We start from the raw sequence: 57,421 nt of genomic DNA on the forward strand, positions 1-57,421 counted from the left end.
GAGCACTGTGGCCGGCCACAGCCGTGCCGGCAACACTTGCAAGATGGCCGCCGGGCCATGTCGACCCCACAGTTCCAGCGCCGTCCACATTGCTTCGGAGCGCCAAATGCCATTGACACAATCGCTGAATACCAGGACCAGGGTTGACGCGGATACATCAGCAAGATGGGTGGGTCGGTATCGATTCCCTGTGCGATCGATCAGTGCGACTTCGTCGTGATGCATTTGTATCTGCCAGCGGCTGATGCGTTCGAAGGCTCCTTCCTTGCCTAGTATCCGGGCAAACGCCTCGACTGCTTCATGCCACACCTTCATGGTCGGGCTGGAATCGACCACAATTGCCACATCCCGAAACCACCGATCACTGCCGGGCGCGAGGATCGGTATTAGAACACCGGCGCCACAGTAATGCTCGATGGTGGCCTCGACGTCTACTACCTGCCGATGGTGGGCACGACGGCGGTCCTTGAGTGGACGCAGTGCCCGCGCTATTGCCAGCTGGCCGGGCAACACATCATATGCATCGGTGCGAAGTACGAGCGAAGTCTCGTCTGAGTGCCTTGTGCCGGGACGGAACGCGTCTGCTCGATCAAGAGCCGCGTGCCGCGAAGCGTCTGAGGCAAAGTCGTCGGCGGGCCCATCGGCCACTTGTCGTGTGGACGGCTTCTGTCCTGGCGGGCGTTCAATCGATGAACCGCTTGCCGATTCCTCGACACGCTGTGAGTCAGTCTCTGCTGGGGCTTCAGTATCGTCCGCTAAATCCCGGGCGCGAGGCGCATGGGTATGGGTATGGGTGGCGAGCCATAGCGCGTCCGCGATGTCACGCCAATCCGCAGGAATCGGCTGATCTCCAAGGGATTCCGCGCGGAGTGCTGCCACCAGCGCTTCGATCATGGCTCGTCCGATACCAACTGCTTGAGGATCAGTTCCACCACGTTGGCCCGCTCGGCGCCGGTCGGTGGCAGATTGCGTGTCACCACGTAAATTGCGTTCATGAGTTGATCGGTTGCCAGCGCCCTTGTTTCGCGGGAGTCCGCAGCGAATTTTCGGATGAGATCCCCGGCCTGTGCTGCGGCTTCGCTCCCCAGGTGGGCGGTAACTATCTTGGTAAGCAGCGTGTCATCAGGATCGGGCATCGGTATTCGGATGCAGCGGCGCAGAAAGGCCGGGGGAAACTCCCGTTCGCCATTGCTAGTAAGTACTACGAAGGGGAACTGCTCGCATCTGATCCTGCCCTCAGAGATGAACGCTGGTGACCCTTGCGCGTCACCGACCTTCAGGGGTTTGCTGGTCTTCATCCGGGCAAGCTCAGGGATCTCGAATTCGCCACGTTCGAACACCGTGAGTAGATCATTCGGCAGGTCGATATCGCTCTTGTCGATCTCGTCGATCAGCAGAGCGCGTGGCCATCGCGCCGGCAGCATCGCTGTTCCCAGTGGTCCCAGACGGAGATAGTCGCCGATCGAGGTGATGGCTTGTCGACGGGGATTCTCGTACTCAGTATCGTTCTGCCCCAGCCGCTCTGCGTGCAGACGACCAATCGCGTCATAACGGTACAGCGCGTCCTGCACAGTTGAACGCGAGGTGATATTCCAACGTAACACCGGCCCCATCCGCAGCTCGGCAGCCACGGACTCGATCAACGTAGACTTGCCCGAGCCGGGGCGACCGGTCACCAGCAGCGGTCGACGAAGGATGAGAGCGGCATTGACGGCCTCGATCACGGGGTCGGTTGTCTGAAACGTAGGCTTGGCCACGATCATCGAACCACGAAAGTCGTCGGACCGCGGCATCTCGATGGGGCTATCTGTACCAGCACCGAACCGCCTCCACGGAGGCGGGGGAGGAAGGTTAATCGGCGCGCCGGTCGGGCGGCCGTGGCCGTTGTACAGACGCCATTCGCTCATTTCGCAACCTCTCATGGCATACCCCGCAACATCGGGGCAGGGGGGAGCATCGAGGGATCGTCCCAAAGCAGTCGTACTCGGTTGAGTGCTGTGCGACTTCCGCTTTCACGCCAGTGGTGTACGCGCTCGGGTACTTCGTGGAACGGGCCCTGTTCCACTAGGCGCTGCAACTTGAGCTTGGTCTCGGACCAGTCCTCATCGTGTGGACTGGCCCACACAATGAATGGTGCGCCTGCGTTGATGGCGGCCATCAGCAGATCATGCTTGAGCTTGCCACCGAGCTTGTCCGACACCAACTCCATTCCGAAACAGGCGGAGTGCGAATCGCGCACCCACGTGCGTACGTCTCTCGACGTCGAGCTAGGGACCCAGGACAGGTCTGCCCGATAATGCTCGAGCCGAGCCAGGATCGTTCTCGTCTTCTGCTGCCAGTTCACATTGACGCTGGGGAGGATCCTGCGCTCCGCGCAGTGCAGGACGGTAGGCCGGTAGACCCAATGCGGTGTCGCCTCGTCGACGATCGTTTCGAAGTCCCAGGCTTCAGGCATCTCATCGAATGCTGCGCGCGGCATGATGAAGCCAAGTGCGCAATGCTGTTCGGTGTCAGCGACCAGTTCGTTGACCACTGCCCGCACCCCGGCTGGACTGGGATCGCACTCGTGCCATTCGATCGGGCGCCATGGAGAGGGTAGACCGGGCACATAGCGATGACACCCTACTGATGAGGGCCACGCGAATCGTTCGAGATTGTTAATGCCGTTGGGTATCTCGATGACGATGCGGGGACGGCGGTAATCGAAGTTTGCAGCCTCGTCTCGCAATGCCCGTAACTGATTGTCAGGTAGTTCGAACCAGTCGTCGTCTACACTGGCGCCTGTGGCGTACTCTAATGCCGCCACAAAGCGATTCAATATCTTGCAGTCGACGAAGTCCGCGACCCGGTCGAGAGCCACTCCCAGTTCAGTCGGTGCGTCATCAGTCGCGGACTCGGCGCCCGATCGCCAGAACGCTTCGACGATCTGACGGGTGCTCACTATATCGAAGAAACCTTCAACCTCGGCAATCTTCCGTTGCCGCTGCCACGAGCTCCTGATCTCGAGCAACGCGAGCCACTCGAGATCGTTGGCGACACGGGGCTCCAGCACTGAAAATAGCTGCGCTACACGATCATGTACCATCACCTTGGCCACCAAGGCGTGTAATTCAAGTTCGTCGCTCGAAGGAATGTCGCTCAATACCGACAGCAGTGCACCTCGAATATCGAGGTTCGATGTCAGCGCGTCAAGCTTGGTCACCGCAGCCGCCGCGCGTCGTGTGTGCGCCAGAGAAAGCGCGGTTCCATCGACATCGCAAAACACGCTGCCCGGTACAGGTATACCTCCGCGGTACTCCCAATTCTCGTCCTCGTCGTGCAAGCAGGTAATGACACACGTGGACGGCCGTTGTCGGAATCGACGTTCGGTTCGCAACTCGGCAAACCTGCGCTTCACCTTCCCGGTCAAGGACTTGGGGTCCATGGGGAAGCGAACCTGCTCTTCGAGCCAGCCGAGCACCGTGTCGGAAAACTCCGTACTTCGCGCAACCTGGTCGAACCGAGCGATCTGTCCCTGTCCCGCGGAGTACAGGGTGAATTGGTTGACCGCGCGGTCGCGGCCGATATCGAGCGAATCCGAACTGATCAGTCGGTCAGACACCTTCACACTGTCATAGAAGTTGGCGCACGCGTCGATCACCAGCAGTTGATCCTTGAGATGAGACACGGTGTCGGACGCCAAATACCGCTGCATACTGTCGATGTTGTGTATCCGCATGACACCGTCGCGGACGTCGCTGGTGAACACCGCTCGTCGGCGTTCATGGAGCACTCCATGGCCGCACCAGTAGAACAGCAGAAAATCTGCATCGAACTTCGCGGCGTCAACCAATGCGTCCTCGATCCCGGCACGAGTGGGCTCGATAAAGCGCACGGCTCTGCCATCCGGCACATCGGTCGAAGGTCGTGAACTCCCGAGCCAGACGTTCGTACCGGGCACCCCACATCTCAACGCCCAGTCGACGATTCGCTCGGCGTAGGCGGCCGCGCCCGACAAGCTCATACTCGGAAGCTGATAGTCGTCGATACCGACTGCTATCACCAGCACACGGGCCGGATCCACTGCCTAACCTAACTGCTAGCCGAGAACGGATTCGATCGCTGTCCACACCTCAGAGTTGTTCCAATACGCGCTGTGTGACGTCGGAAAGGGCTCTGCGTTGTTGACCGGAACATCGGTCACGCGACTACCAAAGATGCCTGAGGCAACGTACGCTAGTGCATCCCGTCGGTCATAGATGTTGAGCCACCGTGGAAAGTGATCTGGCAGGGAAGCCGGCGGCTCTAAACTCGGTAGCGCTCCGATCTCATAGAGGAAGGGTGCCTGTGATCCGACCGTCACTAAGGAGCGGATCTGCGGAATATTTTTGCGTACAAGCAGATCTACGCTCATTATGCCCCCGAGTGAATGTCCGAGCAGCACGATGGGCCCGGTACCTGCATCATCGATCGTGCGTCGTAGGTAGTCGCTGACCCTGGTACCGCGTACCAGGTACAGCAGTACGTCACCGGCGAGCGGTGCCGCAGAATCGGTGAGTTTCCCTCTCTGACCCGTGAACCAGTGTGTGAAACCATGAAACATGACCGCATTGCGCTTGTGCTTCAAGTACTCGCCAACGGTCAGCCCATACCCATCCAACTCGTTCGTGAGCGTTTCCACGATCTGGTCACGGATCTCACCGCCGAGAGCGAGCTCGTCCAGGTTGGTTCCGATGGTATGTGCAATCAAGGCGCGTGCGATCGCACCGCGATGCTCTAGCGGGTCAGCGGGCGCTGTAGCGGCGGCCTGGCGTAATTCAGGGAGACGCCGCAACGCCTCAAGTGCTGACTCGAACTGCTGTGTCAGACCATGCTCGCGAAGTAGTTGCGCGAGAGCGGGGGAGGGCTCGAACTCATCGATGCTGTCCAATAGCTCCGTTGAAGGAGATTCTTGACCGAAACCCCCACCTGTACTCGGCATCTCACGTAAGAGCCGAATCTCATACCACGGATCGGTGTAGAGAACTGCCCATAGATCCAGCCAATCCTGAGCGGAGCTGTCCGGGTCGCCATCGCTCTGCAAGTAGGTAGGAATCGACCTCCCCTTGCATGCCAAGCGCGCCCCGTGCTCACCGCCCCAGTAGCAGCCGGAAACGTTCAAGTCCCAGTTCCGTTTCGCCACTTGCTTCTTGATCGAATTCAGGGTCGCCGAGTAGCGCTGACCGCGCACTCCGGTGCCATGTACGAACAGCAGAGTTGGTCGCGAGGTCATAGTCACCACCCGATCGCAGCGACAACGTCGACACGGGCACAGTTGCTCATGGCGGACAGGACCCCCTGAAGTCGGTGTAGCCGGACGCAGTCGTTGTTCCCGGCGTACTCGATGAATCTACTGGAACGACAGATCCGTTACCACAGCAATCCGGCTGGCAACCGACAGCGCTTGTCGCTGTAATCGGTTACCTGGCAGTACTTTACATTTGATACGGTGCTTCGAGGGTGGGGTAGCAAACTGGACGGGATTGTCGAGACCGGCCAAGTGGCGGAGGGACTTCCTTCCCGGATGAACTGCATATCAACGAGTTTCGATCTACTGGGTACGGCGTCAACGCTAGGGCGGACAGGTGCGGCCGGATACCGGTCCGGACCCGACTATCCGCCCCTGTTGCTATCACAGCCAAGCGGCTTGCCACGAACCCAGCCGAGGAGATTGATCTGCCGTCCATGGAGGCAGTGGAGCGGCGATATCTCACCCATCTCGAAGTGGTGCGCCTGGCGATGGCCTCCGGACGCTTCCGCTCGCTAGTGCTGACGCTGGCCTATACCGGGATCCGTTTCGGCGAAGCCATTGCCCGGCGAGCCTGGGCAGTCGACCCTGACACCCAGCGCATCACCATTGCCCGTTCAGCGACCCCGGTCACCGGCAAGGGGTACGTGGAAACAGACACCAAGAACCACACGACTCGGGCAGTGCCCATTCCCGCCAGCCTGGCGAAGGAACTGCGAGCGCTGATCAAGGATTGCGACGCCAACGAACTGGTCTTTCCGAGCCGCAGGGGTGGCTATCTGACCTCCACCGAATTCTGCTGGGTGTTCGACCCGGCTGCGACGGGGGCCGGTCTGAATGGGGTTGTGCCGCATGGCCTTCGGCATACCGCGGCATCGCTGGCGATCAGCGGGGGAGCGAATATCAAAGTCGTGCAAAAGATGTTGGGCCACAAGACAGCCATGCTCACCCTGGACCTGTACGGGCACCTGTTCCCGGACGATCTGGATGCCGTGGCCGAGGCGATGGAGGCCGGCGCGCAGGCTGCTGCGTACGAGCTGCGTACGGCATAAGAGAAGGGCCATTCCGGTGATCACCGAAACAGCCCTCTACCTTGGTGCCGAGTGTGGGACTCGAACCCACACGTCCTTCCGGACAACGGTTTTTGAGACCGTCGCGTCTGCCAGTTCCGCCAACCCGGCGCACCGGGAGGAAATGATAGCCGGTGGGTGGGGGAACGTACTAATCGAGGGGGTGGGGGAGTGACATCGTTGTGATACTGGTCGGTTTGCGCTGGGTACGTGGGTTGTGGGGGCGGGGCGACGGTACTCTTTGGGGTACTCGGTGCGTGCCGGCCCGCGAAGGGTGGCGCGAGCGAGGTGGCATCGGGTAATCGGTATTCGGAAGCGACAGGGGTTCATCTATGGGAACGACAGCAGGGGGCGGTTCGAAGAAGGATGCCGCGGCGTCCGCCCCCAAGCGGGTGGTGGTTGCCGAGGACGAGGCGCTCATCCGGATGGACCTGGTGGAGATGCTCTCGGAAGAGGGTTATCAGGTGGTGGGTGAGGCGGGTGACGGCCAGCAGGCCGTGGATCTCGCCGAGGAGATGCGGCCGGATCTGGTGATCATGGACGTGAAGATGCCGCGCCGGGACGGGATCGACGCCGCGGCCGAGATCGCCTCGAAACGTCTTGCGCCGGTGGTCATTCTGACGGCCTTCAGCCAGCGCGATCTGGTGGAGCGGGCACGCGACGCGGGGGCGATGGCGTACCTGGTGAAGCCGTTCACGAAGTCGGACCTGGTGCCGGCCATCGAGTTGGCCGCATCGCGCTTCCATGAGATCGCGGCGCTCGAGAGCGAGGTCGCGAACCTGACCGACCGGCTCGAGACCCGCAAGCTGGTGGAGCGCGCCAAGGGTGTGCTCATGCAGACCCAGGGTCTATCGGAGCCGCAGGCGTTCAAGTGGATTCAGCGCACGGCCATGGACCGTCGCACTACGATGAAGGCCGTCGCCGAAGTGGTGCTGGAGAACCTGGCGCCGAAGTAAGGCGCATTTGCTAGGTCATAGCCCCGTTGTTGCCGAAAATCAACTGTAAAAATTTACAGTGCGGTAACAACGGGGCATTTTTTCCTGTTGCGATGTCACATAGATGATTCGAATGTGATGCGGAGCTAACGTGGCAGGGCTATGTTCTGGTCGGGCCGATCGATGGGGCGGCCCTCCCCGGTGACCCCGGGGAGCACAGAACATGAGGTGAATCGTGCTTGGTTCAATGACGCGCACGTCTTCGCTGCGGCGTAGTCGCACAGCGCGAGCGGTGGTCATCGGCGCGGCTGCCGTGCTCGCGCTGGCGTCGGCGGGTTGCAGCAGCAAATCGACGGACAATTCCGGTGGGGGCGGCGGGTCGAACCTGACCATTCAGCCCCTGGTGCAGGTGGACTCGCAGGGCAAGGAAGTCCCGGCCAAGGACACCAGCGCGGCCGCCGACCCCGCGGGTGACGGCAAGGGCAAGTGCGCGCCCACGACCATCGCGATGGCGGGCCCGCTGACCGGCGACAACGCCAACCTCGGCCTGAACATCATCCGCGGTGTGAAGCTGGCGCTGGACCAGCACAACAAGGCCAACGCGGGCTGCCAGGTCACGGTCAAGGAATTCGACACCGAGGGCGACCCGCAGAAGGCCACCCAGGTCATCCCGACCATCGTCAGCGATCCGTCGATCGTGGCGCTGATCGGCCCGACCTTCTCCGGTGAGACCAAGGCGACCGGCGCCATCCTGAACCAGGCGAACCTGCTGTCGCTGACCCCGTCCGCCACCAACGTCACCCTGACGACCAATGGCTGGGGCAACTTCTTCCGCGGTCTGGGCAACGACGGCATCCAGGGTCCGGCCGTGGCCGGCTACCTCAAGGGCACCGGCAAGTTCAAGAAGATCTGCGTGATCCAGGACGACTCGGATTACGGCACCGGCCTGGCCAAGACGGTCACCGAGGGCCTCGGCTCGATCGCCGACCCGAGCTGCGCGGCCAGCGTGAAGGCCAAGCAGAAGGACTTCTCCGCCACGGTCTCCAAGATGGCGTCGGCCAAGCCGGACGGCATCTTCTACGCCGGCTACTACGCCGAGGCCGCCCCGCTGGCCAGCCAGCTGCGCGACGGCGGCGTGACCGCCACCTTCATCTCCGATGACGGCACCAAGGACGTCGAGTTCACCAAGCAGGCCGGCAGCAAGTCCAAGGACGCCCTGCTCTCCTGCCCGTGTGGTCCGGCCGGTGACAAGTTCACCGCCGCCTACAAGGCGTTCAACAACTACGAGCCGGGCACCTACTCGACCGAGGGCTACGACCTCACCACGATCGTGCTCAAGGGCATCGAGGCCGGGAAGACCACCCGCCCCGATCTGGTCGACTTCGTGAAGAACTACGACGGTCAGGGTCTGGCCCGCGAGTACAAGTGGGGTCCGACCGGTGAATTGGCGAACGCCCTGATCTGGATGTACCAGGTCAAGTAAGCGCTCCCCCTTTTCATTCGGAACAGCGTGTGCCGAATTCGATTTCGGCACACGCTGTTTTCCACGGACGGCGAAAGTAACGAATGTCTGCACCCGCTCTGGCTGATGTGACTCTCCTGGCGAGCTCGTCCATCAAATTCGACCTCTCCGGGGTCGCCGATCAATTCTGGCGGCTCACCGTCGAGGGACTCACCTACGGCTCGATCTACGCACTGGTCGCGGTCGGCTACACGCTGGTCTACGGCGTGCTGCGCCTGATCAATTTCGCCCACTCGGAAGTATTCATGCTGGGCACCTTCGGCCAGCTGGTCGGCCTCATGGTCTTCGGATTCGCGGCCAGCGGCGACACCTACTCCCAGGGTGTCGGGCCGACCATCATCTATCTGGTCGCGGCCATGATCTTCGGCATGCTCGTGTCCGGCGCGGCCGCCGTGGCACTCGAGCGAGTCGCGTACCGGCCGCTGCGCAAACGCGGCGCCAAACCCCTGATCTTCCTGATCACCGCGATCGGAATGTCGTTCGTGCTGCAGGAATTCGTGCACTACATCCTGCCCAAGCTGACCGGCAACAAGCTCGGCGGCACCAACGCCCAGCAACCGATCCAGCTGGTGACGCCCACCGAGCAGTTCAGCTTCTTCGGCGCGTCGGTCACCAATATCGCGCTGGTCATCATCGGCGCGGCGATCGCGCTGGCGCTCACCACCGAATTGCTCATCAACAACACGAAATTCGGCCGCAGCATCCGCGCCGTGGCCCAGGACCCCGACACCGCCACGCTGATGGGTGTGTCCCGGGAACGGGTCATCATGCTGACCTTCCTGATCGGCGGCGTGCTGGCCGGTGCGGCCGCGCTGCTGTACACGTTGAAGATCCCCAACGGCATCATCTACAACGGCGGATTCATCCTGGGCATCAAGGCCTTCAGCGCCGCGGTGCTGGGCGGTATCGGCAACCTGCGCGGCGCGTTGCTGGGCGGATTGCTGCTGGGTCTGGCCGAGGATTACGGCCAGGTGCTCTTCGGTGACCAGTGGCGTGACGTGGTCGCGTTCGTGGTGCTGGTGGCGGTGCTCATGGTCCGGCCCACCGGCATCCTCGGTGAGAGCCTGGGGAGGGCGCGCGCATGACCCACGCGAAAGCGGCTCCCGCGCCGCAGAATTCACCCGCCGGACGCGGTGACGCACCCGCCGGACGCGGTGTCGGCGACGCCATCCGCAACTGGTGGGGCGGGCTGACCCGGCCGGGGCAGTGGGCCGTCGGCATTCCGATCGTCCTGGTGCTGGCGGTGCTGCCGCTGTTCAAGGTGCCGGTGCTGGACACCCCCGGCACCAGTTTCGGCGGCGTGATGGCGCAGTTCGCCATGTACGCGCTGATCGCCATCGGCCTGAATGTCGTTGTCGGACAGGCGGGTCTGCTCGATCTGGGGTACGTCGGCTTCTATGCGGTCGGCGCGTACTCGGTCGGCCTGCTGACCAGTCCGAACAGCCCGTGGAATCAGACCAACGGCGGCTGGCTCGATCCCAAGTGGGCGTGGCTGGCCTGCGTGCCGATCGCGATCCTGGCGACGGCCATCTCCGGCCTCATCCTGGGCACCCCGACGCTGCGGCTGCGCGGCGACTACCTCGCCATCGTGACCCTCGGTTTCGGTGAGATCGTGCGCCTGCTGGCCGACAACCTGCCCGAGATCACCAACGGCAGCCTCGGCCTGTCGCGGATCCAGTATCCGCACCTCGGCGAGTCCGACACCCACCCCGGCGGGTTCTTCTCCTCCGGCAACCTCGGCGACGTGCACTCCTGGAATCCCTTGGATCGGGCCAACTCCGGCACCTGGTGGTACTGGCTGGGCATCGTGCTGGTGGTCATCGTGCTCATGTTCGTCGGCAACCTCGAGCGCAGCCGGGTCGGCCGCGCCTGGGTCGCCATCCGCGAGGACGAGGACGCCGCCGAGATCATGGGCGTGCCGACCTTCAAGTTCAAGCTGTGGGCGTTCATGATCGGCGCGGCCATCGGCGGCCTGTCGGGCGCGCTGTACGCCGGTCAGGTGCAGTACGTGAATCCGCAGGGCTTCAACGTCATCAACTCGATGCTGTTCCTGTGCGCGGTGGTGCTGGGCGGTCAGGGCAACAAGCTCGGCGTGATCGTCGGCGCGTTCCTGATCGTGTACCTGCCCAACCGGTTCATGGGCGTCAATGTCGGCGGGCAGTCGCTCGGCGACTACAAGTACTTGTTCTTCGGACTCACCCTGGTGGTGGTGATGATCTTCCGTCCGCAGGGCCTGTTCCCGGCGCGGCAGAAGCTGCTCGCCTACGGGCGGCAGGTGTATCGGGCGGTGCGCAAGCCGGTGGCGGCGCAGGCGACGGGAGCTGGACAGTGACGGGGCCGGGCGACGCGCTCTTCGACAACGAGGACATGGCGGCCGGATTCGTCGCGCCTCCCGAGGCCGAACCGAGCCCGGGCATGCTCGACGTGACCGAAGTCCTTCCGGTGCTGTCGGATTCGGATATGGTCGCGGAAATCGCCGCGCCGCACCGCGAGATCGAGGTTCCGGTCGGCGCGCCGCTGCTGCGCACCGACGGGCTGACGGTGAAGTTCGGCGGCCTCACCGCGCTGGACAATGTCAGCTTCGAGATCCGCCGCGGCGAGATCCTCGGGCTGATCGGGCCCAATGGCGCGGGTAAGACCACCTGCTTCAACGCCATCTCCGGCGTGTACCGGCCCTCGGGCGGGACGGTGTACTTCGACGGCAAGCCGCTGACGAAGACCAAGCGCAACGAGATCACCCGCCTCGGTATCGCCCGCACGTTCCAGAACATCCGGCTCTTCAGCGAGATGACGGCGCTCGAGAACGTGGTCGTCGGCGCGGACGCCCGGCACAAGACCTCGGTCCCGGGCGCGGTGTTCCGCACTCCCCGGCACCGCGCCGAGGAGCACGAATCGCTCGAAAGGGCCATGGCCCTACTGGAATTCGTGGGCATCGCACCGCACGCGGTCGAGAAGGCGCGCAACCTCTCCTACGGTGACCAGCGTCGCCTGGAGATCGCGCGCGCGTTGGCGACCGAGCCGAAACTGCTGTGCCTCGACGAGCCGGCCGCCGGCTTCAACCCGAGCGAGAAGTCCGCGCTCATGGATCTCATCCGCAAGATCCGCGACGACGGCTACACGGTGCTGCTCATCGAGCACGACATGCGCCTGGTCATGGGCGTGACCGACCGCATCGTGGTGCTCGAATTCGGCCGCAAGATCGCCGACGGGCTGCCCGAACAGATCCGCCAGGATCCCGCGGTGATCAACGCCTACCTGGGTGTGCCCGACGAAGGCGACGCCGAGACCGCCAAGGAAGCGGCCGAGGCGAAAAGCATTGCCGCCGAGCCGGTCCCGGATCTCGCCAAGCAGTTCCCCGGCAGCGAGGCGCCCGCCGCCCCGGCCGACGACGCGCTGCTGTCGGTCGAGGACATGGTGGTCAACTACGGCAGAATCCAAGCCCTGCACGGCATCTCGCTGAAGGTCGGTGAGGGCGAGCTGGTGACCCTGCTGGGCGCCAACGGTGCGGGCAAGACCACCACCATGCGCGCGCTGTCCGGCCTGCTCCCGCTGACCGGCGGCCGCATCATGTTCCAGGGTCGCGACATCACCCGCATGAAGGCCCACGAACGCGTCGTGGCGGGCCTGATCCAGGCGCCCGAGGGTCGCGGTGTCTTCCCCGGTATGACGGTCCAGGAAAACCTCGACATGGGTTGCCACGCAAGGCCGTTCAAGGTGAAGTCGGAGTACGCCAAAACCCTGGACTGGGTCTACGAACTGTTCCCCCGCCTCCTGGAGCGGCGTCGTCAGGTCGGCGGCACCCTCTCCGGCGGCGAACAGCAGATGCTCGCCATCGGCCGCGCATTGATGGCCCGCCCGCAGCTCCTCCTCCTGGACGAGCCGTCGATGGGCCTGGCCCCCATGGTGATTCAACAGATCTTCCGAATCATCGCCGACATCAACGCCCAGGGCACCACGGTCCTGCTGGTCGAACAGAACGCCCAGCAGGCCCTGACCCGAAGCGACCGTGCCTACATCCTCGAAACCGGCGAGGTCACCAAAACCGGAGGCGGCCGAGCCCTCCTCCACGACCCCGCCGTCAAGTCCGCCTACCTCGGCGTCGGCTGACACATTCTGTTCCACTATCGATTCGGGCCGGGCGACATTGGTTGCCCGGCTCGAATCGTATGTGCGGTGCTCGTATCGGCTGGCGTACAACCGATTACGTGACGCATTCCACTCGCCGGGGTAGCGGGGGCGTGGCTAATCTGGCACGAGTGAGCGAAAATACTACAAAGAGTAGTAGTAGTGGTGCGCGGGTCTCGCGGCGTGCCCTGTTCGGTTCGGGCCTGGCCGCCGCCGGCGCGGCCGCGGCGGGTGTGGCCATCGGGCGCGGTACCGTCACCGAGTCCCCGAAAACCGCCGGGGTGGTGGACTTTCACGGCGATCATCAGGCCGGTATCGCGACTCCGCAGCAAGCGCACGCCATGTTCCTGTCGGCCGATGTGGCGCGGGCCGATCGCAGCGTGCTGCGCGAGCTGCTCAGCGTCTGGACCGAGACGGCGGCCGCCCTCACCGCCGGCACGGAGGCCCCCGAGAACCCCTCCGACGCACCGGGATTCAGTGTGCGCACCGACTTCGCCACCGGTCTGGACCCGGCCCGGCTGACCATCACCTTCGGACTGGGCCCGGCGGTATTCGACGACCGCTTCGGACTGGCCGCGCGCCGTCCGAAGCAGCTGCGCACTCTGCCCGAATTCCCCGGGGACGCACTGCGATCCGCCTGGTGCGACGGTGACATCATGGTGCAGATCTGCGCCGACGACACTCAGGTGGTCAGCCACACCTTCCGTGCGCTGCGCGCTCGCATGCCCGGCCTGGGGAGCATCCGCTGGACCCAGCACGGTTTCCTGAGCCGACCCGCCGACGGCGGCACCTCCCGAAACATGTTCGGGCACAAGGACGGCACCGCCAACCCGAAACGCGGCACCGCGGCCTTCGACAAGGCCGTCTGGGTGGACGCCGCCGACGAGCCGGATTGGTTCCACCGCGGCACCTATCTGGTCTTCCGCAAGATCCGCATGAAGACCGCCGACTGGGACATGCTCGCCCTCGCCGAGCAGAACAACATCATCGGCCGCCGGCGCAGCGACGGCGCACCCCTGAGCGGCGACACCGAATTCGATCCCGTGGACTTGACCAAGCGCCTGCCCAACGGTGAACTCGCCATTCCCGCCGACGCCCACGTCCGCCTGGTCAACGGCATCCCCATGCTCCGCCGCGGCTACAACTACGACTACGGCACCCTGCTCTCCACCGCCCCCGGCGTCGCCGCCACCACCCCCGAACACACCTACGCGCCCGGCACCCCCGAACACACCCACGGCGGCCACGACAGCCTCGACGCCGGCCTGCTCTTCACCGCCTACATGAACAATCCCGCCGAACAGTTCATCAAGGCCCAAACCGCCCTGTCCGCTACCGACCGCCTCAACGCCGTCACCCAACACACCGGCAGCGCCCTGTTCGCCGTCCCGCCCGGCGCACGCACCGGCGAGGCCATCGCGGCCAGACTCTTCGACTAGGCGGCAGCCCGCATCGGGCCGTGAAAGTCATGTTCCCGCCGTCGATCCGGCGCGAGAGTATCTGAAATAGCTTGTGTAAGAAAGCGTTCGGGCCGGTCACCAGATGGTGACCGGCCCGAACGCTTTCAAGCAGGGGCGACAGGAATCGAACCTGCAACCTGCCGCTTTGGAGACGGCTGCTCTGCCAATTGAGCTACACCCCTTTGACGGGTGATCACGCTACCAGGTAGCTCCGCTGTCATGAAATCGGTTTTGCTGACCTGCGACGACGGGCCGAGTACGCCCGCTGCCCACGGATGTCGGTGGGGATACCTAGACTCTCTGGCGTGACCCCTGCCTCTACTGATCAGCGTCCTGCCGTGTCCGCGTCCGCGACCGGGGAGCAGCCGACTCTGTTGCTGCTCGATGGGCACTCGTTGGCCTATCGCGCCTTCTTTGCGCTGCCCGCGGAGAACTTCAAGACGCAGAGTGGGCAGACCACGAATGCGGTGTACGGGTTCACGGCGATGTTGATCAACCTGCTGCGGGATGAGAAGCCTACGCATGTGGCGGCGGCGTTCGATGTGAGTCGGAAGACGTTCCGGACCGAGGCCTATCCGGAGTACAAGGCGAATCGGTCGGCTACGCCGGACGAGTTCAAGGGGCAGGTGGAGACGACCCAGGAAGTGCTGGGGGCGCTGGGGATTCCCGTTATGGCCATCGAGGGGTACGAGGCGGACGATCTCATCGCCACGCTCACCACGCAGGCCGTGCCCGAGGGGTTCAAGGTGCTGATCGTCACCGGGGACCGGGACTCGCTGCAGTTGGTCAATGACGACGTGACGGTGCTGTACCCGAAGAAGGGCGTTTCCGAGCTGACGCGGTTCACGCCGGCGGCGGTGGAGGAGAAGTACGGGCTCACTCCGGCGCAGTATCCGGACTTCGCGGCGCTGCGCGGCGACCCGAGTGACAATCTGCCGGGCATTCCGGGCGTGGGGGAGAAGACCGCGGCCAAGTGGGTGCGCGAGTACGGGGATCTGGCCACGCTGGTGGATCAGGTGGACAAGGTCAAGGGCAAGGTCGGAGACGCGTTGCGCGCCAACCTGTCCAGCGTCGTGCTCAACCGGCAGCTCACCGAGATGGTGAAGACGGTGCCGCTGCCGTACACGCCCGATCAGCTGGCCATGCAGCCCTGGGATCGGGACAAGATCCACCGGCTCTTCGACGAGCTGGAGTTTCGGGTGCTGCGCGACCGGCTGTTCGACACGCTCGCTCCCGTCGAGCCCGAGGCCGAGTCCGGATTCGAGATCAGCGGTAGCGCACTCGCCGCGGGCACGGTCGCGGACTGGCTGGCCGAGCACGCCAAAGCCGGTGTGCGGCACGGTGTCTCCGTGGTCGGCAACGGCTCGCCGGTGCACGGCGACACCCAGGCCATCGCGCTGGCCGCCGCCGACGGCGAGGGCGCCTACATCGACGTCCACACCATGACCCCGGAGGACGAGAAGGCGCTCGGCGCCTGGCTCGCCGATCCGGAGACCCCGAAGGCGTTGCACGAGGCCAAGACCGCCATGCACGCGCTGCGCGGCCGCGGCTGGACCCTGGGCGGGCTCACCAGCGACACCGCCCTGGCCGCCTACCTGATTCTGCCGGGCCAGCGCACTTTCAACCTCGAGGACCTGTCGCTGCGCTACCTGAGCCGGGAGCTGCGCGTCGACAACGGCGGCGAGGCCCAGCTGTCGCTGCTCGACGACGAGGAGCAGGTCGACGCCGAGGTCGCCAATGCCCAGATGCTGCGCGCCCGTGCGGTTTCCGACCTCGCCGAGGCCTTCGACTCCGAGCTCGAGCGCATCGAATCCACCGCGCTGCTCGGCGATATGGAACTGCCGCTGCTGAGCGTGCTGGCCGACCTGGAGGCCGCGGGCATCGCCGTCGACTCCGGCCAGCTCGAGGAGCTGCAGCGCGAATTCGCCGACCGCGTCGCCGAGGCCGCGAATGCCGCCTACGAGGTGATCGGCAAGCAGATCAACCTGGGCTCGCCCAAGCAGCTGCAGGTTGTCCTGTTCGACGAGCTCGACATGCCCAAGACCAAGCGCACCAAGACCGGCTACACCACCGATGCCGATGCGCTGGAAGGCCTTTACGAGAAAACCCAGCACCCGTTCCTGCAGCACCTGCTCGAGCACCGCGACGCCACCCGCCTCAAGGTGACCGTCGACGGCCTGCTCAAGTCGGTCGCCGACGACGGCCGCATCCACACCACCTTCAATCAGACGGTGGCGGCCACCGGACGCCTGTCCTCGACCGAGCCGAACCTGCAGAACATTCCGATCCGCACCGATATGGGCCGCCGCATCCGCGACACCTTCGTGGTCGGCACCAATGGCCTTGGGGACTCGGGTGGCACCGCCTTCGAGTCGCTCATGACCGCGGACTACAGCCAGATCGAAATGCGCATCATGGCCCACCTGTCCAAGGACGAGGGCCTGATCGAGGCCTTCAACTCCGGCGAGGACCTGCACAACTTCGTCGCCTCCAAGGCCTTCGACATCCCGATCTCCGAGGTCGATCCGGAACTGCGCCGCCGCATCAAGGCCATGTCCTACGGCCTGGCCTACGGTCTCTCCGCCTACGGCCTGTCCCAGCAGTTGAAGATCAGCGCCGACGAGGCCAAGGTCCAGATGGACGTCTACTTCAACCGCTTCGGCGCCATCCGCGACTACCTGCAGACCGCGGTCGAGCAGGCCCGCAAGGTCGGCTACACCGAAACCCTCTTCGGCCGCCGCCGCTATCTGCCGGATCTGGACTCCAGCAACCGCCAGCGCCGCGAGGCCGCCGAGCGCATGGCCCTCAACGCCCCCATCCAGGGCACGGCGGCCGACATCATCAAGGTCGCCATGATCGACACGCAGCAGGCGATCAAGGCGGCCGGATTGAAGTCCCGGATGCTGCTGCAGATCCACGACGAACTCGTCTTCGAGGTGGCGCCGGGTGAGCGTGAGCAACTCGAATCCCTTGCCCGCGAGCACATGTCCAACGCCATCGAACTCTCGGTGCCGCTGGAGGTCTCCGTCGGCGTCGGCCGCAGCTGGGATTCGGCCGCGCACTGACGCGAGAGATCGGCGATACGGGCGGGACGGCAGCCAGGCCGTCCCGCCCGTCGCGTTTCCGGGCCGTGTCGCGCTCCCATCGTGGTGGCAGTCTCGCGCAACATGCGATCGGCGACGCGCCGAACGAGTTGTGCGCGGTGCGCGGCGAACTGGTGATCCGCGTCAAAAACCGTCTGGTCTCGATGTCTTCCCGCCAGCTCCCGCATGCCTTTTCGTGCGATTGCCGGATATGCCTCGAGCTGGGTGTTTGTCGTGAAGTCGCTCGCCGGTGCAGTGGCGTTTGCCGGTATGTCGGCGCGCGTTGCTGTGGCGCCCGTCGCATGCCGGGTGACCTGCGGCTAAGTTACTCGTGGGTCGATTGCGAATATGGTTGCCATTGCGTGGGTGTCCCCTTATGCTCGACCCCGTGCCGAATCCCGCCCACAGCCACAGCGCAGCGCTGAACGTCGCCGACCGCGACCGCGCCGCGCTTATTTCGCTTACCGCGAGCGTGGCTGCCAACGGCGTACTCGTAGTTCTCCGCCGTAGCGGGGTCTGATTCGGACCGGCCCCTCGCTGCGGCCGATGAACTTTTCTTGCTGGTCCCCTCTGTCACTTTCTTCGGAAGAAGTCGGGAAGACCTAGTTCAATGACCATCACTCTTGATACCGCCATGTTCCACGCCGCTGCCCCCGCGAGCCTGCGGGCCGAAAGCATCGGCCTGACCCCCGCCGAGTTCCACGACCGGTACTGCGAGCCCAACGGCCCGGTCAAGCTCAGCGACTGGACCCCGCTCGGCGACCGCGCCGGGACGGCCACCCTCGAGATCGCCGATCACCTGCGCACCGTCACCGCGACGGGCAGCCCGGTGGCGGCGCTGACCTCGGCCCTCTACGACGAGGGTTACCCGGTGGAGATCCTCCAGTTCCACCAGCGCCGCACGGAAGATGGCATGGCCACCTTCATCCAGTGCGAATTCAACGGCCGCCGCGGCTGGGGCGCAGCCCTCGCCGACGACCCGGCCGAGTCGACCATCCGCGCCATGATCGCGGGCATCAACCACTTGGGTTCGCACTTCTGAGAAGTACGAAAAACCGACCCCGCCACCAGGTGTGGCGGGGTCGGGATGCGAGTGGGGCTGATGTCAAACGCGAAGCGCCGCATCTCTTTTCGGGGGAGATGCGGCGCTGAGTGCGTGGTGAGCTACTACTTCGACTCTTGCTCGGCGAGCTGCTTGCGGACCTCGTCCATGTCGAGGGCCTTCACCTGGGTGACGAGATCCTCGAGAGCGGCCGGGGGCAGGGCGCCGGGCTGGGCGAAGACGAGCACGCCCTCGCGGAAGGCCATGATCGTCGGGATGGAGCGGATGTTCGCGGCCGCGGCCAGACCCTGCTGATCCTCGGTGTCGACCTTGCCGTGCACCACGTCGGGGTGGGCCTCGGAGGACTTCTCGAAGGTGGGGGCGAAGCTGCGGCACGGGCCGCACCACGATGCCCAGAAGTCGACGAGAACGACGTCGTTGCCGGTGACTACCTCGTCGAAGTTCTGCTCGGTCAGGGTCTGGGTGGCCATGGTTTCCTCTCGTAGCGATGTCCCCGGTAGCAACACCGGGCCCTGTGGTTATCTTCCCTGGGCGACAGTCCGTGCTCACTACCCGCCGCAACGGGGGCTAGTAACCCGCTGCCACGGGCCATTCGACACGACGGTCACCATCCCACCGCCGAATACCCTCAACGGTAGCCCGGAAATCCTTGTCCCAGGCCACCGCGCCCACCGCCGCGTCGAGTTGATCGGGTCGTAACCGCCGCGCGAGCGTGATGTGCGGAGTCCAGGCGTCGGGCCGCACATTGGCGGCGATGCCCGGACAGTCCTCGATCACCCGGAACAGCCTGTGCTGCAACGCGATCAGCGGCGCGGACGGCACCACCGCCCGCACCAGGATCGGGGATCGCGACCCGAACACCAGCAGCCCGCCCAGACGAACTTGAAACGGCCGGAAGTCCTGCTGCCCCAACGCCTTGTCGAGCCGCGGCCAGATCTCCGCGGCCACCGCGACGGTGATGTGCGGCCGGTGCTCGGGCCCCGGCGCGTGCAATCCCAGCGCCCGCAGCAGCGCCCATTGCCGCCGCACCGCCTCCTCGGACTCCGCGTCGAGCACCAACTCCACCGATTGCACCATTTGGTCCAGAACTTACGCCCAGGTCTCGAAACGCGCGCGCATGTGTGCCGGAGCGCGCCCCCCGATGCGGTTGCGCGAGGATGACTGCCATGAGTGACAGCGAGACTGGAGTACGGCTGGGTCTACTGGAAGGCGATGGCATCGGCCCGGAAATCGTGCGCGCGACCCGGGACGTGGTCGACGAAGCCTTCGCCACCACCGGCCTGCCGCCGGTCGAGTGGGTGCCGCTGCTACTGGGTCACGACGCCATCGAGAAGTACGGGGACCCGGTCCCCGAGCAGACCCTCGAGGGCCTGGCCGGACTCGACGCCTGGATCATGGGCCCGCACGACAACGCCTCCTACGCACCCGAGCACCGTTGCGGCCTGCCGCCCGCGGGCGCGGTCCGCAAGCGCTTCGGCCTCTACGCCAATATCCGCCCGGCCCGCACCCTCGAGGGCGTGCGCTCGGTCGCCCCGGCCATGGATCTGCTGATCCTGCGCGAGAACACCGAGGGCCTCTACGCCGACCGCAATATGGCCGCCGGCTCCGGGGAGTTCCAGCCCTCGCGCGAGGTCGCCCTGTCCGTCGGCGTGTTCACCCGCGCGGCGATCGAGCGCATCGCACACCTGGGTTTCGAGATCGCCGGTGAGCGCGGCAAGAAGATCACCATCGTGCACAAGGCCAATGTGCTCCCGATGACCATGGGCATGTTCCGGGACGTCTGCTACGAGGTGGCTGCGGAGTATCCGGACGTCGAGGTGAACGACGAGCACGTCGACGCCGCGGCCGCGCATCTGGTCCGCGCGCCCCAGGATTACGACGTCATCGTCACCGAAAACCTGTTCGGCGACATCCTTTCCGATCTCGCCGGGGAGCTGAGCGGTTCACTCGGCATGGCGGCCTCGGTGAACTGTTCCGACACCCAGATCATGGCCCAGGCCGTGCACGGGGCCGCACCCACGCTGGCCGGGCACAATCGGGCGAATCCGGTGGCGCTGTTCAACTCCGCGGCGGGCATGCTGCGGTGGATGGGCCGCACCCAGCGCTACAGCGCGCTGCGCCGTGTCGGCGAGCGCATCGAGCACGCGGTTGCGGATACGTTGCGGGCCGGAGTCGCCACGTCCGATTTGGGTGGGCTAGCATCTACCTCCGAATTCACCGAGCAGGTGCGCGCCCGGCTGCACCGCTGGTGAGCGCGCACTTCCGGGACCGGGCGTGTTCGGCCACGCAATGGCGTGTCGCCGATTAATGTTCGGTTACCGACCGACAAGGACGGTGTCACTCGCCTACATTTCAAAACGGCGAGCGACACCCGGATGTCGCGCACTCGAACTCGTGGAGGACTTGTGTCTGTTCGTAACTCTCTCCGTGGGCGTGCCCTGCGGGCCGCCTGCGTACTAGCCGGTGGCGCCCTGGTGTTGACTGCCGCGTGTAGCAACAACTCCGAGTCCAGCGGCCCCGATGTGGCCAAGCTCGACGTGGCCAAGGTCGACACCATCGCCGCCAAGGTGCCCGCCGACATCAAGTCGTCCGGCAAGCTCACCGTCGGCGTGAACGTGCCCTACCAGCCGAACGAGTACCGCGATCCGAGCAGCGGCAAGATCGTCGGCTTCGACGTCGATCTGATGGACGCGGTCGCCAAGGTGATGGGCCTGACCGCCGACTACAAGGAAGCCGACTTCGAGAAGATCATCCCGTCCATCGAGGCCGGGACCTTCAATGTCGGCATGTCCTCCTTCACCGACAACAAGGAGCGCGAGGCCACCGCCGACTTCGTCGACTACTTCTCCGCGGGCAGCCAGTGGGCCCAGCAGAAGGGCAAGACGGTCGATCCCGACAATGCCTGCGGCAAGCGAGTCGCGGTGCAGCGCACCACCGTTCAGGACACCGACGAGATTCCGGCCAAGTCCGCCAAGTGCGTGGCCGCCGGCAAGCCGGAGATCCAGAAGGTCGCCTACGACGAGCAGTCCGCCGCCGCCAACGCGCTGGTGCAGGGCCAGGTCGACGCCATGTCCGCCGACTCCCCGGTGACCGCGTACGCCATCAAGCAGGCCAGCGACAAGATCGAGGCCGCGGGCAAGATCTTCGACTCCGCGCCCTACGGCTGGCCGGTGAAGAAGGGCTCGACCCTCACTCCGGTGCTGCAGGAGGCCGTCCAGTACCTGATGGACAACGGCCAGTACAAGAAGATCGCCGAGAACTGGGGTGTCCAGGAGGGTGTGATCACCAAGTCCACCATCAACGGAGCGACGAGCTAACCCGTTATGTCGCAGGACGAGACCACTTCCGCGGCTTCGGCCGCGAGCGCGGTCGCGAGCACCGAGCCCGAGCCGATCAAAGCGATTCCGCTGCGACGGCCGGGCCGGTGGTTCGCCGCCGCGATCATTCTGATCGCCCTGGGCCTGTTCCTGTGGGGCGCCAAGACCAACGAGGCGTACCACTGGGACACCTACTTCAAGTACCTCGGTGACAAGCGAATCGCCAAGGGCGCCTTGGTGACCCTGGAATTGACCGTGCTCGCCATGGTGATCGGCGTCGTGCTCGGCGTGCTGCTGGCGGTCATGCGGCTCTCGCCGAATCCGGTGCTGCGCTCGGTGGCGTGGGGCTACCTGTGGATCTTCCGCGGGACGCCGGTCTATGTGCAGCTGGTGTTCTGGGGCCTGTTCCCGTCGCTGTACAAGACCATCACCGTGGGCGTGCCGTTCGGGCCGTCGATCACGAGTTTCGATGTGCAGCACTGGTCGGCGCCGTTCTTCTTCGCCATGATCGGCCTGGGCCTCAACGAGGCCGCCTACATGGCCGAAATCGTGCGCGCCGGAATCAATTCCGTTGGCGAGGGGCAGCGCGAGGCGTCGGTGGCGCTGGGCATGTCGTGGTCGCAGACCATGACCCGCACGGTGCTGCCGCAGGCCATGCGGGTGATCATCCCGCCGACCGGCAACGAGCTCATCTCCATGCTGAAGACCACCTCGCTGGTGACGGCCATCCCGCTCACCACCGACCTCTACGGCCGGGCCCGCGACATCTACAGCGTGAACTTCCAGCCGATCCCGCTGCTGCTGGTGGCGGCGACCTGGTACCTGCTCATCACGAGCGTGCTCATGATCGGTCAGTACTACCTGGAGCGGTACTACTCGCGCGGTTCGTCGCGGCAGTTGACGGCAAAGCAGTTGCGCGCCTTGGCCGCAGCGCAGGTCGCCGGCGGAACGGGATAGGTGAACGCAGATATGTCCGAGGACTCGATGTCGTTCTCGAAGGATCCGGTGCCGCTGGTCAAGGACGCGCTGCCGTCGTCGGGCGTGCCGATGGTGCGCGCCGATCGGGTGTGCAAGAGCTTCGGCGCGTTGCAGGTGCTCAAGGGCATCACCCTCGAGGTCAAGCGCGGGGAGGTGCTGTGCCTGATCGGCCCGTCCGGCTCCGGCAAGTCCACCTTCCTGCGCTGCATCAACCACCTGGAGCAGATCAATGCCGGTCGGCTCTACGTCGACGGCGATCTCATGGGCTACCGCGAGAAGGGCGACAAGCTCTACGAGATGAGCCCGCGCGACGCCGCCAAGCAGCGCCGTGACATCGGCATGGTGTTCCAGCACTTCAATCTGTTCCCGCACCGCACGGCGCTGGAGAACATCATCGAAGCGCCGACCCAGGTCAAGAAGCTCAAGCGCGCCGAAGCGGTGGCCCGGGCGCGGGAGCTGCTGGCCCGAGTCGGCTTGGAAGACAAGGCCGATGCCTACCCCGCCCAGCTCTCCGGCGGCCAGCAGCAGCGCGTGGCCATCGCCCGCGCGCTGGCCATGGACCCGAAGCTGATGCTCTTCGACGAGCCCACCTCGGCGCTCGACCCGGAGCTCGTCGGCGAGGTCCTCGGCGTCATGCGCGAGCTGGCGGCGTCGGGCATGACCATGGTGGTGGTGACCCACGAAATGGGCTTCGCCCGTGAGGTTGCCGACCAGCTGGTCTTCATGGACGGCGGCGTGGTGGTCGAGGCGGGCAACCCCCGCGAGGTGCTCGCCAACCCCCAGCACGACCGCACCAAGGCCTTCCTCTCGCGCATCCTCTGAGGGGCCGCGCGTTAAGCATCCCCGTCATCCCGGCGTGTATTTGGCCGGGATCCACACTTCGGCAGTGGATTCCGGCCAACAGCTCGCCGGAATGACGGGGATTTGCTTATTTGCGCAGGAACTCCAGGACGGCGTCGGTCTGTCCGAGGATGGCGTGGCCTACGCCGGGGAGCACGCGGGTGGTCGCGTTCGGGATGAATTTCTCTGCGCGGCTCGCGGTTTCGGCGGACTTGAACATGGCGTCCTCGGCGCCGACGATGACCAGGACCGGTATCTTCAGGCCGCTCAGCTGTGCGTCGGTGAAGATCGGCAGTTTGCCGGTGCGCGGGTTGAAGTGGCTGAAGGTCAGCGTCACGTCGTCGAGGATCTCGCCGTGCTCGGCCAGGTTCAGGCCGGTGACGATGGCAGCCGAGCGGCGCAGGTCGTGGTTGCTGAACAGGTGGTCGACCAAGTTCTTGAAGATCCAGCCGAAGCGCTGCCTGCCGATGCCGCCGGGGCAGTAGAGGGCGAGCTTGGCGACGCGGTCGGGGCGGCGGATGGCGTAATCCAGTGCGGTCCAACCGCCCAGGGACATGCCGACGAACGCCGCCGAGGAGATGTTCAGGCCCGCCAGGACGTCGTCCATCCACAGCGCGAGCGCATCGGAGTCGAGGGCGGGCCGGGACTCGGCGCTGCCGCCGGGCTCGCCGACCATGTCGACCGCGTAGACGCGGAAATCCCTTGCCCAGGAGGCGATATCGCCGCGCCAGGTGGAGGAGTTGGAGCCGGAGCCGTGCAGCAGGATGACCGGCGGGGCCTCCTGCGGGCCGGAGGCCAGGACGAAGGTGTCGCCCTCGCGGGTCGGGATGTGCAGCTGCTCGGCGGGAACCGGCCACTGCCGCAACGCTTCCCGATAGTGGTCCTGGATGGCGGCGCGGCCGGCCTCGGACTTGTAGATCGCGTTCACGACGCGAGGACTCCTTCCATGTATTCCAGCAGCCGGGCGGTATCGCCCAGGCCGCCGACGAGAATCACCTTCAGGCGGGCGCGTTCGCGGTCGTAGAAGGTTTGCACGCGCAGTGGCTGCTCGTTCGCGAACCGATTGCCCGCCGTGCCGGTCAGCAGGGTGCTGACGCGGTCGGCCGTGCTCTGATCGACGCCGTCCACCTCGACGATGCTCGACACCTCCGAATACCGTTGCCGGGCAATCGATCCGGCTTCGGGTGCGGGCAGGCCGGTGAACGCCTCCAGGTCGGCCCGGTTGATGCGGTACTGCTTGCCGATGCGGGTGGCGGGCAGCTTCCCGTCGCGGACGTAGCCGCGGACGGTACGCACGTGCAGGCCGAGGCGTTCCGCGACTTCTTCAACGGAGTAGAGACGATCGGTCACGAGAACTACCCTAACTTTCCCTATCTGTGGGTGCAATAGGGAAGTTTAGGGAAGGTTGTGATGGTACTTACGCTGAGCACTCAGAACAACTACAGTCGGTAGTAGACATTCGGTCGCAGTGTTGGGAGGCAGCGACATGGGAATGACAGCGGTAGCCGAGCATCCGATCTCGTCGGCTCGATGGAGCTTTCTGCAGTGGGCGGTCCTCGTAGTCGGGGCCGTGCACATCGTCTGGGCGATCGCGGGCTGGATCGCCGAACCCAGCTTCGCCATGGGCGAACACGCCCCGGCCACACCGGTATTGGGCATGGACTACAACGGCTGGCACGGGCTCGCGGGCCTGCTGCTCTTCGCGCCCGCGCTGATCGCCGCGCTGCGCAAGCGCTGGGCCGCCTGGTACTGCGTGATCGCCGCTGTCGGAGGCGGATTCGTGATCGGCATCTGGGCGCTGTTCGCGCACAGCGTGCTCATGTTCAGCTTCCCGAATCACCGCGGCGACGCCATCGAGCACATCGTGACCGGTGTGACGCTGCTGGTCCTGGTCGGGATTCAGGCCGTTCGCGACGGCTCCCTGCGGGCCGTGTTCGCCGCGCGAGCCTGATTCGGGGCCGGATTCTTCCGGCGCGCCAAAGCGATACGCAGCTGGCCGAGCAGAACCTTCGCGGCCGGGCTCAGCGGACGCTCGGTGTTCCAAGCCAGCACGAGCCGGCCGCGCATCTCCGGATCGATCTCCAGGGTGCGCACGCCGAGCTCGGCCGCCTCGTCCGCCGTGATCCGGGGGATGATGGCCACGCCGAGTTCATGCGACGCCAAGCGGATGAGCAGCGGGGGAGCGGCCGCCTCGAAGGCGACGTCCGGGATGAGACCCGCGTCGGCGCAGGCGTTTTCGAGCAGGCCGCGCAGACCGGTGCCGCGTGGCAGGCAGATGAGCGGGTGAGAGCACAACTCCTCGAGGGTGATTCGCTCGCCGAAGCCCTCGGCGCCGACCGCCACCGCCGCGACAATGGCGCTGTCGTACACGGTTTCGGTGCCGATGCCCGGATCGAGATCGGTGGAAATGCTGAGCACGCCGATGTCCAGATCGCCCCGGCGCACGGCCGCGTGCATGGCCTCGGAGGTGTCCTCGGTCAGTGAGATGCCGATCTGCGGATGATCGCGGTGGAAATCGGCCAGGATCTGCGCGATATCGACCTCCTCGAGCGCAGCACCGGCGATCAGCCCGACCCGCACGTGCCCGCGCAGCAGCCCGGTGAATTCGTCCACGGTGTGGGTGATCCGCTCCACCTGTTCCAGCGCCGCCCGGGCCATCGGCAGCACCGCCTCGCCCACCGGGGTAAGGGTGACCGAGCGGCTGGTGCGATCCAGAAGCGGCTGTCCCAGTTCACGTTCCAGCTGCCGGATCTGCGCACTCAACCCCGGCTGCGCCAGGTGCAGGCGCGCGGCCGCGCGGGTGAAGTTGGCCTCCTCGGCGACCGTGACGAAGTACCGCAGCTGACGCAGTTCCATAACTGATGATTCTAGCTACAAGAAAAACTATCTGTTGGAGTTCTCGATTGGATCCGAGCAGAGTTGGGGACATGACGAAGACAGCGATCAACGAACTCCCCACCACCACCGGCCCCGTCTTCCAGCCGGGTGACACCGGCTACGACGCCGAGATCGCCGGATTCCAGACCGCCTACACCCACCGGCCCGCCGTGGTCGTCGGCGCGGCCCATGCCGAGGATGTCCGCGCCGCCGTGGAATACGCGGCGCGGCACGGACTTCCGATCGCCGTGCAGGCCACCGGGCACGGGCTGTCGGTCGCCACCGACGGCGGCGTGCTCATCACCACCCGCCGGCTGACCGACATCCGCGTCGACGCCGACCAGCGCACCGCCCGCATCGGCGCGGGCGTACAGGCCGGAGCCCTGATCGAGGCGGCCGCCGCACACGGCCTCGCACCGCTGAACGGCTCCTCGCTCTCGGTCGGCGTGGTCGGCTACATCCTGGGCGGCGGCATGGGCATCCTGGCCCGCGAATACGGTTATGCCGCAGAGTATGTGAAGGCCATCGAGATGGTCACCGCGGACGGCCGCCTGCGCCGCCTGGTGCCGGGCGACGAACTGTTCGGCGCGGTGCTGGGCACCGGCGGCAACTTCGGTGTCGTCACCGCGCTGGAACTCGAATTGCTGCCGATCACACACGTTTACGGCGGCCAGCTGCAGTTCGACACCCCGCTGGTGGCTCCGGCGCTGGAGGCGTGGCGGCTGTGGACCCAGGATGTGCCCGAGCAGATGACCTCGGCCATCACCATGCTGACCATCCCCAACATCCCGCAGGTCCCGGAACACCTGCGCGGCAAGTACACCGCGACCATCAATATCGCCTTCACCGGCACCGAGGAGGAGGGTGAGCGGCTCGTCGCGCCGCTGCGTGCCGTCGGCGCCCGGATGGCCGACGACCTGCGGGTCATGCCGTACACCGAGAGCCACGCCATCTACCGCGATCCCGACAGCCCGCACCCGTACACCGCCACCAACGCCCTGCTGGCGGAACTGCCCGCCGACGCCACCGACGCCTTCCTGGAGGCGACCGGACCGGAGTCGCCGCTGCCGGTCGTCGCCGGATTCCGCCACCTCGGCGGTGCGCTGGGCCGCCGCGGACCGAACGGGATCGCCATGGATCACCGCGACGCCGAGTACGTGGCCCGCGTGATCGCCATGCCCGGCCCGGACGCGGAAGCCATCCGCGACGGCCTGGCGAGCATCCGAAAGACCCTGCAGCCGTGGGAGATCGGGCACAACCTGAACTTCCTCTACGGCGGAGGCGATCAGGCCGACGAGGAGCAGACCAAGGGTGGATACAGCCCGGAGACCTATGAGCGGCTGGCTTCGCTGAAGGCGAAGTACGACCCGGCCAACCTGTTCCGCAACAACCGCAATATCCGACCCAACTAGAAATCCCTGTTCAACCGGAACGGTTCGCGCTATCGTCGTGATATCACTTCGATACTAGGAGAGTGTCATGGAGTTGCGCCGAGCCTTCCGGTTGAACGGCTTCCTCATGCTGGGGGTGCTGGTGGTACTCGCGATCGCGATCGCGGTCGAGTCCCACGGTTTGAGCAGTAGGTCAGCCGATACCAAGGGTTCGTCGACTGCCTTGGGCATCCTGCTGGCCATCACGATCCTCGCCACGGTGCTGGTGCTGACCGGCTTCATCACCGTGAATCCCAACCAGGCCAAGGTGATCCAGTTCTTCGGCCGCTACATCGGCTCGGTCAGCGAATCCGGGTTCCACTGGGTCACCCCGCTGTCCAGCCGCCGCGGCATCTCACTGCGGGTCCGCAATTTCGAGACCCAGAAGCTGAAGGTCAACGACTCCGACGGCAACCCGGTCGAGATCGCGTCGGTCGTCGTGTACCAGGTGGTCGACAGCTACAAGGCCGCCTTCGCCGTCGACGACTACGAGGACTTCGTGACCACCCAGTCCGAGACCGCGGTCCGGCACCTGGCCACCACGCACCCCTACCAGTCCGATGACGAGGGCACCCCGAGCCTGCGCGATGGTTCGGAGGTCGCCGGCGAGCTCACCACCGAACTGCGCGAGCGCACCCTGCTGGCCGGCATCGAGATCATCGAGGCCCGCATCACCCATCTCGCCTACGCCCCCGAGATCGCCCAGGCCATGCTGGTCCGTCAGCAGGCCGCCCAGGTGGTCGCGGCCCGCAGCCGCATTGTGGAGGGTGCGGTCGGTATGGTCGGCATGGCCCTGGATCGACTCTCCGAGCAGGGCGTGGTCGAACTCGATGAGGAGCGCAAGGCGGCAATGGTCTCCAACCTGCTGGTGGTCCTGTGCGGCGACCGCTCCGCCGCCCCCGTCGTCAACGCCGGCTCCCTCTACGCCTAATGGTCAAGCGCGAGCCGAAAAAGGTGCTGCTCCGGCTCGACCCGGCGGTCCACGACGCCATCGCCAAATGGGCCGCCGACGACCTCCGCAGCATCAACGCCCAGATCGAATACGCGCTCAGAATGGCCCTGAAATCCGTGGGCCGCGAACCGAAATAGCCGATCCAACCCCGCTGCCCCAGCCGAAACCGGCTGGGGCAGCCGCCATTTCGTGGCCGCACGAAAGGCGAAGAGCCCGTGAGACGACCGTCCGGACGCGTCACGAGCTCTCATACTCGGCCCCACCGGGACCTCGCGCCTACATTCTACGGATAGCGCGAGTTCACGACACCAGTTCCGCGCTGTCGATCTGGAATCCGCCACTTACCGGTACCAATTGCGCCCGGCGCAATTCGGTGGCGGTGCGGCCGTCCCGGTAGCGCAGGTTCAGGCGGTAGGTCACAGTTTGCCGGGCCGCGTCCGACGAGACGTCCCACACCGTGGCCGAATCGACTGTGCCCCAGAAGTTCCGGTAGGCGTCGTAGCCGCCGATGAAGTTCTGATAACGCGGCGTCAGGCGGGCCCATGCCGCCGAGGTGTCGCCGGGCAGTAGTGCGTAGTGCGCGCGGACGAAGTCGGCCAGGGCGTCGGCCTGCGCGGGCGCCGACGTCGCCGGGACGGTGGTCGCGGGTGCGGACGTCGCGGGGGGAGGAGGTGCAGATGTCGACGTCGCGGGGTTGGGTGCGGCTGTGGCGGGAGCGGGGTGCCCGGACGCGGCGGCGGTGGTGGTCGCATTCGGGCGCGGTGAGCTCGCCGAATTGTTGTCGTCTGTGCGTAGCTGGCTGATCACCAGCGGTACGGCGACGACCACCGCCACCGCGACCGCCGCGGCCCACATCAGCGCGCGCAGCGAGCGTTTCGCCGGGTCGTTGGCATGCGGGAGGACCCTTGCCCCCGATGCGACGGTTTCGTCGCGATCGGTGATTCTCGGCGTGTGGGGCGAACTCTGCTGTGCTCCGGCATTTTTCGGGATCGCATCGGACTTCGGTGGCCCGCCTGCGCTCGCTGCCCCGCCGCCCCACGGAATCGTCGGCGGTTCGCTGCCGGTCAGCGCCGCCCGCGCGGCCGCGGCCAGTGCCCCGGCCGTGGGGTAGCGCTCCCGCGGATTCTTGGCCATGCCGTCGGCGATGACCCGGTCGAAAGCCGCCGGTACCAGGCCGCTCTCGACCGAGGGCCGGGGCGGCGGGGACGAGAGGTGGGCCGCGATCTGCCGCTCGACGCTGGTGCCGGGGAACGGTTTCGAACCGGTCAGGCATTCGTAGAGCACGCAGGCCAGCGAGTACACGTCTGCCCGGGCGTCGTACTCGTTCTCCTCCAAGCGTTCCGGGGCCATGTAGGCGAAGGTGCCGACGGCCGCGCCGTCGGTGGTGAGCCCGGTGTCGTCGCCGCCGCGCGCGATGCCGAAGTCGATCAGATACGCGAAATCCTCCGCGGTGGTGAGGATGTTGGACGGCTTCACATCGCGGTGCACCAGCCCGGCGCGATGCGCCGCGTCGAGCGCCGCCGCGATCTGGCTGATCACCGACACCGCCGCGTCGGGGGCCAGCGAACCGTCCAGGCCCAGCCTGGTGCCCAGATCGATGCCCTCGACCATGCGCATGTCCAGGAACAGCCGCCCGTCGATCTCCCCGAAATCATGGATCGGAATAACGTGCGGCTCGTTCAGCCGCGCCGTGGCCAGCGCCTCGCGCCGGAACCGCTCCCGATACGTCGGATCATGCGCGAGTCCCGGCGGCAGCACCTTGAGCGCCACGATCCGGTTGGTCCCGGTGTCGAAGGCGCGGAACACCTGCCCCATCCCACCCGCGCCGAGCACATCGAGCAGCCGATACCGCCCGAACGGCCTCTCCTCCACACCTCACCCCCTGATCCCCAACGAGGGTACGGCGACGGGATCAGGCGCGCTTCTCGGTGACGAAAATGGCTGTGCCGGGGAAGATCTCGCCGCGCAGCGGGCTCCACTGGCCCCATTCGCGGTCGAGCCATTCGGGCCAGTCGGGTTCGATGAGGTCGACCAGGGTCAGACCGGCGGCGACGATCTCGCGGACGCGGTCGCCGATGGTGCGGTGGTGTTCGACGTAGGTGGGCTCGCCCTCGGAGTCCATTTCCACATAAGGGGTGCGGTCGAAGTAGGGGATGGTGGCGCGCAGACCCTCGGGGCCCGGATCGTCGGGGAAGATCCATCGCATCGGGTGATTGACCGAGAACACCCAGCGGCCGCCCGGCTTGAGGACGCGGCGAACTTCGCGCATCACCTGACCCGAGTCGGCGACGAAGGGGACCGCGCCGAAGGCGGAGCAGGCCAGATCGAAGGACTCGTCGGCGAAGGGCAACTCTTCGGCACCGGCCTGAACAAGAGGAACGGTGGGTCCGCCCGCGGCCATGGCGGCCAGGCCGCGATCCAGCATCGAGCGGGAGATGTCGAGCCCGACCGGGTGCGCGCCGTGCGAGGCCAGCCACCGCGAGCAGGGCGCCGAACCGCAGCCGATCTCGAGGATCCGCTTTCCTTCTATATCCCCGAGCAGATGCCAGTCACCTTCGTGCAACCCCTCCGGGCACCACACGAATTCGCCGGCGGGGGAGTCCACGCCCAGAAAATCGGCGTGCGTCTCGTGATAGGCCGCCGCGTCGGCGTCCCACCACTTGCGGCTGGCCCGCTCGCTGGAGCGCGAATCGACCTTGGCGCGAGTCACTCCCACTGTGCCGAGCAGGGCGTTGGCCTCGGCGTGCCGGGTATCGTCGGGGGTGGTTGAGTGATCTTCGGACATGGGCTCACCCTATCGAGGTTTGCGAGGGACCCCATGTTTGCTTGGTACAACACCCGTCGCGTACGCTGTTTTCCGCGAGTGTCTTCTGTACCCGGTTTCCTCGAGACCGAGTAGAGCAGACAATCGTGCTGTGAGTCCGCATGCTTTTCAGGGCAGCGTTGTGCAGCGTCGCAGCGATGTGCTGTGCCGCATGTTTGCCTTCGGGCACAGCCGCCAACGTTAGTTCCAACGCCTGCTGTTCGCAGCAATACCGAAAGTCCACATGTCCACTACCGACCACAATCCGTCCGGAGCCTCCCAACACATGCCCACCACTGTCACCTCGCCGCAGGTTGCCGTCAACGACATCGGCACTGCCGAGGACTTCCTCGCCGCCATCGACAAGACCATCAAGTACTTCAACGACGGAGACATCGTCGAAGGCACGATCGTCAAGGTCGATCGCGATGAGGTCCTTCTCGACATCGGTTACAAGACCGAAGGCGTGATCCCGTCTCGCGAACTGTCCATCAAGCACGATGTCGACCCGGCCGAGGTCGTTTCCGTGGGCGATGAGGTCGAGGCCCTCGTTCTCACCAAGGAGGACAAGGAAGGCCGCCTGATCCTGTCGAAGAAGCGCGCTCAGTACGAGCGGGCCTGGGGCACGATCGAGGAGCTCAAGGAGCGTGACGAGGCCGTCAAGGGCACCGTCATCGAGGTCGTCAAGGGCGGCCTGATCCTGGACATCGGCCTGCGCGGCTTCCTCCCGGCTTCGCTGGTCGAGATGCGCCGCGTGCGCGACCTCCAGCCGTACGTCGGCAAGGAGATCGAGGCCAAGATCATCGAGCTCGACAAGAACCGCAACAACGTGGTTCTGTCGCGTCGCGCCTGGCTGGAGCAGACCCAGTCCGAGGTGCGCAGCGAGTTCCTGCACCAGCTGCAGAAGGGCCAGGTCCGCAAGGGCGTCGTGTCCTCCATCGTCAACTTCGGTGCCTTCGTGGACCTGGGTGGCGTCGACGGTCTGGTGCACGTCTCCGAGCTGTCCTGGAAGCACATCGACCACCCGTCCGAGGTTGTCGAGGTCGGCAACGAGGTCACCGTCGAGGTTCTCGACGTCGACCTGGACCGCGAGCGCGTCTCCCTGTCGCTCAAGGCGACCCAGGAAGACCCGTGGCGTCAGTTCGCCCGCACCCACGCGATCGGTCAGATCGTGCCGGGCAAGGTCACCAAGCTGGTTCCGTTCGGTGCGTTCGTGCGCGTCGAAGAGGGCATCGAGGGCCTGGTGCACATCTCCGAGCTGGCCGAGCGCCACGTCGAGGTCCCGGACCAGGTTGTCGCCGTCGGCGACGACGCCATGGTCAAGGTCATCGACATCGACCTCGAGCGTCGCCGGATCTCGCTGTCGCTGAAGCAGGCCAACGAGGACTACACCGCCGAGTTCGACCCGTCGAAGTACGGCATGGCCGACAGCTACGACGACCAGGGCAACTACATCTTCCCCGAGGGCTTCGACTCCGAGACCAACGAATGGCTCGAGGGCTTCGAGAAGCAGCGTGAGGAGTGGGAGACCCGGTACGCCGAGGCCGAGCGTCGCCACAAGATGCACACCGCTCAGATGGAGAAGATGGCGGCTGACGCTGCCGCTGAGGCCGCCAACGGCGGACCGCAGAACTACTCCTCGGAGTCCGGTTCGCAGGCTGCCGCGTCGACCTCCGACGCTCCGGCCGGTGGCTCGCTGGCGTCCGACGCCCAGCTCGCCGCGCTGCGTGAGAAGCTGTCGGGCAACGCCTGATTCGCTTCCCGTAACGGGATAGGCAAGTAGAAAGCCCCCGGGTCCGTCCAGGACCCGGGGGCTTTCGCTATTCTCGGAGCAAGATGTCCGAATCAACCATCGAGTCCGCGCCCACGCTGTGGGAGCGCCGCAAGATCGAAGCCATGAGCCGGATCCAGCGGACCGCGCTGGATTTGTTTGCCGAGCACGGATATCGCGAGGTCACCGTCGAACGGGTGGCCGCGGCGGCAGGGGTGTCGCCGAGTTCGATCTACCGGTACTTCGGCACCAAGGAGATGCTGGTCCTCTACGACGAGACCGATCCCAAGACGCTCGAGATCCTGCGCGCGGTCGGCGGCGGGCAGGCCCGCGAATTTCGTGAATTGCTCACCATCGCACGGCCTTTGGTCGCGCCGGTGATCGACGAGATCGTCACCGCCGACGTCGAGCAGCGCACCCGGGTGCGCATGGAATTCGTGCGCACCATTCCCGAGGTCAAGCTGCGCCAGGCCGAGCGGATGCGCGAGCTGGAGGACGAGTTCCGGGTGGCGCTCGCCGAGGTCACCGGGCGTGGGGACAATGATCTTCAGGTGCGGACCGCCGCGGCCATCATCATCTGGGTGTGCATGGCGGCCCTGGACCATTGGGCCGGAACGGGTTTCGCGGGACGGCTCAAGGACGTCTACGCCGAGGTGGTCGAATCCATCCTGGTGGCGCTGGAGGCCATCTTCCGCTGACGGCCGAAGGTGGGCAGCCACCAGTTCCAGCGGCCGAACAGTCGCATGAAGGCCGGCACCAGGATCAGGCGGACGATCACCGCGTCGATGGCCACCGCGACGGCCAGCGCGAAGCCGATCTCCTTCAGCTCCATGACATCCGCGCTCAGGAAGCTGGCGAACACGGCCACCATTATGGCCGCGGCCGCGGTGATCGGCCGCGCGGTGCGCTGCAGGCCCTCGGCGACGGCGGCGGCATTGTCGTGGGTGCGCTCCCAGGCCTCTTTCATGCGGCGGATCAGGAAAACCTCGTAGTCCATGGACAATCCGAACAGCACCGCGAACACCAGCATGGGCAGGAAGACCTGGAGGAATCCGGCGCTGTGGAAGCCGAGCACGGATTGCCCGAACCCGTGCTGGAAGACCGAGACCGTGATGCCCAGGGCCGCACCGGTGGCCAGCAGATTCAGCACGATCGCCTTGAACGCCAGCACGATCGAGCGGAACGCCACGATCAGGAACACCAGCGAGGCGGTCAGGACCAAGGCGATGACCCACGGGAATCCACGCGAGATCAGCCCCGACACGTCGGCGAACATCGCGGGCGTGCCGCCCACCAGCACCTCGGCGGAATCGAGGGCCGTTGCGCGGGAACGGATATCGGCGGTGAGCTGGCTGACCGTCGTGGAATCGAAGGCGTCCTTGGGTACCACGGTGGCCAGGTAGCGGCCGTCGGCCTGCTGCGGGAGCACGGTGGCGATGCGTGGATCGCGGGCCAGCTGGGTGACCAGCCGCAGCACCTCGGTGCGGCCGTCGGCGGACAGCGCCGTGTCGCCCGGCCCGGAGGCGACGACCTGGATGGGGGAGAGCAGTCCGGGGCCGAAGTCGTCCTGTACCAAGCGAGTCGCGTGCCCGGTGGGGCGGTCGCCCAGCGAGTTCAGCCCCATGTCGATGCCGTAGCGGATGCCGGTGATGGGCAGCGCGGCGGCGACGAGGACCGCGATGCCGATCGCGCCGAAGACGACGGGCTTGCCCATCACCAGATGCGCCCAGCGGGCCCAGGCGCTCGAGGCCGCGGTCGAACGGGTCTCGGCCGGACGCAGTCTCGCGGGCAGCGCACCCCGGTTGACAGCCGGGCCGAGCACGGCCAGCAGCGCGGGCAGCAGGGTGAATGCGGCGGCCAGTGTGCCGATCACCGCGGTCACCACGCCCAGCGCCACGCCGTCGAGCATGGGCAGGCCGACCACCATCAGCGAGCACAGCGAGATCATCACGATCAGCCCGGAAGCCAGGATGGTGCGGCCGGTGGTATCCATGGTCGCGCCGATGGCTTCTCGAATGGCCCGGTGGGCCTTGCGATTCCGCACGCCGCGCTTGGTCAGCTCCTCGTTGAACCGGCTGACCAGGAACATTGCGTAATCGATCGCGGTGCCGGTGCCGATCATGGTCGCCACCGACAGCACGAACGAGTCGAAGGTCAGGAAGCTCGCGAGTCCGAACAGCACGCCCACGGCCAGGGCGATCCCGGCGGCGGTGACCGAGATCGGCAGGGCGGCGGCCGCGACCGCGCCGAGCGCCAGCACCAGCACGACCGCCGCGATCGGCAGGCCGATGGCCTCGCCGCGGGTGATGTCGGCGGTCTCCATCCGGATGAGTTCGCCCTCGACCGGCGAATATCCGGTCAGATCGGCCCGCACGTCCGAATCGGAGGCAGCCGTGAGCGCGGTCTGTAGCCGAGCGGCCACGTCGACGCGTTCGGACATGTCGCCGTCGATCCCCGCGAGCGCGAGCACGGTGTGCCGGTCGGCGGAGATCTGCTGTTTCGGATCGCCCTCGAACGGCCCGACCGCACCCGCGACACCGGACACCGCGCGGGCCGCGCCCAGCACCCGCTCGAGGGCCGCCCGGAAGCGCGGATCGTCCACGGCGAAGCGGTCCGAATGCAGCACGATCAGGTCCTGCTCCGCGCCGAGCTGTGAGAAGTGCTGTGCGACACGGCTTTCCGTCTCCGACGAATCGGATCCGGGCACGGCGTAGTTGGGCGCGCCGAGCCGGTCGTGCAGGGCGGGATACGCCGCGCCGCACACCACGATCAGCACCAGCCACACGCCGATGACGATCCGCCGGTGCCGGGCCATGTACTCGCCCCAGCGGCCGATCAAGCCGAGACCGGCCGCGGCTTCGGGAGGTCGGGGCGGATCGACGAGCACCGGACTGGTCATGGCTTCTCCCGCGGTCGATACCTGAAAGTCACTGTCAGGTATGGCCGACAGCTTAGGCCGACTCGCCGATGGGGTGCAAGTCACTGTCAGGAATCCACGACTGGACTCGCTACGGTTACGAGTGGTTCGCTAGGCCGTCATCATTCGGAGGTTGGATGCGAACTGGACGCCTGACCGGATAGGTTCGGCGGGATCGATCCTTCAATCACCTAGCGGGAAGGCACCACCGGAGCATGGGCGTGTTCGCCGGAGTCAACAGGCGCGAATTTCTGGCGAAAGCCACTGCGGCGGGTGGAGCGGCCGCGCTCACCTCGCTGTGGGGTCCGATCATCGAGCGCGCCTACGCCGCCGATCCGGCGGGCATGGGCGGGCTCGGCGATATCGAGCACTTCGTGCTGCTGATGCAGGAGAACCGCTCCTTCGACCATTACTTCGGAACCATGTCCGGCGTACGGGGATTCGACGATCCCTCCGCGTCCTGGAACCAGTACGGCTACGCGCCCGGCGTCGGGCCCACCCCGGACGGCTTCGTCAACCCGTTCCGCCTCGACACCACCCGCGGCGCGAGCCTCGACGGCGAGTGCATCAACGATCCCGACCACGGCTGGGTCGGCATGCACAAGGCATGGAACGGCGGCAAGAACGACGGCTGGATGCCCATGTCCATCGAGGCCGTCGGCCCCGGAAACGCCGCTGCCGCAATGGGTTACTACACCCAGGACGACGTGCCGGTGCACTGGGACCTGGCCGATGCCTTCACCGTGCTCGACAACTACCACTGCTCGGTGCTCGGCCCGACCGACCCCAACCGGCTGTACTGGATGTCGGCCACCATCGATCCCGACGGACTCAACGGCGGCCCGCTGCTCGAAACCCCCACGCTGATCCCGCAGAACGCCTACAGCTGGCGGACCATGCCGGAGAACCTCTCCGACGCCGGCGTCAGCTGGAAGATCTACAACAACCGCGACGTAGGCCCGCTGTCCTCGGTGATCCTGGACGGCATGCTGGGTTGCTTCAAGCAGGCCGCCGACCCGAATTCCGAACTGGCCCGGCGCGGTAAGGCCCCGTCCTATCCCTCGGACTTCGCCGCCGATGTGGCCTCGGGTCAGCTGCCCGCTGTGTCCTGGGTGATCCCGTCGCTGCTCAACTGCGAGCACCCGGCGCTGCCGCCGGCCTTCGGCGCGGTCGGCATCATGCAGGTGCTCGACATCCTCACCTCGAATCCGGCGGTGTGGGAGAAGACCGCGCTCATCATCAGCTACGACGAGAACGGCGGCTTCTTCGATCACGTCACCCCGCCGACCCCGCCGCCGGGCACGCCGGGCGAGTTCATCACCGCGCCGCTGGCTCCGAAGTTCGAGGGCATCACCGGTCCGATCGGTCTCGGCTATCGCGTTCCCGGCCTGGTGATCTCGCCCTACAGCCGGGGTGGCCTGGTGGCCTCGGAGACCTTCGACCACACCTCGCAGCTGCGGCTGATCGAGCGGCGATTCGGCGTGGACGTGCCCAACCTGACGGCGTGGCGGCGCAGCGTCACCGGCGATATGACCTCGGCCTTCGACTTCGGCTCGGCCCCGGATGCCACGAAACCCGCGTTCGCCCCGGCGAATCGGAAGGTGGATGCGGCGCTCGCGCAGTGCGGTCCGAACCTCGCGCTGGGGACGGCGAATGTCGGCACGCCGTACCCGGTGCCGCCGAACTCCATGCCCCGGCAGAACCCGGGCACGCGTCGCCGCCCGAGCGGCATCAGGTAACACGCGCACACAGCAGTGGCTCGGTCCGAAAGGGCCGAGCCACTGGTCGTTTCGGGAACGAATCAGCTGGCGGTGGCGGGTATCCAGTGCCGCACGACGGTGGGCTCCGACGACCGTTTTCGCATGGCCGCGAAGCTGTGCCGCGCCGGACTGAGCAGCGCGGTCAGCCAGGATCGCCGGTATTCGGCGAGAGCGGCTGCGACGGCGGGGATCTCGAGGCAATGCACGGTGCCCGCCAGGCCCAGACGGTGGCGACCCGTCTGGAGTTTGTTGGTGCCCACTGATATTCCTTCTCTTGCGTGTTACCGGCCCACTATCGCCTGCGGCGAACCATAGCCGAACAAAAGTGTGGATCACCGAATTTTGCGCGACATTCACCCCGGCGTGTCGGAATGTTGCCGACGAACGGTCGGGATTGACCGAAAAAGTTGCGAAATGATCTCGTCGGCATCACGGAATGGGCAAGGACTGTTCTTTCAGGTGAAACCCCAGGCGGGAGTGGGTAACCCTGATTGCCGCCCCGACCGGCCGCAATGCGAGACTGGACGAATGTTGCGTATCGGTCTCACCGGAGGCATGGGCGCGGGCAAGTCCACCGTGGCCCGCATTCTCACCGAGCTGGGTGCCGTCCTGGTCGACAGCGACGTCATCGCTCGCGAGGTGGTCGCGCCGGGTACCGAGGGGCTGGCCGCGCTCGTCGCGGCCTTCGGCGACGACATCCTCGCCGCCGACGGCAGCCTGGATCGCCCGGCCCTGGCCGCCAAGGCCTTCGCCACCGACGAGGCCCGCACCACCCTCAACGGCATCACCCACCCGCTGGTCGGCAAGCGCACCGCCGAACTCATCGCCGCCGCGCCCGCGGACGGCATTGTGGTGCAGGACATTCCGCTGCTGGTGGAGAACGGGCTCGGACCGTTCATGAACCTGGTCGTGGTCGTCATGGCCGATATCGAGACCCGGGTGCACCGGCTCGAGACCTTCCGCGGCATCTCCCGCGAGGACGCGCTGGCCCGGATCCAGGCCCAGGCCACCGATGATCAGCGCCGTGCCGCGGGGGATGTGCTGCTGGACAACAGCGGCGAGCCCGAAGACCTGGAACCGCAGGTGCGCGCGCTGTGGGAGCAGCGGCTGATTCCGTTCGAGCGCAATCTGCGGGAGGGCGTGCGAGCCCCGCGCGGTGCGGTGCATCTGGTCGAGCCCGATCCCACCTGGGCGGCGCAGGCGCAGCGGGTCATCGCCCGTCTCGCCGTGGCGTGCGGCGACAAGGCGCGGCGCATCGATCACATCGGCTCGACCTCGGTCCCGGGTCTGCCCGCCAAGGATGTCCTCGACATCCAGATCACGGTCGCCGACCTCGGCGTCGCGGACGAGCTTCGGGATGCGTTGACGGCCATCGGATTTCCGCGCATCGATCACATCACCACCGACGACTCCAAGCCCGGCACCGATCCGGCGCTGTGGGCCAAGCGGATCCACGCCAACGCCGACCCGGGACGCCCGGTCAATGTGCATGTGCGCGTGGACGGTTGGCCGGGGCAGCGGTTCGCGCTGGCCTTCGCGCAATGGCTGCGCGCGGATGCGGCGGCGCGCGCGGAGTACCTCGAGGTCAAGCGCAAGGCCGAGGCCAATGCGGCGGGACTGACCGGTCCGGAGGCGATCGACGCCTACCTCGCGGTCAAGACGCCGTGGTTCGAGCAGGTCTACCCGCGTGTGCTCGCCGAGACCGGGTCTACATCCAGCTGAGCGTGATGTCCTTCGAGGCCAGCCAGGCCTCGAAATTGTGGCCGTGCGCGGCGATTCCGTCGATCGTCGCGGTGGCCGACTCGATGGCCCGCTGGGCCTCGGCCAGGGTCAGGTAGCCCGCGGCGTGGGCGGCGAGTAGCTCGTCCACGTCGAGGAGTTCGACCTCGCGGCCCTGGCGCACCACCAGGTCGAGGTAGTGATCGACGGATTTCCACTGCTTGGGGCCGACCTGCTCGAACTCGCCGATGTCGACGTAGTAGTCCTGGTCGCGCAGGTGCGCGGGGGTGAAGTGAAAGACCGTGGCGCGCAACGACACCGTGGGCAGCAGCCAGGATTCGATGTAGTGGAACTCGGGATGGTCGGAGGTGCGGGCCATGTAGAGCCCCCACGGCTCGACCTGGTACCGCTCCACCTGCCGCACGAAACCCTTGGGGTCGATATTGGTGAGCTCGTCGATATTGAAGTACTCCACCTTGGGGCGGTGCAGATCCACCGCGGGCGCCCGAGTCATGCCAATCAGCATCGCGTGTCCGGGGGCGGTCGTCCAGGGGAGCGGATGTCGCGTCGCCCATAGATTGCTGGATTGCCGTGCCGAGCGGGGGAAATTTCTCGAAAACCAGTTCTGAAGTACGGATGTTTCGCTATTGTGCGGCTGCGCTGTTCTTTCGCGTGCGACCCGCCGCGCCTGGGCGGGTGCCTCAACCTAGGGAAGTAACTGCATGACTGAACGCAATGCCCGTGCCCGCCGGGTGAGCCTGGGCGTCACGACCTTCGGTGCGCTGGCCGGGACCATCGTGCTGGCCGCGCCGCAGGCCGGCGCCTGGCCGAGCAACCTGGAAGTATCCGGCGGCTCCACGCACAATGTCGGCTGCTCCTACACGCTCACCGCGACCCTGGACGTCGACCGGCTGCTCTCGGTGGCCTTCCGCGACAACGGTGTCGAGCTGCCCGGCAGCCCGGTCACCCCCGGAATCCTGAGCGGTAAGGCCACCATCAACTGGACGCCCGCCACCACCGGGCAGCACACGCTGACCGTCACCCAGGATCTGATCTCGAAGTCGATCACGGTGCAGGTGGATCCGCAGAGCATCATCGGCAGCTTCGGCTGCGGTCCGAGCGGAATCCTCAATGGCGGGTCGGGCATCCTGAACACGCTGTTCCCGAGCATCTCCGGCTAGTCGTCGGAGGACTCGCCGTACGAAGCCGCCCGGTTCTCATTTGCGAGAGCCGGGCGGCTTCGTCATGACAGCCGGGTGAGCGCTACAGCCAGGTGAGGGTGAGGCCCTGCCGAGCCAGCCAGCTGTCCACGTCGTGGTCGCAGCCGGCGATGCCGTCCACCACGGCGGCGGCGCGTTCGATGGCGCGATGGGTCTGCGCGGTGTCGAAGTAGCCTGCCGCGTGGGCGGTCAGCAGCTCGTCGATACCGACCAGTTCGGGGACCTGGCCGTGCCGGGCCACCACGTGCAGGTAGTGGCTCTGGGCGCGCCACTTCTTGGGCTCGCACGGGCCGTACTCGCCGATATCGAGATAGTAGGTCTGGCCGCGGTCGTGGCCGGGGCGCAGGTGGTAGACCGTGGCGCGCAGCGTGAGCCCGGGCAGCAGCCAGGTCTCGATGTAGTGGTAGCGCGGATTGTCCACTGTCCGTTCGACATACAGGCCGAACGGTTCGGCGTGGATCCGCTCCACGGGGTGCAGGAAACCGCGGTGATCGGTCCACGAGAGATCCGCGAGATTGAAATATTCGAGCCTTGGGCGATGCGGGGACACCGGAGGAGTGTTGCCGATCGCCGCACGCGGACGTGTGCCATTGAAGGAATTCCGCTGTGGCGTAAACAGACCGGCCATCGCCCTGCCTCTTCTCGAATCGTGCGACCAGCGAGCCCAGAGTACACCTGGAAACCGGGTTTCAAACCCCCGCGAACGGACTGAGATCTACGCGACACCGAGCGTGAAATCCGTTGGGGCGACAGTAAATTCGGACATTACCGAAGGTTTACGAAACTGTGTGGCGGACATGGGGATGTGGCCAAGGTGCCAACTGATTTCGTGACGCGAGGGTAACTCGTCGGGGACGTCCAAGATCGGTTCGGCTCCCAGCCGCCGGCACGGGTTGCCAACGTCGACGGTTCTTAGCCGCCCGCTAAAGGCTCGGGGAGGCGGAATTGTCGGTGGGTCGTCTTAGGCTGGGGGCATGGCTTTTGCAACCGAGATCCCGGACGATCTGCCGTTGGCCCATTCGGAGCACCGGCCGATCGGTGATGTCGAGCGCATCGACGGCCAATTCCAGGTGGTCAGCGAGCACAAACCCGCCGGTGACCAGCCCGCCGCCATCGCCGAGCTGGAGCGGCGCATCCGGGCGGGGGAGAAGGATGTGGTGCTGCTCGGCGCCACCGGTACCGGTAAGTCGGCGACGACGGCCTGGTTGATCGAGAAGCTGCAGCGGCCCACGCTGGTCATGGCTCCGAACAAGACCCTCGCCGCGCAGTTGGCCAATGAGCTGCGCGAGATGCTGCCGAACAACGCGGTCGAATACTTCGTCTCGTACTACGACTACTACCAGCCCGAGGCGTACATCGCGCAGACCGATACCTATATCGAGAAGGACAGCTCGATCAACGACGATGTGGAGCGGCTGCGGCACTCCGCGACGTCGAGCCTGCTCTCGCGGCGGGATGTGGTGGTGGTCGCGTCGGTGTCGTGCATCTACGGCCTCGGTACGCCGCAGTCGTATCTGGATCGGTCGGTGTCGCTGGAGGTCGGCGAGGAGATCGATCGCGATCGGCTGCTGCGCTTGCTGGTCGATGTGCAATACACCCGCAACGACATGTCGTTCACGCGCGGCTCTTTCCGGGTGCGCGGCGACACCGTCGAAATCATCCCCTCCTATGAGGAATTGGCGGTCCGCATCGAATTCTTCGGTGACGAGATCGAAGCCCTTTATTATCTGCACCCGCTGACCGGCGATGTGGTGCGCCAGGTGGATATGGTCCGGATCTTCCCGGCCACCCACTATGTGGCGGGCCCGGAACGCATGGAGCGGGCGGTCCGCGATATCGAGGCGGAACTCGAGGAGCGGCTCGCGGATTTGGAGAAGCAGGGCAAATTGCTGGAGGCGCAACGGCTTCGGATGCGCACCAATTACGACCTGGAGATGATCAAGCAGGTCGGCTTCTGCTCGGGTATCGAGAATTACTCGCGGCATATCGACGGTCGTGCCGCGGGGAGTGCGCCGGCGACGCTGCTGGATTACTTCCCCGATGATTTCCTGCTCGTCATCGACGAATCGCATGTGACGGTGCCGCAGATCGGCGGCATGTACGAGGGCGATATGTCGCGCAAGCGGAATCTGGTGGAATACGGCTTCAGGCTGCCCTCGGCTGTGGACAATCGGCCGCTCACCTGGGAGGAGTTCGCCGACCGCATCGGGCAGGCGGTGTACCTCTCGGCCACGCCCGGTCCCTACGAATTGGGCCAGACCGGAGGCGAATTCGTCGAGCAGGTCATCCGCCCGACCGGCCTGGTGGATCCGCACGTGGTGGTGAAGCCGACCAAGGGGCAGATCGATGATCTGGTGCACGAGATCAAGATCCGCACCGAGCGCGACGAGCGCGTGCTGGTCACCACGCTGACCAAGAAGATGGCGGAGGATCTCACCGACTATCTGCTGGGTCTCGGTGTGCGCGTGCGGTATCTGCACTCGGAGATCGACACGCTGCGCCGCGTGGAATTGCTGCGGCAGCTGCGGCTCGGCGAGTACGACGTGCTGGTCGGCATCAACCTGCTGCGCGAGGGCCTCGACCTGCCCGAGGTGTCGCTGGTCGCCATCCTGGACGCCGACAAGGAGGGCTTCCTGCGTTCGGCCACCAGCCTCATCCAGACTATCGGCCGGGCGGCGCGCAATGTCTCGGGCGAGGTCCACATGTACGCGGACAAGATCACCGACTCCATGCGCCACGCCATCGACGAGACCGAGCGCCGCCGCGCCAAGCAGGTCGCCTACAACGAAGAGCGCGGCATCGATCCGCAACCGTTGCGCAAGAAGATCAATGACATCCTCGACCAGGTCTACCGCGAAGCCGAGGAGACCGAGGTCGAGGTCGGCGGCTCCGGCCGCAACGCCAGCCGCGGCCGCCGCGCCCAGGGCGAACCCGGCCGCGCCGTCAGCGCCGGCGTCTACGAGGGCCGTGACGTCAAGAACATGCCCCGCGCCGAACTCGCCGACCTCATCAAGGACATGACCGAACAAATGATGAACGCGGCCCGCGAGCTGCAGTTCGAGCTGGCCGGTCGCCTCCGCGACGAGATCGCCGACCTCAAGAAGGAACTACGCGGCATGGATGCCGCCGGGCTCTCGTGAGAGAAGGGCTGCGGCGCAATGACCTTCAGTGCACCGGGGGAATGTCGGCCGCGCGGCGGACAGCGGTTCGTGTGCCCCCGGCGGCATGGCGGACAGCGCTGCGCGTGCCTACCGCGGCACGGCCCCACGTCATCCCGGCATGCTTTTGGCCGGGATCCACAACGGCCGGGGCGGATTCCGGCCAAAAGCGCGCCGGAATGACGAGACTTGCAACCCGCCCGGTGGATAGGAAGTCAGCTTCCCGCCCGGTGGAGTCAGTTCTTTCCCCGGTGGTTGAGAAGTCGGCTCCCCGCCCGGCGGACCAGCTGTCGGGCGGGGGAGCGGGTGACTCAGCCTTGTTGCGCCATCCACTCGTTGACGCGGCGTTCGGCCTCCTCGCGGGAGACGTCTTCGACTCGGGTCATGACGATCCAGCGGTGGCCGAAGGGGTCCATGACGCGGCCGTAGCGGTCGCCGGTGACGAAGGTGGCCGGGTCGGTGACCTCGCGAGCGTTGTGCTCGCGGGCCAGTTTCGAGACGGCGTCCACGTCGGGGCAGTAGTGGACGATGCTGGTGTGGACCCAGTCGTCGGCGGGGGCGCGCAGGCCCTCGTCGGGGATGGGCATGCCGACCTGGATGGTGGAGTCGCCGATGAGGAGTTCGGCGTGGGCGGCTTGGCCGTCGGGGAGATCGTTGCGGCTCAGGACCTTTGCGCCGAAGACGGCGGTGTAGAAATCGATGGCGGCGTTGGCGTCGGGGACGGCGAGGAAGCAGGTGATGGAGTGGTAGCCCTCGGGGATGGGATTCACGGTGTCGCTCATGGCAATAACTCTCGTCGCCGCGGCCGCGATGGTCTTGTAAGAAAGCGACAGGGGCAATGACCAGCGGAAACCACTCGGAGGGGGCCGGCGGTAAGCAGGCCGATCACCGGTTCGATCCGCGGCCGGTGCCGCCGCCGGAGACCGCGAAGGGCCTCTTGCGGCCGCGCCAGCAGAACGCGGCCAACAACCATGCCCGGCTGCCGGCGGGCGTGCGGGTCTCCCGCTATGTCGAGTGGTATTGGTGGGTGCGCTGGGATCGGCGTGGTCAGCCGCCCTTCTTCGCCGAGGTGCTGCCATATCCGTGCGTGAACCTGACTTTCGAGCGCACCCACGAGCGCACTGGCGCCTTCGTCACCGGAGTCTGGACCACGAAGTACGTGCGCGAATTGGCCGGTGAGGGTGAGACTTTCGGGGTGAAATTCCGGGCGGGCGGCTTCGGCGCGTTCACCGGTCTTGACGTCGGCGCGTTCAGTGATACCTCCGTCCCGGCCGCCGAAATCTTCCCCGAAGCCGACGCCTTGTCGGACGCCGTGCTGGCGACCGAGGACTCCGAGCAGCGCCGCGAGTTGATCGAGGACTTCCTCGTCGCGGCCCGGCGCGACGGCGGTGACGAGGGTGACGACGCCGCCTACCGTCAGGTGCTGGCGATCATCGAGGCCATGGAACATGATCCCGACCTGACCCGGGTCGACCAGGTCACCGAGCGTTTCGGCATTCCGATCCGCACCCTGCAGCGCCTGTTCCGCCGCTATGTCGGCGGCAGCCCGAAGTGGGTGCTGCGCCGCTACCGCCTACAGGACGGCGCGCATCTGCTGGCCGAAGGACGCACCTCGGATCTGGCCGCGCTGGCCATCGAACTCGGCTATTTCGATCAGGCGCACTTCTCCAACGAGTTCGCCAAGGAGATCGGAATGCCTCCCCTCGAATACGCCCGCCTCTCGCTATCCTCCTGAACACGCGTCGAGCCGGGAATAACCACACCTCCGATGAAGTTGGTTGCCGTGTCACCCAATGGCAGATCTCACCCCAACTGGCAGATCGATCATCGAAGGAGCGGGTCATGGACGTACTGGTATTGATCGGACGGATCCTCTTCGTCCTGTTGTTCCTCAGCTCGGGCTTCGGGCACCTCGCCCAGAGCAAGCAGATGGCGCAGTACGCGCAGTTCAAGGGCGTGCCCATGCCGGAGATCGCGGTGCTCGCCTCGGGCGTGCTGCTGATCGCCGGCGCACTGAGCGTGCTGCTGGGCGTCTGGGCCGACCTGGGTGCCCTGCTGCTGGTCATCTTCCTGCTGCCGACCGCCTTCCTGATGCACGCCTTCTGGAAGGAGACCGACGCCCAGGCCAAGCAGACCGAGATGATCCAGTTCAACAAGGACATCGCACTGGCGGGCGCGGCGCTCATGCTGTTCGCCTTCTTCGCCCACACCGGCGGCGATCTCGGATTGACGCTCACCGGACCGCTTTTCAGCCTCTGATCCGATCCCGGCGCGTTAGTATTGCGCGTCATTGATCGGCCGGAGGGAAGACCATCGCATGCGTTTGGTGGACACAGCCATCCTCAGCGCGATTCTCGGCTGGTTGTGGGCCGAATTTCGTGAGCTGTGAAGCAAGGCGAAGTCACTGTTTCGCGGGCCGCCCGTTGTGAGTTTTCACAACGGGCGGCCCGCGGGCGCTCCGGGTGATATCCCGGCTTGTGACGAATCTCCCAGCGTCGCAACGCTGTTGGGAATGTGTGGTGCGCGTCGCGAGGGGCCGGGAAATTCGCTGGTAGTCAAGGCTGTGTTCGATCCCAATGCCGAATGTGTCGCGCGCTCGTCCCGCCACGTGGGTGTGATGTGTTGCGATATCGAATATTTCCGCCTCTTATGCCGCTATTGTCAGGCGAAGTTGCCGCGGCGGTAACCCCACCGTTGTGGACGTCGCGGCCCCGACCCTTGTACTTGGAGGAGAAATGACCGCCTACCGGACGATCGTCGTCGGTACCGATGGCTCGGACTCGTCGTACGTCGCCGTCGAGCGGGCCGCGGCTCTCGCGGGCGACGAGGGTGCCACGCTGTACATCGCCTGCGCGTATTTCCCGACCGACGACCGCGATGTGGCCGCCGCCGCCGACGTGCTGAAGGAAGAGGCGTACCAGGTGCGCGGCTCCGCGCCCACCAGCGAGATCCTGCGCGTGGCGCGGGACAAGGCCGTCGCCGTCGGTGCGGTGAATGTCGTCGAGAAGGCCGTCGTCGGCGAGCCCGTCGAATCGCTGCTCAACCTGATCAAGGAAGTGGATGCCGACCTGCTCGTCGTCGGTAACCGCGGCCTCAACACCCTGGCCGGCCGCCTGCTCGGCTCCGTGCCCTCGGATGTGGCGCGCAAGTCCCGCAGCGACGTCCTGATCGTGCACACCGTACGCTGACGTTCGAACGAAAAGCGGCCGTGCCCAACCGGGCACGGCCGCTTTCGTTTCGGACCGATCTCAGCCTAGCCGGTGCAGCACCTCGGGCAGATCCTCGGAGTGCACGACCGCCAACCGCTGCGTCGCGCGGGTGAGCGCCACGTACAGGTCGTTCAACCCGCGCGGGGATTCGGTCAGGATGCGATGCGGTTCGGCGAGCACCACCGCGTCGAACTCCAGGCCCTTCACGTCGTGAACGGTGAGCACGCGCACCGAATCATCGCTCAGGTGAGCCAGTTCCGGGGCCAGATCGTGCGGCACGATGACCACGGTGGTGCCCGCCTGCTCGGCCTCGACGGCCAGCAGCCGTTTGATCTCGTCGGCCAGTTCGGTGGCGGCCACCCGGTGCGCGGTGGGCTCGAAGCCGGAGTCGCGGACCGAGCGCGGCGACGGCGCGGCCGGGTCGATGGCGGCCAGCACGTCACCGGCCACCGCCATGATCTCCGAGGGCGTGCGGTAGTTGACGGTCAGCTCGGTGAGCTTCCAGCGCTTGGCCACATAGGGTTCCAGCACCTGCTGCCACGACGACGCGCCCGCCGGATCGCCGGTCTGCGCGACATCGCCGACGGCGGTGATCCAGCGATTGGGGATGCGGCGCATGACCATTCGCCACGCCATCTCCGAAAGCTCCTGCGCCTCATCCACGATCACGTGCCCGTAGGTCCAGGTGCGATCCCCGGCGGCGCGTTCGGCGGTGGTCTGCCGGGTCCGCACCTGCTGGCGCTCGGCCAGCTGCGAGGCGTCGATGAGGTCGTAGGCCATGAGCAGTTCCGGATCCAGATCGTCCTCGAGATCCTGTGGGGCGGAACCGGTGAGGATGTCCAGGGCGTCCTGGGCCTCGGCCAGCTGGGCGCGCCAGCGGCGGCGGGAACGCTCGCGCTCCTCGCTGTCGTCGATGCCGAGCAGTTCGGCCAGCTCATCGAGCAGCGGCGCGTCGGCATCGCTGAATTCGCCGCTGTCGGAACGGTACAGCTCGGCGCGGTCGGCCTCGCTCAGCTGCCCGGCGGCATTGGCCAGGCGCTTCGGGTCGGCCCACAGCCCGCCCAGCACCTCCTGCGGGGTGAGGATGGGCCACAGCCCGGCGATGGCGCGCTGGATCTCCGGGTCGGCGCGCATCTCGTCGCGGATCTCGGTGAGATCGGTCTGGCTCAACAGGTTTCGCCCGCCCAGCGGGTTCGCGCCGATGGCGGCGGCCAGCTGATCGGTGAGCGCGTCCACCACCGACGCGGCGAAGATGGGCCGCGCCAGATTGTGCGCGCGGCGCGAGGAGCGGGCCCGGCCGCGGGCCTTGGTGACGATCTTGCGATCCAGTTCCAGCTGATGCCCGTCGAAGTAGAGCCGGATCGGCTCCCGCGGCACCTCCTGCCAGTCCCGCACCGCCTTCTTGAGCACCTCGAGCATGTCGAGCGAACCCTTGAGCTCCCCGGCGCGCAGCGAATCCTCCAGTGTCGCTTGCACTCCCGGATACAGGTTGCCGATCGTGGACAGCAGCACACCGGTCTCGCCGAGCGAGGGCAGCACCTGGCCGATGTAGTCGAGGAAGGTGGAGTTCGGGCCGATGATGAGCACGCCGGCCTTGTCCAGCTGCTGGCGGTAGGTGTACAGCAGGTAGGCCGCGCGGTGCAGCGCCACGGCCGTCTTGCCGGTGCCGGGCCCGCCCTGCACCACGAGCACGCTCTTGTGCTCGGAGCGAATGATGGCGTCCTGCTCGCTCTGAATGGTCTCGACGATGTCGTTCATGTGCCCGGTGCGGGCGGCATTGAGCGCGGCCAGCAGGGCGCTCTCGCTGCCCACGCCGCCGTCGCCGCCGATCACGCCGTCGCGCTGGGCGGCCTCGAGGTCGAGATACTCGTCGTTGATCGCGGTGACCTTGCGGTTGCGCGAGCGAATGTGGCGGCGGCGGGTCACGCCGTCGGGCGCGGCGGTGGTCGCGAGATAGAACGGGCGGGCCAGGGGAGCGCGCCAATCCAGCAGCAGCGTCTCGTAATCGGCGCTCTCGTCGAGAATGCCGATGCGGCCAATGTAGCGGTTCTCGCTGTCCCCATTGTCGGAGATGTCGATGCGGCCGAAGCACAGACCGTGTTCGGCGGCATCGTATTTGGATAGGTCCTCGGAATAGAGCTGCGTGAACGACTCGCGTTCGCTTCGAGCCTGCGGGGTGCCGCCCGTCTCGAGGAGCACGGTGCGCAGCCGCCGCTGAGCGTAGGCGCGCATCCCGTCGAGCTGTTCGTAAAGCTTCGTGAGGTACTGCTGCTCGCGCTCCATGTCCGGGGATACCGCGTGCGCGGGATCTGACACAGAACGCTCCTCGGTGAGGTCGGGCAAAACGGAACTCCTTGTTCACCACAGCGCCGTAGTGGGTAACGGCACGCGAAGCATCGAGAACAGAGTTATCCACTCTAGTGCGCGAATCTCCGCGGCGCCGTATCGCCAGGTAATCGTGACCTGAAGCTCAGGAGGCGTGGGTGCTGTCGCTGCGTCGGCTGAGGGTTCCGTTCTGGCGATTGGGGGGCTTGGCGCGGTACATGGCGAGGTCCGCGTCGTGCAAAACCGCTTCCGGGGTGCGGTTGTCGCCGGGGTGCAGGTGGGCCACCCCGATCGAGGCGTCGACGTGGATGCGATGGCCGCGGGCGATGATCGGCTCGGCCATGGTCTGGCGCAGGCGGGTGATCAGGGCGTCGAGGTCGTCACCGCGGGTGTGGCCGGAGAGCAGCACCAGGAATTCGTCGCCGCCGATGCGGCCCACGATGTCGTCGGCGCGCAGCCCGCGTTGCAGCCGCTGCGCCACGATCTGCAGGACGGTGTCGCCGATGGCGTGGCCGAGGGTGTCGTTGATGGCCTTGAACCCGTCCAGGTCGATGAACAGCACGCTCGACACCGGCTGCGTCTCGGTGGTGCCCAGCGCCGCCGACAGCCGGGACAGCACCAGCGCCCGATTCGCCAGCCCGGTCAGCGGGTCGTGGGTGGCCTGGTACTCCAATTGCCTTCGGCTGGCCCGGAATTCGGTGATGTCGTTGAACGAGGACACCGCCGCCGACTCCGGATCGTCGGGATTGAGCAGCCGGCTGTTGGCCGAGAGCCACCGCCGCTGCCCGTCGGGCCGGTCCAGCCCGAACACGAAGCGCGTCACCGTCTCTCCGGTGGCGAGGGTGCGGATGACCGGATACCAGGACGCGGGCATGGGCTGGGCGTTGGCGTCGAGCAGGCTCAGCGGGATGTCGTAGATGTGGGTGCCGATGAGGTCGTCGGCGTCGTAGCCGAAGATGCGGCGCGCGGCCGGATTCGCGGATTCGATGCGGCCGTCGCGGTCGATCACCACCACGCCCTCCTCCAACTGCGACACCACCGTGGTGAAGAACTGCTCGGCGCGCCGCTGGGCGGCCTCGGCCCGGCGCTGCGGGGTGAGGTCGTGCACCACGACCTGGTAGGCGAGGTGATCGTGCCAGGCGGTGAGCACGGAGACGGTCTCCACCTCGACCGAGCCGCCGTCGCAGCGGTGCAGGGTCATCTCGGTGGGGTCGGAGGCGGTGCCGGCGATGGTGAGGCGGCGAATGCGATCGAGCATGGGCGCGATGGACGCGGGTTCCACGAAGTCGGTGACGGCCCGCCCGACGACGTCCTCGGAGCGGTCGGCCGCCAGGATGCGCAGCATCGCGGGATTGGCGTAGACGACGGTGCCGCGCTCGTGCACCACGACCCCGTCGGGGCTGTAGTCCACCAGGGACCGATACCGCTGGGCCAGCTGTTCGGCATCGGCCGGGTCGGTCGCCCGTTCGTTACCCACCACCTCGAGCACCCCCTGATCGTCGTTTCGACACGTCTCTGGAGCACGGCACTTATTCGTTATCTGAAAAGTAGCTGGTGCAGCTTGCCGACCGTATTGAATGAATCACAGTCCCGCACAGCATCGGCCCGTCTGTGGTGATCATTACGGGCAACAGTCCGAAAAGGAGCGATGCAAATGCCTGGCACCATCCCCGAACCCGAGACCTCCGGTCAGCACCAAGATCATATGACCATCGCCGGTATCGGTGCCGTGACCGGGTACGGCTGGGGCCGCGAAACCCTCTGGGAGGGTTTGCTGAGCGGCAAACCCGCCGCCCGGCTCTTTCCAGGGTACGGGCCCGAACGCGATCGCAACGGTTGGGTTGCCCGCGTGCCGGAAGGCGGCGATCCGGATTTGCCGGACAGCCGATACATCCGGGCGATCATGGGCGCTGCGCGCGAGGCGGTGGGCGACGCCACCGACCGCGGCTGGCGGCCAGGTCGCACGGTCGGCCTGCTGCACGCGATCGTGCTGGGCAATGTGCCCGAGTGGCGCGACTTCTACACCGTCGACGGCGGGCGGCGCCGAAATCGTGACTATCTGCGATTACTCCCCTCGACACCGGTGGCGATGCTGATGAGCGAGTTCGGCTTTCACGGCCCGGCCATGAATGTGACGGCCGCCTGCTCCTCCTCGAACGTGGCCTTGATCACCGCGCAGCTGTGGCTGGCCCACGGCATCGCCGACGACGTGCTCGTGGTGGCGACCGACATGTCGGCGATCCCGGAGATGGTGACCCCGTTCGTGGCGCTGGGCGCGGCGGTCGACGACACCGATCCGCTGGACGCCTGCCGTCCGTTCCAGGAGGGCAGCCGCGGCTTCGGTTTCGGGGAGGCGTCGGTGGCCTTCCTGGTGACCCGCGATGCCGACCGGCCGTACGCGGCGGTGCTGGGCGGGGGCATGTCCAACGACGGGTATCACGTGATCTCGGTGGACTCTTCGCACGAGCAGATCTTCGATTGCGTGCGGCGCGCGCTGGCCAGCGCGGACGTGCGGCCGGAGGAGGTCGCCATTCTCAACACCCACGGTTCCGGGACCGCGCAATGCGATGCCGCCGAAACCCAGCTGCTGGCAGAGCTTTTCGATGATCGTCCACAGGTGGTGGCGCTCAAGCCGCTGGCGGGGCACTGCCAGGCCGCCTCGGGCGGAGTCGAATTGGCCGCCGCCGCAATGGGCTACGAGCGCGGGCTGCTGGTGTCCGCGCCGATCGTCGCCCCGGCGCATCCGCGATTGGTCGACGGGGTGCAGCAGGGATACGACGGCATCACTGTGAAGACCGCACTCGGCATGGGCGGCCACAACTCGGCGGTGGTACTCGGCCCGGTGAGCTGAGGGGCTAGTGCAGCGGTACCGACCAGTGGAGTTTGGTACCTGTGGCGGGTGCGCCGTTCTTGCCGTCCTGGTCGTCGCCGGAGCCGCGGCGGGGATAGACCGCCAGGCTCCCTCCCGACTGTTCGGCCCGCCGCGCCAGATTGGTGAGCCCGCTGGGCGTGATGCCCTCCGGTATGCCGCAGCCGTTGTCGGCGACCACGATGGTCAGATCGTCCGCGACGCCGATGTCGATGGTGATGGTGTCCGCGCCCGAATGCCGGACCGCGTTCGAGACCGCCTCCCGCACAACGGCTTCCGCATGGTCGGCCAGGGTCGGCTCGACCACCGAGAGCGGCCCGGTGACGTGCATGAGCGCCCGGATGTCGGTGGCGGTGGTCTGCTGTTTGATGGCGCGCTCGATGCGCTGGCGCAGCCGGGTGCTGTGCCCGTCGCCGCCGTGCAGATCGAAGATGGAGGTGCGGATCTCCTCCACCACGTCCTGCAGATCGTTGATGGCGTCGGCCAGCCGTCGCTGCACCTCGGGAACGCGGGCGCGCGGCACCGTGCCCTGTAGCGACAGGCCGATGGCGAACAGCCGCTGGATGACGTGATCGTGCAGGTCGCGGGCGATGCGGTCGCGGTCGGTGAGGATGTCGAGTTCGCGCATGCGCCGCTGCGCCACCGCCAATTGCATGGCCAGCGCGGCCTGATCGGTGAAAGCGGCGATCAGCTCCATCAATTCGTCGGTGTAGGGCGCGGATTCGTCCGACCGCAGCGTGATCAGCACGCCCAGGGTGGAATCCGGGGTGTGCAGGGGCAGCACCAGCGCGGGCCCGATCCCGGCCAGCGGCGTGCCCAGATCGACGTGGCGGGCATCGTCGAAGCGCAGCGGGGTGCGGGTGGTGAGCGCCTGGCCCACCGCGGTTCCGGCGGCGCGCACGGTGTGCTGGGACATGGATGCTTCGCCCGGCCCGGACCATTGCGCCACCACGAGTTCGGTGACCTGCTCGGGCAGATCGTCGGGATCCACCACGGCCAGCAGCGCGCACTGCGAGGCGGTGAGTTCGCGCGCGTGCGCGACCACATGGGCGAGCACCTTGCTGGGGTCGGTGTCGGCCAGGAATTCGGTGGCGATATCGCGGGTGGCCTCGATCCAGGCCTGGCGGGTGCGGGCCTGCTCGTAGAGCCGCGCGTTGTCGACGGCGATACCGGCCGCGGCGGCCAGCGCCTGCAGCAGCACCTCATCGTCCTCGGTGAACGGGTGCCCGCCGGATTTCTCTGCGAGGTACAGGTTTCCGAAGACCTCGCCGCGAATCCGCACCGGCATGCCGAGCAGCGTGCGCATGGGCGGATGGTGCGCCGGGAAGCCGACCGCGGCGGGATGGCGGGTCAGATCGTCCAGGCGTAGTGGTTCCGGCTTGTCGAGCAGCAGGCCGAGCACGCCGCCGCCCTCGGGCAGATCCCCGATCAGCACCCGGGTCTGCTCGTCGACGCCGTGGAAGATGAACTGGCTGAGCTGTTTCTCGTGCCCGCGCACGGCGAGCGCGCCGTAGCGGGCGTCGACCAGGATGGTGGCGGCGCGCACGATGGTGCGCAGCGTCTGGTCCAGATCGAGGCCGGAGGTGACCGTGAGCATGGCCTCGACCAGCCCGTCGATCCGATCGCGGGCGTCGATGATCTGTTCGACCCGGTCCTTGACCTCGGTGAGCAATTCGCGTAATCGCAGCTGCGACAGCGTTTCACGCACCGAGTAGGGGCCGGTGCGGGTGGTGTCGTGCATGGTTGTCCTGCGGTCCGGCGGAAGCTACACGGCACCCGGAATTCTATGCGGGTCGAGGTTGCGGAAAGGTTGTTATGCCGAACGCGACTGTCCCGTACGCAATTTCGAGGCCAGCACGGCGGCCTGGGTGCGGCGTTCCATGCCCAGTTTGGCCAGCAGCCGGGACACGTAGTTCTTGACGGTCTTCTCGGCCAGGAACATGCGCTCGGCGATCTGGCGGTTGGTGAGGCCGTCGCCGAGCAGGTCCAGCAGTTTGCGTTCCTGATCGGTCAAACCGGCCAGCGGGCCGTCGAATTCGGTGCTGCGGCGCAGCCGGGCCATGAGCGCGGCGGCGGCGCGATTGTCCAGCAGCGAGCGGCCCGCGCCCACCTCCTTGATGGCCTTGGCCAGCTCCATGCCCTTGATGTCCTTGACCACGTACCCGCTGGCCCCGGCCAGAATGGCGTCCATCATGGCCTGCTCGTCGGTGTAGGAGGTGAGGATCAGGCAGCGCAGATCGTCGATGTCGGCCAGCAGGTCCCGGCACAGTTCGATGCCGTTGCCGTCGGGCAGGCGCACGTCGAGCACGGCCACATCGGGTTTCAGCGCGGGTATGCGTGCGAGTGCCTGGGCCACATCGCCGGCCTCGCCGACCACCGTGAGTTCGGGATCCTCCTCCAGCAGATCGGTCAGACCGCGGCGGACGATTTCGTGATCGTCGACCAGGAAGACTTTGATCACGACGGCCTCCAAGCTCATCGGTATCGCGGGCGCGCGGGGTAGTACGTGCGGTAGGGGCCCAACGTAACTCGCGGCGGGGCAACGGGATACCGCCGAAGGTCCCTAATTCGCCGCGTAGTGAACGACTGAAGATTCTTTTGTCGGAGAATTTTCCCTGAAAGTGGTCTGCTTTGGGACCTTCGGCACTGTCGAGGGGGCCGGTGGTGTGTTGCCATGGAGTCGGGTTGCCGGGTCGGAAAAAGGAGAGAGGGGTCGGCTGATGGGCGCGTTCGACGTGTGGTCGAGTGGAATCGATCCGGATTTCGTGGTGACCACGCACGGGCCCGTCCCGTCGGGTGAGGTGACCCGCGTGGTGCGCGGAATGGGCAGAATCCTGCGCCGCCACGGGGTCGACGGGCCGGTGCGGGTACGCCTGCACTGGCCCGAATCAGAGGACGGCACGACCCTGGTGCAGGCCGGTGTCCGAGCGCTGGGGAAGGCGTTCCGGGTACAGGTCGCCGGGCCGGGGCGGTTCGCGGCCACCTTCGCACTGGAGCGGCTGGATCTGCGGCTGGGCTGCCCGCCGGACGAATTGTCCAGGCCCTGGCCGGATCCCGCGCGCCCGTCGCTGTCCGCGGTGACCGGGCCGCGGCCGATCGTGCGGCGCAAGGACTGCCGACTACAGGTGGCCACACCCGCCGCGGCGGCGCGGGTGCTGGACGCCATGGACTACGACGCGCATCTGTTCATCGACGCCGACACCGGATCCGAGGCCGTGGTGTGCTGGACCGGTCCGCTCGGGGTGCGGACCGTCGGCCGGGCTCGCGACGGCGTGCCCACCATGCTCGAGGACGAAGCGGTGTCGCGGTTGTGCACGGGCGGGCTGCCGTATCTGTTCTTCACCGATTCCGACGCCCGGCGCGGGCGGCTGCTGTACCGGCGCTTCGACGGGGATCTGGCGCTGCTGACCGCGGCCGGTTCCGAGGATCGGATGCGCGAGCGCGACCGGGGATTACAGCCGCGGGCCATCGCGGGCTGTGTGCGGCGGGTGTCACCCAGCGTGGCCGCCATCACCGCCACGCAATAAACACGCTGTGACCAGCGTTTCAGCAGCCGTAAACAAACTTGTCGGTGGGTGCCCCTAGCATGGCGTCCGGGGGAAGTCTGGGATTGCTGAAACGTTGGAAGGATGGCCAGTGGCGGATCGCCTGACGGTGCGCGGAGCGCGGGAGCACAACCTCAAAGGGGTCGATCTCGACCTACCCCGCGACAGTCTCATCGTTTTCACTGGCCTGTCCGGGTCCGGTAAGTCGTCTCTGGCGTTCGACACGATCTTCGCCGAGGGGCAGCGGCGGTATGTGGAATCGCTGTCGGCGTATGCCCGGCAGTTCCTCGGGCAGATGGACAAGCCGGATGTGGACTTCATCGAGGGCCTGTCCCCGGCGGTGTCCATCGACCAGAAGTCGACCAACCGCAATCCGCGGTCCACGGTCGGCACCATCACCGAGGTCTACGACTACCTGCGTTTGCTGTTCGCGCGCGCGGGCACCCCGCACTGCCCGGTCTGCGGCCATCTGATCGCCAAGCAGACCCCGCAGCAGATCGTGGACCAGGTGCTGGCCATGGAGGAGGGCACCAAGTTCCAGGTGCTCGCGCCCGTGGTCCGCACCCGCAAGGGCGAATTCGTGGACCTGTTCGAGTCGCTGCACTCACAGGGCTATTCGCGCGTCCGGGTCGACGGCGTGGTGCATCCGCTGACCGATCCGCCCAAGCTCAAGAAGCAGGAGAAGCACGATGTCGAGGTGGTCGTGGACCGCCTCGCCGTGAAGCCGAGTTCCAAACAGCGCCTGACGGATTCGATCGAGACGGCGCTGCGGCTGGCCGACGGCATCGTGGTGCTGGACTTCGTGGACCGCGAGGAGCACGCCCACGATCGGGAGCGGCGCTTCAGCGAGCGGCTGGCCTGCCCGAACGGGCATCCCCTCGACATCGAGGATCTGGAACCGCGGTCGTTCTCGTTCAACTCCCCCTACGGCGCCTGCCCCGATTGCACCGGTCTGGGTATTCGCAAGGAGGTCGATCCGGATCTCGTTGTGCCTGACCCGGATCTGAGCCTCAATGACGGCGCCATCGCGCCGTGGTCGCGCGGGCAGACCGCCGAATACTTCACCCGTCTGTTGTCGGGTCTGGCCGAGGCCATCGGGTTCTCCATGGACACGCCGTGGAACCAGTTGCCGCTCAAGGCCCGCAAGGCGGTGCTGGAGGGCAGCTCCGAGCAGGTGCACGTCTCCTACACCAACCGGTATGGCCGC

49 protein-coding genes, 2 tRNA genes and 1 pseudogene (2 of these 52 cut by a window edge) are annotated in these 57,421 nt (G+C 66.4%); 30 read left to right on the forward strand and 22 right to left on the reverse strand.

Translation table 11 applies throughout. The features are described from left to right. From ON43_RS43660 to ON43_RS12915, 4 genes are all read right to left on the reverse strand, one after another. On the reverse strand, positions 1 to 894 hold the 5' portion of the coding sequence (locus ON43_RS43660; RefSeq protein WP_083913371.1) for a tetratricopeptide repeat protein. The gene continues 2,688 nt to the left of window position 1, outside the view; the window shows 894 of its 3,582 coding nt (coding positions 1-894); its start codon is at positions 892 to 894; the stop codon falls past the left edge of the window. After that, on the reverse strand, positions 891 to 1,763 hold the full coding sequence (locus tag ON43_RS12905) for an AAA family ATPase (RefSeq protein WP_218003250.1): 873 nt from the start codon (positions 1,761 to 1,763) through the stop codon (positions 891 to 893). Before ON43_RS12905 ends, ON43_RS43660 begins: the two co-directional genes overlap by 4 nt. Before the next feature lie 155 nt (positions 1,764 to 1,918). After that, entirely contained in the window at positions 1,919 to 4,063 is a 2,145-nt protein-coding gene (locus ON43_RS12910) for a VMAP-C domain-containing protein (protein WP_040807232.1), read from the reverse strand. Between the two features lie 15 nt (positions 4,064 to 4,078). Further along, entirely contained in the window at positions 4,079 to 5,251 is a 1,173-nt protein-coding gene (locus ON43_RS12915) for an alpha/beta fold hydrolase (RefSeq protein ID WP_040807234.1), read from the reverse strand. Between the two features lie 452 nt (positions 5,252 to 5,703). Here ON43_RS12915 and ON43_RS12920 point away from each other — a divergent pair, with 452 nt between their 5' ends. Further along, positions 5,704 to 6,318 (forward strand): tyrosine-type recombinase/integrase, encoded by a 615-nt coding sequence (locus tag ON43_RS12920; protein ID WP_083913372.1) that lies wholly within the window; start codon positions 5,704 to 5,706, stop codon positions 6,316 to 6,318. A 42-nt stretch (positions 6,319 to 6,360) separates the two neighbouring features. Here the strand turns inward: ON43_RS12920 and ON43_RS12925 are convergent. Then, positions 6,361 to 6,447, reverse strand: a tRNA-Leu gene (locus ON43_RS12925). Between the two features lie 221 nt (positions 6,448 to 6,668). Between ON43_RS12925 and ON43_RS12930 the strand changes: the two genes are divergently transcribed. The 7 genes and pseudogenes from ON43_RS12930 (at position 6,669) to ON43_RS12955 (ending at position 14,357) form a co-directional block, all read left to right on the forward strand. After that, complete coding sequence (locus ON43_RS12930; protein WP_040807235.1) at positions 6,669 to 7,292, forward strand: ANTAR domain-containing response regulator; 624 nt, start codon at positions 6,669 to 6,671, stop codon at positions 7,290 to 7,292. Positions 7,293 to 7,518: 226 nt separating this feature from the next. Further along, positions 7,519 to 8,754 carry a branched-chain amino acid ABC transporter substrate-binding protein gene (locus tag ON43_RS12935; RefSeq protein WP_051178357.1) on the forward strand — a complete coding sequence of 412 codons (1,236 nt, stop codon included), beginning with the start codon at positions 7,519 to 7,521 and terminating at the stop codon, positions 8,752 to 8,754. An 83-nt stretch (positions 8,755 to 8,837) separates the two neighbouring features. Next, the gene (locus ON43_RS12940) at positions 8,838 to 9,878 is read left to right on the forward strand and encodes a branched-chain amino acid ABC transporter permease (RefSeq protein WP_040807239.1); all 1,041 of its coding nucleotides are present in this window, start codon (positions 8,838 to 8,840) and stop codon (positions 9,876 to 9,878) included. After that, entirely contained in the window at positions 9,875 to 11,125 is a 1,251-nt protein-coding gene (locus tag ON43_RS12945) for a branched-chain amino acid ABC transporter permease (protein WP_040807241.1), read from the forward strand. The genes ON43_RS12940 and ON43_RS12945 overlap by 4 nt, the downstream gene beginning before the upstream one ends. An 83-nt stretch (positions 11,126 to 11,208) precedes the next feature. After that, positions 11,209 to 12,066: pseudogene (locus ON43_RS46165) on the forward strand (ABC transporter ATP-binding protein); the annotation flags it as partial. Between the two features lie 138 nt (positions 12,067 to 12,204). Continuing rightward, positions 12,205 to 12,900 carry an ABC transporter ATP-binding protein gene (locus ON43_RS46170; RefSeq protein WP_245568571.1) on the forward strand — a complete coding sequence of 232 codons (696 nt, stop codon included), beginning with the start codon at positions 12,205 to 12,207 and terminating at the stop codon, positions 12,898 to 12,900. A 149-nt stretch (positions 12,901 to 13,049) separates the two neighbouring features. Beyond that, positions 13,050 to 14,357: a Dyp-type peroxidase gene (locus ON43_RS12955; RefSeq protein WP_040807243.1), complete on the forward strand. Its 1,308-nt coding sequence runs from the start codon at positions 13,050 to 13,052 to the stop codon at positions 14,355 to 14,357. A 130-nt stretch (positions 14,358 to 14,487) separates the two neighbouring features. Here the strand turns inward: ON43_RS12955 and ON43_RS12960 are convergent. Next, positions 14,488 to 14,560: transfer RNA gene (locus ON43_RS12960), tRNA-Trp, on the reverse strand. Between the two features lie 123 nt (positions 14,561 to 14,683). Here ON43_RS12960 and polA point away from each other — a divergent pair. Together polA and ON43_RS12970 are read left to right on the forward strand one after the other, a co-directional pair. Beyond that, positions 14,684 to 17,443, forward strand: a complete 2,760-nt coding sequence (polA, locus tag ON43_RS12965; RefSeq protein WP_040807245.1) for a DNA polymerase I — start codon at positions 14,684 to 14,686, stop codon at positions 17,441 to 17,443. Between the two features lie 628 nt (positions 17,444 to 18,071). After that, a complete protein-coding gene (locus ON43_RS12970) occupies positions 18,072 to 18,503 on the forward strand; it encodes a 2-isopropylmalate synthase (protein WP_040807246.1) in 432 nt (143 codons plus the stop codon). A gap of 125 nt (positions 18,504 to 18,628) precedes the next feature. On the opposite strand, the gene trxA is transcribed toward ON43_RS12970, so the two are convergent. Then, entirely contained in the window at positions 18,629 to 18,994 is a 366-nt protein-coding gene (gene trxA / locus ON43_RS12975) for a thioredoxin (protein WP_040807247.1), read from the reverse strand. A gap of 97 nt (positions 18,995 to 19,091) precedes the next feature. Beyond that, positions 19,092 to 19,589: a 2'-5' RNA ligase family protein gene (locus tag ON43_RS12980; RefSeq protein WP_245568560.1), complete on the reverse strand. Its 498-nt coding sequence runs from the start codon at positions 19,587 to 19,589 to the stop codon at positions 19,092 to 19,094. A gap of 101 nt (positions 19,590 to 19,690) precedes the next feature. On the opposite strand from ON43_RS12980, the gene ON43_RS12985 reads away from it, so the two are divergent. From ON43_RS12985 to ON43_RS13000, 4 genes are all read left to right on the forward strand, one after another. After that, positions 19,691 to 20,776: an isocitrate/isopropylmalate dehydrogenase family protein gene (locus ON43_RS12985; protein ID WP_040807250.1), complete on the forward strand. Its 1,086-nt coding sequence runs from the start codon at positions 19,691 to 19,693 to the stop codon at positions 20,774 to 20,776. 123 nt (positions 20,777 to 20,899) lie between these two features. Beyond that, the gene (locus tag ON43_RS12990) at positions 20,900 to 21,841 is read left to right on the forward strand and encodes an ABC transporter substrate-binding protein (protein ID WP_083913374.1); all 942 of its coding nucleotides are present in this window, start codon (positions 20,900 to 20,902) and stop codon (positions 21,839 to 21,841) included. Positions 21,842 to 21,847: 6 nt separating this feature from the next. After that, on the forward strand, positions 21,848 to 22,798 hold the full coding sequence (locus ON43_RS12995) for an amino acid ABC transporter permease (RefSeq protein WP_040807252.1): 951 nt from the start codon (positions 21,848 to 21,850) through the stop codon (positions 22,796 to 22,798). Between the two features lie 90 nt (positions 22,799 to 22,888). Further along, the gene (locus ON43_RS13000; protein ID WP_040807364.1) at positions 22,889 to 23,641 is read left to right on the forward strand and encodes an amino acid ABC transporter ATP-binding protein; all 753 of its coding nucleotides are present in this window, start codon (positions 22,889 to 22,891) and stop codon (positions 23,639 to 23,641) included. A gap of 106 nt (positions 23,642 to 23,747) precedes the next feature. Here ON43_RS13000 and ON43_RS13005 read toward each other — a convergent pair whose 3' ends face one another. Both ON43_RS13005 and ON43_RS13010 read right to left on the reverse strand, forming a co-directional pair. Then, on the reverse strand, positions 23,748 to 24,587 hold the full coding sequence (locus ON43_RS13005) for an alpha/beta fold hydrolase (RefSeq protein ID WP_040807253.1): 840 nt from the start codon (positions 24,585 to 24,587) through the stop codon (positions 23,748 to 23,750). Next, positions 24,584 to 25,009: a helix-turn-helix domain-containing protein gene (locus ON43_RS13010; RefSeq protein WP_040807255.1), complete on the reverse strand. Its 426-nt coding sequence runs from the start codon at positions 25,007 to 25,009 to the stop codon at positions 24,584 to 24,586. The genes ON43_RS13005 and ON43_RS13010 overlap by 4 nt, the downstream gene beginning before the upstream one ends. Before the next feature lie 136 nt (positions 25,010 to 25,145). On the opposite strand from ON43_RS13010, the gene ON43_RS13015 reads away from it, so the two are divergent. Continuing rightward, entirely contained in the window at positions 25,146 to 25,610 is a 465-nt protein-coding gene (locus tag ON43_RS13015) for a DUF4383 domain-containing protein (protein WP_245568561.1), read from the forward strand. Here ON43_RS13015 and ON43_RS13020 read toward each other — a convergent pair. Beyond that, positions 25,559 to 26,515: a LysR family transcriptional regulator gene (locus ON43_RS13020; RefSeq protein WP_040807257.1), complete on the reverse strand. Its 957-nt coding sequence runs from the start codon at positions 26,513 to 26,515 to the stop codon at positions 25,559 to 25,561. The genes ON43_RS13015 and ON43_RS13020 overlap by 52 nt on opposite strands. Positions 26,516 to 26,586: 71 nt before the next feature. On the opposite strand from ON43_RS13020, the gene ON43_RS13025 reads away from it, so the two are divergent. From ON43_RS13025 to ON43_RS45545, 3 genes are all read left to right on the forward strand, one after another. Beyond that, on the forward strand, positions 26,587 to 27,948 hold the full coding sequence (locus ON43_RS13025) for an FAD-binding oxidoreductase (RefSeq protein ID WP_040807258.1): 1,362 nt from the start codon (positions 26,587 to 26,589) through the stop codon (positions 27,946 to 27,948). A gap of 67 nt (positions 27,949 to 28,015) precedes the next feature. Beyond that, positions 28,016 to 28,897: an SPFH domain-containing protein gene (locus ON43_RS13030; protein WP_040807259.1), complete on the forward strand. Its 882-nt coding sequence runs from the start codon at positions 28,016 to 28,018 to the stop codon at positions 28,895 to 28,897. After that, on the forward strand, positions 28,897 to 29,055 hold the full coding sequence (locus ON43_RS45545) for a type II toxin-antitoxin system antitoxin (RefSeq protein WP_167333433.1): 159 nt from the start codon (positions 28,897 to 28,899) through the stop codon (positions 29,053 to 29,055). The genes ON43_RS13030 and ON43_RS45545 overlap by 1 nt, the downstream gene beginning before the upstream one ends. A gap of 163 nt (positions 29,056 to 29,218) precedes the next feature. Here ON43_RS45545 and ON43_RS45915 read toward each other — a convergent pair whose 3' ends face one another. Both ON43_RS45915 and ON43_RS13040 read right to left on the reverse strand, forming a co-directional pair. Beyond that, positions 29,219 to 30,790, reverse strand: coding sequence for a serine/threonine-protein kinase (locus tag ON43_RS45915; RefSeq protein WP_218003251.1), 1,572 nt, complete (start codon positions 30,788 to 30,790; stop codon positions 29,219 to 29,221). Positions 30,791 to 30,830: 40 nt separating this feature from the next. After that, entirely contained in the window at positions 30,831 to 31,703 is an 873-nt protein-coding gene (locus ON43_RS13040) for a class I SAM-dependent methyltransferase (protein ID WP_040807262.1), read from the reverse strand. Positions 31,704 to 32,007: 304 nt separating this feature from the next. On the opposite strand from ON43_RS13040, the gene rpsA reads away from it, so the two are divergent. Then, positions 32,008 to 33,474, forward strand: coding sequence for a 30S ribosomal protein S1 (gene rpsA / locus ON43_RS13045; protein ID WP_040807368.1), 1,467 nt, complete (start codon positions 32,008 to 32,010; stop codon positions 33,472 to 33,474). Between the two features lie 83 nt (positions 33,475 to 33,557). Then, positions 33,558 to 34,190 carry a TetR/AcrR family transcriptional regulator gene (locus ON43_RS42450; protein WP_051178361.1) on the forward strand — a complete coding sequence of 211 codons (633 nt, stop codon included), beginning with the start codon at positions 33,558 to 33,560 and terminating at the stop codon, positions 34,188 to 34,190. Here the strand turns inward: ON43_RS42450 and ON43_RS13055 are convergent. Then, entirely contained in the window at positions 34,136 to 36,391 is a 2,256-nt protein-coding gene (locus tag ON43_RS13055; protein WP_051178362.1) for an MMPL family transporter, read from the reverse strand. The two genes, ON43_RS42450 and ON43_RS13055, sit on opposite strands and share 55 nt — an antisense overlap. Before the next feature lie 233 nt (positions 36,392 to 36,624). Here ON43_RS13055 and ON43_RS13060 point away from each other — a divergent pair, with 233 nt between their 5' ends. Continuing rightward, positions 36,625 to 38,148, forward strand: a complete 1,524-nt coding sequence (locus ON43_RS13060) for a phospholipase C (protein ID WP_040807264.1) — start codon at positions 36,625 to 36,627, stop codon at positions 38,146 to 38,148. A gap of 62 nt (positions 38,149 to 38,210) precedes the next feature. On the opposite strand, the gene ON43_RS13065 is transcribed toward ON43_RS13060, so the two are convergent. Beyond that, positions 38,211 to 38,429: a hypothetical protein gene (locus tag ON43_RS13065; RefSeq protein ID WP_040807265.1), complete on the reverse strand. Its 219-nt coding sequence runs from the start codon at positions 38,427 to 38,429 to the stop codon at positions 38,211 to 38,213. Positions 38,430 to 38,697: 268 nt separating this feature from the next. Here ON43_RS13065 and coaE point away from each other — a divergent pair, with 268 nt between their 5' ends. Next, the gene (coaE, locus tag ON43_RS13070) at positions 38,698 to 39,891 is read left to right on the forward strand and encodes a dephospho-CoA kinase (RefSeq protein ID WP_040807266.1); all 1,194 of its coding nucleotides are present in this window, start codon (positions 38,698 to 38,700) and stop codon (positions 39,889 to 39,891) included. On the opposite strand, the gene ON43_RS13075 is transcribed toward coaE, so the two are convergent. After that, positions 39,878 to 40,402 carry a ribonuclease FAU-1 family protein gene (locus ON43_RS13075; RefSeq protein ID WP_040807373.1) on the reverse strand — a complete coding sequence of 175 codons (525 nt, stop codon included), beginning with the start codon at positions 40,400 to 40,402 and terminating at the stop codon, positions 39,878 to 39,880. The genes coaE and ON43_RS13075 overlap by 14 nt on opposite strands. Positions 40,403 to 40,610: 208 nt before the next feature. Here ON43_RS13075 and ON43_RS13080 point away from each other — a divergent pair, with 208 nt between their 5' ends. Further along, positions 40,611 to 41,069: a hypothetical protein gene (locus ON43_RS13080; RefSeq protein ID WP_051178363.1), complete on the forward strand. Its 459-nt coding sequence runs from the start codon at positions 40,611 to 40,613 to the stop codon at positions 41,067 to 41,069. A gap of 82 nt (positions 41,070 to 41,151) precedes the next feature. Here the strand turns inward: ON43_RS13080 and ON43_RS13085 are convergent, their stop codons facing one another. Then, positions 41,152 to 41,658 (reverse strand): DUF402 domain-containing protein, encoded by a 507-nt coding sequence (locus ON43_RS13085; RefSeq protein WP_245568562.1) that lies wholly within the window; start codon positions 41,656 to 41,658, stop codon positions 41,152 to 41,154. 424 nt (positions 41,659 to 42,082) lie between these two features. Here ON43_RS13085 and uvrB point away from each other — a divergent pair, with 424 nt between their 5' ends. Then, complete coding sequence (uvrB, locus tag ON43_RS13090; RefSeq protein WP_040807273.1) at positions 42,083 to 44,248, forward strand: excinuclease ABC subunit UvrB; 2,166 nt, start codon at positions 42,083 to 42,085, stop codon at positions 44,246 to 44,248. 329 nt (positions 44,249 to 44,577) lie between these two features. On the opposite strand, the gene ON43_RS13095 is transcribed toward uvrB, so the two are convergent. After that, a complete protein-coding gene (locus tag ON43_RS13095; protein ID WP_040807274.1) occupies positions 44,578 to 45,048 on the reverse strand; it encodes a VOC family protein in 471 nt (156 codons plus the stop codon). A 56-nt stretch (positions 45,049 to 45,104) separates the two neighbouring features. Between ON43_RS13095 and ON43_RS13100 the strand changes: the two genes are divergently transcribed. The 3 genes from ON43_RS13100 to ON43_RS13110 all read left to right on the forward strand — a co-directional run bounded on the left by ON43_RS13100 (position 45,105) and on the right by ON43_RS13110 (position 47,454). Next, on the forward strand, positions 45,105 to 46,001 hold the full coding sequence (locus ON43_RS13100; protein ID WP_083913376.1) for a helix-turn-helix domain-containing protein: 897 nt from the start codon (positions 45,105 to 45,107) through the stop codon (positions 45,999 to 46,001). 107 nt (positions 46,002 to 46,108) lie between these two features. Beyond that, complete coding sequence (locus ON43_RS13105; protein ID WP_040807276.1) at positions 46,109 to 46,525, forward strand: DoxX family protein; 417 nt, start codon at positions 46,109 to 46,111, stop codon at positions 46,523 to 46,525. A gap of 476 nt (positions 46,526 to 47,001) precedes the next feature. Then, positions 47,002 to 47,454 carry a universal stress protein gene (locus ON43_RS13110; RefSeq protein ID WP_040807278.1) on the forward strand — a complete coding sequence of 151 codons (453 nt, stop codon included), beginning with the start codon at positions 47,002 to 47,004 and terminating at the stop codon, positions 47,452 to 47,454. A 60-nt stretch (positions 47,455 to 47,514) separates the two neighbouring features. On the opposite strand, the gene ON43_RS13115 is transcribed toward ON43_RS13110, so the two are convergent. Then, positions 47,515 to 49,758 (reverse strand): HelD family protein, encoded by a 2,244-nt coding sequence (locus tag ON43_RS13115; RefSeq protein WP_040807279.1) that lies wholly within the window; start codon positions 49,756 to 49,758, stop codon positions 47,515 to 47,517. Between the two features lie 187 nt (positions 49,759 to 49,945). Next, positions 49,946 to 51,289: a diguanylate cyclase domain-containing protein gene (locus ON43_RS13120; RefSeq protein ID WP_245568563.1), complete on the reverse strand. Its 1,344-nt coding sequence runs from the start codon at positions 51,287 to 51,289 to the stop codon at positions 49,946 to 49,948. Positions 51,290 to 51,454: 165 nt separating this feature from the next. On the opposite strand from ON43_RS13120, the gene ON43_RS13125 reads away from it, so the two are divergent. After that, positions 51,455 to 52,651: a beta-ketoacyl synthase N-terminal-like domain-containing protein gene (locus ON43_RS13125; protein ID WP_245568564.1), complete on the forward strand. Its 1,197-nt coding sequence runs from the start codon at positions 51,455 to 51,457 to the stop codon at positions 52,649 to 52,651. Positions 52,652 to 52,655: 4 nt separating this feature from the next. Here ON43_RS13125 and ON43_RS13130 read toward each other — a convergent pair whose 3' ends face one another. Then, positions 52,656 to 54,410 (reverse strand): GAF domain-containing sensor histidine kinase, encoded by a 1,755-nt coding sequence (locus ON43_RS13130; RefSeq protein WP_040807280.1) that lies wholly within the window; start codon positions 54,408 to 54,410, stop codon positions 52,656 to 52,658. A 72-nt stretch (positions 54,411 to 54,482) separates the two neighbouring features. Next, positions 54,483 to 55,130, reverse strand: a complete 648-nt coding sequence (locus tag ON43_RS13135; protein ID WP_040807382.1) for a response regulator transcription factor — start codon at positions 55,128 to 55,130, stop codon at positions 54,483 to 54,485. A 259-nt stretch (positions 55,131 to 55,389) separates the two neighbouring features. Between ON43_RS13135 and ON43_RS13140 the strand changes: the two genes are divergently transcribed. Beyond that, entirely contained in the window at positions 55,390 to 56,196 is an 807-nt protein-coding gene (locus ON43_RS13140) for a sigma 54 modulation/S30EA ribosomal C-terminal domain-containing protein (RefSeq protein ID WP_063712537.1), read from the forward strand. 109 nt (positions 56,197 to 56,305) lie between these two features. Beyond that, positions 56,306 to 57,421, forward strand: the 5' portion of a protein-coding gene (uvrA, locus tag ON43_RS13145) for an excinuclease ABC subunit UvrA (protein WP_040807281.1). The gene runs 1,884 nt beyond the window's last position; the window shows 1,116 of its 3,000 coding nt (coding positions 1-1,116); the start codon lies at positions 56,306 to 56,308; its stop codon lies off the right edge, out of view.

It is taken from the genome of Nocardia concava NBRC 100430, assembly GCF_000308815.1.
GTDB classification, from domain to species: Bacteria; Actinomycetota; Actinomycetes; order Mycobacteriales; family Mycobacteriaceae; genus Nocardia; species Nocardia concava.

Bases quoted from the DNA above. Each gene is read 5' to 3' on its own strand.
- ON43_RS12995 (WP_040807252.1), top strand. From the start codon at position 21,848: ATGTCGCAGGACGAGACCACTTCCGCGGCTTCGGCCGCGAGCGCGGTC.
- ON43_RS12970 (WP_040807246.1), top strand. From the start codon at position 18,072: ATGACCATCACTCTTGATACCGCCATGTTCCACGCCGCTGCCCCCGCG.
- rpsA (WP_040807368.1), top strand. From the start codon at position 32,008: ATGCCCACCACTGTCACCTCGCCGCAGGTTGCCGTCAACGACATCGGC.
- ON43_RS13015 (WP_245568561.1), top strand. From the start codon at position 25,146: ATGGGAATGACAGCGGTAGCCGAGCATCCGATCTCGTCGGCTCGATGG.
- ON43_RS12915 (WP_040807234.1), bottom strand. From the start codon at position 5,251: ATGACCTCGCGACCAACTCTGCTGTTCGTACATGGCACCGGAGTGCGC.
- ON43_RS13100 (WP_083913376.1), top strand. From the start codon at position 45,105: ATGACCAGCGGAAACCACTCGGAGGGGGCCGGCGGTAAGCAGGCCGAT.
- ON43_RS13055 (WP_051178362.1), bottom strand. From the start codon at position 36,391: ATGACCAGTCCGGTGCTCGTCGATCCGCCCCGACCTCCCGAAGCCGCG.
- ON43_RS13095 (WP_040807274.1), bottom strand. From the start codon at position 45,048: ATGAGCGACACCGTGAATCCCATCCCCGAGGGCTACCACTCCATCACC.
- ON43_RS12905 (WP_218003250.1), bottom strand. From the start codon at position 1,763: ATGATCGTGGCCAAGCCTACGTTTCAGACAACCGACCCCGTGATCGAG.
- ON43_RS13130 (WP_040807280.1), bottom strand. From the start codon at position 54,410: ATGCACGACACCACCCGCACCGGCCCCTACTCGGTGCGTGAAACGCTG.
- ON43_RS13080 (WP_051178363.1), top strand. From the start codon at position 40,611: ATGACTGAACGCAATGCCCGTGCCCGCCGGGTGAGCCTGGGCGTCACG.
- ON43_RS12920 (WP_083913372.1), top strand. From the start codon at position 5,704: ATGGAGGCAGTGGAGCGGCGATATCTCACCCATCTCGAAGTGGTGCGC.
- ON43_RS13115 (WP_040807279.1), bottom strand. From the start codon at position 49,758: ATGGAGCGCGAGCAGCAGTACCTCACGAAGCTTTACGAACAGCTCGAC.
- ON43_RS13000 (WP_040807364.1), top strand. From the start codon at position 22,889: ATGGTGCGCGCCGATCGGGTGTGCAAGAGCTTCGGCGCGTTGCAGGTG.
- ON43_RS12935 (WP_051178357.1), top strand. From the start codon at position 7,519: ATGACGCGCACGTCTTCGCTGCGGCGTAGTCGCACAGCGCGAGCGGTG.
- coaE (WP_040807266.1), top strand. From the start codon at position 38,698: ATGTTGCGTATCGGTCTCACCGGAGGCATGGGCGCGGGCAAGTCCACC.
- ON43_RS13030 (WP_040807259.1), top strand. From the start codon at position 28,016: ATGGAGTTGCGCCGAGCCTTCCGGTTGAACGGCTTCCTCATGCTGGGG.
- trxA (WP_040807247.1), bottom strand. From the start codon at position 18,994: ATGGCCACCCAGACCCTGACCGAGCAGAACTTCGACGAGGTAGTCACC.
- ON43_RS13075 (WP_040807373.1), bottom strand. From the start codon at position 40,402: ATGACTCGGGCGCCCGCGGTGGATCTGCACCGCCCCAAGGTGGAGTAC.
- ON43_RS13125 (WP_245568564.1), top strand. From the start codon at position 51,455: ATGCCTGGCACCATCCCCGAACCCGAGACCTCCGGTCAGCACCAAGAT.
- ON43_RS13040 (WP_040807262.1), bottom strand. From the start codon at position 31,703: ATGTCCGAAGATCACTCAACCACCCCCGACGATACCCGGCACGCCGAG.
- ON43_RS46170 (WP_245568571.1), top strand. From the start codon at position 12,205: ATGGTGGTCAACTACGGCAGAATCCAAGCCCTGCACGGCATCTCGCTG.
- uvrB (WP_040807273.1), top strand. From the start codon at position 42,083: ATGGCTTTTGCAACCGAGATCCCGGACGATCTGCCGTTGGCCCATTCG.
- ON43_RS13140 (WP_063712537.1), top strand. From the start codon at position 55,390: ATGGGCGCGTTCGACGTGTGGTCGAGTGGAATCGATCCGGATTTCGTG.
- ON43_RS42450 (WP_051178361.1), top strand. From the start codon at position 33,558: ATGTCCGAATCAACCATCGAGTCCGCGCCCACGCTGTGGGAGCGCCGC.
- ON43_RS13060 (WP_040807264.1), top strand. From the start codon at position 36,625: ATGGGCGTGTTCGCCGGAGTCAACAGGCGCGAATTTCTGGCGAAAGCC.
- ON43_RS12930 (WP_040807235.1), top strand. From the start codon at position 6,669: ATGGGAACGACAGCAGGGGGCGGTTCGAAGAAGGATGCCGCGGCGTCC.
- ON43_RS13105 (WP_040807276.1), top strand. From the start codon at position 46,109: ATGGACGTACTGGTATTGATCGGACGGATCCTCTTCGTCCTGTTGTTC.
- ON43_RS12940 (WP_040807239.1), top strand. From the start codon at position 8,838: ATGTCTGCACCCGCTCTGGCTGATGTGACTCTCCTGGCGAGCTCGTCC.
- ON43_RS12945 (WP_040807241.1), top strand. From the start codon at position 9,875: ATGACCCACGCGAAAGCGGCTCCCGCGCCGCAGAATTCACCCGCCGGA.
- ON43_RS13110 (WP_040807278.1), top strand. From the start codon at position 47,002: ATGACCGCCTACCGGACGATCGTCGTCGGTACCGATGGCTCGGACTCG.
- ON43_RS13025 (WP_040807258.1), top strand. From the start codon at position 26,587: ATGACGAAGACAGCGATCAACGAACTCCCCACCACCACCGGCCCCGTC.
- ON43_RS12985 (WP_040807250.1), top strand. From the start codon at position 19,691: ATGAGTGACAGCGAGACTGGAGTACGGCTGGGTCTACTGGAAGGCGAT.
- ON43_RS13020 (WP_040807257.1), bottom strand. From the start codon at position 26,515: ATGGAACTGCGTCAGCTGCGGTACTTCGTCACGGTCGCCGAGGAGGCC.
- ON43_RS12990 (WP_083913374.1), top strand. From the start codon at position 20,900: ATGTCGCGCACTCGAACTCGTGGAGGACTTGTGTCTGTTCGTAACTCT.
- ON43_RS45545 (WP_167333433.1), top strand. From the start codon at position 28,897: ATGGTCAAGCGCGAGCCGAAAAAGGTGCTGCTCCGGCTCGACCCGGCG.